Annotated in this window: 52 protein-coding genes (2 of these 52 cut by a window edge); 40 read left to right on the forward strand and 12 right to left on the reverse strand. The window is 46.3% G+C overall.

Features of this window, described 5'->3' with window-relative positions; translation table 11 throughout:
• Positions 1–496: the 5' portion of an L-Ala--D-Glu endopeptidase gene (lytH, locus tag LWH95_RS01735; RefSeq protein ID WP_019259376.1), read on the reverse strand. The gene continues 485 nt to the left of window position 1, outside the view; the window shows 496 of its 981 coding nt (coding positions 1–496); it begins with the start codon at positions 494–496; the stop codon falls past the left edge of the window.
• Positions 497–721: 225 nt separating this feature from the next.
• Here lytH and lipA point away from each other — a divergent pair, with 225 nt between their 5' ends.
• Positions 722–1618 carry a lipoyl synthase gene (gene lipA / locus LWH95_RS01740; RefSeq protein ID WP_003222888.1) on the forward strand — a complete coding sequence of 299 codons (897 nt, stop codon included), beginning with the start codon at positions 722–724 and terminating at the stop codon, positions 1616–1618.
• 15 nt (positions 1619–1633) lie between these two features.
• Here lipA and LWH95_RS01745 read toward each other — a convergent pair whose 3' ends face one another.
• Positions 1634–2269, reverse strand: a complete 636-nt coding sequence (locus LWH95_RS01745; protein ID WP_003240941.1) for a YhcN/YlaJ family sporulation lipoprotein — start codon at positions 2267–2269, stop codon at positions 1634–1636.
• Between the two features lie 113 nt (positions 2270–2382).
• Between LWH95_RS01745 and LWH95_RS01750 the strand changes: the two genes are divergently transcribed.
• Genes LWH95_RS01750 through nucF form a run of 3 tightly spaced genes read left to right on the forward strand, consistent with a single transcriptional unit; the run spans position 2383 to position 3904 of the window.
• Positions 2383–2658 carry a YutD family protein gene (locus tag LWH95_RS01750; protein WP_003228682.1) on the forward strand — a complete coding sequence of 92 codons (276 nt, stop codon included), beginning with the start codon at positions 2383–2385 and terminating at the stop codon, positions 2656–2658.
• A 23-nt stretch (positions 2659–2681) separates the two neighbouring features.
• A complete protein-coding gene (locus LWH95_RS01755; RefSeq protein ID WP_003240943.1) occupies positions 2682–3116 on the forward strand; it encodes a DUF86 domain-containing protein in 435 nt (144 codons plus the stop codon).
• 17 nt (positions 3117–3133) lie between these two features.
• Complete coding sequence (gene nucF / locus LWH95_RS01760; RefSeq protein ID WP_003240945.1) at positions 3134–3904, forward strand: 5' nucleotidase NucF; 771 nt, start codon at positions 3134–3136, stop codon at positions 3902–3904.
• A 25-nt stretch (positions 3905–3929) separates the two neighbouring features.
• Here nucF and LWH95_RS01765 read toward each other — a convergent pair whose 3' ends face one another.
• Positions 3930–4430 (reverse strand): phosphatidylglycerophosphatase A family protein, encoded by a 501-nt coding sequence (locus LWH95_RS01765; protein WP_003240947.1) that lies wholly within the window; start codon positions 4428–4430, stop codon positions 3930–3932.
• 152 nt (positions 4431–4582) lie between these two features.
• On the opposite strand from LWH95_RS01765, the gene cotNH reads away from it, so the two are divergent.
• The 5 genes from cotNH (at position 4583) to LWH95_RS01790 (ending at position 11170) form a co-directional block, all read left to right on the forward strand.
• Entirely contained in the window at positions 4583–5602 is a 1020-nt protein-coding gene (gene cotNH / locus LWH95_RS01770; RefSeq protein ID WP_232918860.1) for a spore coat-associated protein CotNH, read from the forward strand.
• Between the two features lie 200 nt (positions 5603–5802).
• The gene (locus LWH95_RS01775; protein ID WP_003240951.1) at positions 5803–7104 is read left to right on the forward strand and encodes a homoserine dehydrogenase; all 1302 of its coding nucleotides are present in this window, start codon (positions 5803–5805) and stop codon (positions 7102–7104) included.
• Positions 7104–8162 carry a threonine synthase gene (gene thrC, locus LWH95_RS01780; protein ID WP_232918861.1) on the forward strand — a complete coding sequence of 353 codons (1059 nt, stop codon included), beginning with the start codon at positions 7104–7106 and terminating at the stop codon, positions 8160–8162. The genes LWH95_RS01775 and thrC overlap by 1 nt, the downstream gene beginning before the upstream one ends.
• A complete protein-coding gene (gene thrB / locus LWH95_RS01785) occupies positions 8159–9088 on the forward strand; it encodes a homoserine kinase (RefSeq protein WP_232918833.1) in 930 nt (309 codons plus the stop codon). Before thrC ends, thrB begins: the two co-directional genes overlap by 4 nt.
• Before the next feature lie 108 nt (positions 9089–9196).
• Positions 9197–11170, forward strand: coding sequence for a S9 family peptidase (locus LWH95_RS01790; protein ID WP_232918834.1), 1974 nt, complete (start codon positions 9197–9199; stop codon positions 11168–11170).
• A gap of 42 nt (positions 11171–11212) precedes the next feature.
• On the opposite strand, the gene LWH95_RS01795 is transcribed toward LWH95_RS01790, so the two are convergent.
• Positions 11213–11548, reverse strand: a complete 336-nt coding sequence (locus tag LWH95_RS01795; protein ID WP_010886606.1) for a NifU family protein — start codon at positions 11546–11548, stop codon at positions 11213–11215.
• Positions 11549–11635: 87 nt separating this feature from the next.
• On the opposite strand from LWH95_RS01795, the gene LWH95_RS01800 reads away from it, so the two are divergent.
• Positions 11636–11962, forward strand: a complete 327-nt coding sequence (locus tag LWH95_RS01800; RefSeq protein WP_232918835.1) for a YuzD family protein — start codon at positions 11636–11638, stop codon at positions 11960–11962.
• Positions 11963–11987: 25 nt separating this feature from the next.
• Here LWH95_RS01800 and LWH95_RS01805 read toward each other — a convergent pair whose 3' ends face one another.
• Entirely contained in the window at positions 11988–13055 is a 1068-nt protein-coding gene (locus LWH95_RS01805) for an NAD(P)/FAD-dependent oxidoreductase (protein ID WP_003240960.1), read from the reverse strand.
• 262 nt (positions 13056–13317) lie between these two features.
• On the opposite strand from LWH95_RS01805, the gene LWH95_RS01810 reads away from it, so the two are divergent.
• The 6 genes from LWH95_RS01810 (at position 13318) to LWH95_RS01835 (ending at position 18016) form a co-directional block, all read left to right on the forward strand.
• Positions 13318–13554 carry a YuzB family protein gene (locus tag LWH95_RS01810; protein WP_003222913.1) on the forward strand — a complete coding sequence of 79 codons (237 nt, stop codon included), beginning with the start codon at positions 13318–13320 and terminating at the stop codon, positions 13552–13554.
• A 136-nt stretch (positions 13555–13690) separates the two neighbouring features.
• Positions 13691–14905 carry a NupC/NupG family nucleoside CNT transporter gene (locus LWH95_RS01815; protein WP_019259367.1) on the forward strand — a complete coding sequence of 405 codons (1215 nt, stop codon included), beginning with the start codon at positions 13691–13693 and terminating at the stop codon, positions 14903–14905.
• 122 nt (positions 14906–15027) lie between these two features.
• On the forward strand, positions 15028–15882 hold the full coding sequence (gene dapF / locus LWH95_RS01820) for a diaminopimelate epimerase (RefSeq protein WP_084991277.1): 855 nt from the start codon (positions 15028–15030) through the stop codon (positions 15880–15882).
• Between the two features lie 78 nt (positions 15883–15960).
• On the forward strand, positions 15961–16323 hold the full coding sequence (locus LWH95_RS01825) for a HesB/IscA family protein (RefSeq protein ID WP_225514756.1): 363 nt from the start codon (positions 15961–15963) through the stop codon (positions 16321–16323).
• A 528-nt stretch (positions 16324–16851) separates the two neighbouring features.
• A complete protein-coding gene (locus tag LWH95_RS01830) occupies positions 16852–17370 on the forward strand; it encodes a GNAT family N-acetyltransferase (protein WP_232918836.1) in 519 nt (172 codons plus the stop codon).
• A gap of 22 nt (positions 17371–17392) precedes the next feature.
• Positions 17393–18016 carry an FMN-binding negative transcriptional regulator gene (locus tag LWH95_RS01835; RefSeq protein ID WP_232918862.1) on the forward strand — a complete coding sequence of 208 codons (624 nt, stop codon included), beginning with the start codon at positions 17393–17395 and terminating at the stop codon, positions 18014–18016.
• 103 nt (positions 18017–18119) lie between these two features.
• Here LWH95_RS01835 and guaC read toward each other — a convergent pair whose 3' ends face one another.
• Positions 18120–19100: a GMP reductase gene (gene guaC / locus LWH95_RS01840; protein ID WP_232918863.1), complete on the reverse strand. Its 981-nt coding sequence runs from the start codon at positions 19098–19100 to the stop codon at positions 18120–18122.
• Positions 19101–19377: 277 nt separating this feature from the next.
• On the opposite strand from guaC, the gene LWH95_RS01845 reads away from it, so the two are divergent.
• Positions 19378–19518: a hypothetical protein gene (locus LWH95_RS01845; protein WP_003240972.1), complete on the forward strand. Its 141-nt coding sequence runs from the start codon at positions 19378–19380 to the stop codon at positions 19516–19518.
• Positions 19519–19557: 39 nt separating this feature from the next.
• Here the strand turns inward: LWH95_RS01845 and yumC are convergent, their stop codons facing one another.
• Positions 19558–20556 carry a ferredoxin--NADP reductase 2 gene (gene yumC, locus LWH95_RS01850; protein ID WP_003220618.1) on the reverse strand — a complete coding sequence of 333 codons (999 nt, stop codon included), beginning with the start codon at positions 20554–20556 and terminating at the stop codon, positions 19558–19560.
• Positions 20557–20887: 331 nt separating this feature from the next.
• Between yumC and LWH95_RS01855 the strand changes: the two genes are divergently transcribed.
• The 4 genes from LWH95_RS01855 to spsC all read left to right on the forward strand — a co-directional run bounded on the left by LWH95_RS01855 (position 20888) and on the right by spsC (position 23558).
• Positions 20888–22108 carry an NAD(P)/FAD-dependent oxidoreductase gene (locus tag LWH95_RS01855; protein ID WP_032732266.1) on the forward strand — a complete coding sequence of 407 codons (1221 nt, stop codon included), beginning with the start codon at positions 20888–20890 and terminating at the stop codon, positions 22106–22108.
• A 173-nt stretch (positions 22109–22281) separates the two neighbouring features.
• A complete protein-coding gene (locus LWH95_RS01860; RefSeq protein WP_019259359.1) occupies positions 22282–22425 on the forward strand; it encodes a YuiA family protein in 144 nt (47 codons plus the stop codon).
• A gap of 52 nt (positions 22426–22477) precedes the next feature.
• A complete protein-coding gene (locus tag LWH95_RS01865; RefSeq protein ID WP_003240977.1) occupies positions 22478–22798 on the forward strand; it encodes a YuiB family protein in 321 nt (106 codons plus the stop codon).
• A 103-nt stretch (positions 22799–22901) separates the two neighbouring features.
• Entirely contained in the window at positions 22902–23558 is a 657-nt protein-coding gene (gene spsC / locus LWH95_RS01870; RefSeq protein ID WP_133486164.1) for a stationary phase survival protein SpsC, read from the forward strand.
• 28 nt (positions 23559–23586) lie between these two features.
• Here spsC and LWH95_RS01875 read toward each other — a convergent pair whose 3' ends face one another.
• Positions 23587–24063 (reverse strand): divergent PAP2 family protein, encoded by a 477-nt coding sequence (locus LWH95_RS01875; protein ID WP_003240980.1) that lies wholly within the window; start codon positions 24061–24063, stop codon positions 23587–23589.
• A gap of 157 nt (positions 24064–24220) precedes the next feature.
• Here LWH95_RS01875 and LWH95_RS01880 point away from each other — a divergent pair, with 157 nt between their 5' ends.
• Both LWH95_RS01880 and LWH95_RS01885 read left to right on the forward strand, forming a co-directional pair.
• On the forward strand, positions 24221–25723 hold the full coding sequence (locus LWH95_RS01880) for a leucyl aminopeptidase (RefSeq protein ID WP_232918837.1): 1503 nt from the start codon (positions 24221–24223) through the stop codon (positions 25721–25723).
• A gap of 144 nt (positions 25724–25867) precedes the next feature.
• On the forward strand, positions 25868–27196 hold the full coding sequence (locus tag LWH95_RS01885; protein ID WP_133486168.1) for a Na+/H+ antiporter family protein: 1329 nt from the start codon (positions 25868–25870) through the stop codon (positions 27194–27196).
• Positions 27197–27265: 69 nt separating this feature from the next.
• Here the strand turns inward: LWH95_RS01885 and LWH95_RS01890 are convergent, their stop codons facing one another.
• Complete coding sequence (locus tag LWH95_RS01890; RefSeq protein WP_232918838.1) at positions 27266–27868, reverse strand: biotin transporter BioY; 603 nt, start codon at positions 27866–27868, stop codon at positions 27266–27268.
• Between the two features lie 102 nt (positions 27869–27970).
• On the opposite strand from LWH95_RS01890, the gene LWH95_RS01895 reads away from it, so the two are divergent.
• From LWH95_RS01895 to LWH95_RS01930, 8 genes are all read left to right on the forward strand, one after another.
• Positions 27971–28567, forward strand: a complete 597-nt coding sequence (locus LWH95_RS01895; protein ID WP_232918839.1) for a sulfite oxidase-like oxidoreductase — start codon at positions 27971–27973, stop codon at positions 28565–28567.
• 213 nt (positions 28568–28780) lie between these two features.
• On the forward strand, positions 28781–29650 hold the full coding sequence (besA, locus tag LWH95_RS01900; RefSeq protein ID WP_148982781.1) for a ferri-bacillibactin esterase BesA: 870 nt from the start codon (positions 28781–28783) through the stop codon (positions 29648–29650).
• A gap of 192 nt (positions 29651–29842) precedes the next feature.
• Positions 29843–30628, forward strand: a complete 786-nt coding sequence (locus LWH95_RS01905; protein WP_232918840.1) for a 2,3-dihydro-2,3-dihydroxybenzoate dehydrogenase — start codon at positions 29843–29845, stop codon at positions 30626–30628.
• A gap of 25 nt (positions 30629–30653) precedes the next feature.
• A complete protein-coding gene (gene dhbC / locus LWH95_RS01910; RefSeq protein WP_232918841.1) occupies positions 30654–31850 on the forward strand; it encodes an isochorismate synthase DhbC in 1197 nt (398 codons plus the stop codon).
• 28 nt (positions 31851–31878) lie between these two features.
• Positions 31879–33498 carry a (2,3-dihydroxybenzoyl)adenylate synthase gene (locus LWH95_RS01915; RefSeq protein ID WP_232918842.1) on the forward strand — a complete coding sequence of 540 codons (1620 nt, stop codon included), beginning with the start codon at positions 31879–31881 and terminating at the stop codon, positions 33496–33498.
• Positions 33499–33525: 27 nt separating this feature from the next.
• Positions 33526–34461: an isochorismatase gene (locus LWH95_RS01920; RefSeq protein ID WP_019259350.1), complete on the forward strand. Its 936-nt coding sequence runs from the start codon at positions 33526–33528 to the stop codon at positions 34459–34461.
• A 19-nt stretch (positions 34462–34480) separates the two neighbouring features.
• Positions 34481–41620, forward strand: coding sequence for a non-ribosomal peptide synthetase DhbF (gene dhbF, locus LWH95_RS01925; protein ID WP_232918843.1), 7140 nt, complete (start codon positions 34481–34483; stop codon positions 41618–41620).
• Between the two features lie 14 nt (positions 41621–41634).
• Positions 41635–41844 carry an MbtH family protein gene (locus LWH95_RS01930; protein ID WP_014115006.1) on the forward strand — a complete coding sequence of 70 codons (210 nt, stop codon included), beginning with the start codon at positions 41635–41637 and terminating at the stop codon, positions 41842–41844.
• 42 nt (positions 41845–41886) lie between these two features.
• On the opposite strand, the gene LWH95_RS01935 is transcribed toward LWH95_RS01930, so the two are convergent.
• From LWH95_RS01935 to adeR, 3 genes are all read right to left on the reverse strand, one after another.
• Positions 41887–42567, reverse strand: coding sequence for a YukJ family protein (locus tag LWH95_RS01935; protein ID WP_232918844.1), 681 nt, complete (start codon positions 42565–42567; stop codon positions 41887–41889).
• A 112-nt stretch (positions 42568–42679) separates the two neighbouring features.
• Positions 42680–43816, reverse strand: a complete 1137-nt coding sequence (gene ald / locus LWH95_RS01940) for an alanine dehydrogenase (RefSeq protein ID WP_232918845.1) — start codon at positions 43814–43816, stop codon at positions 42680–42682.
• Between the two features lie 101 nt (positions 43817–43917).
• Positions 43918–45147 carry a sporulation transcriptional activator AdeR gene (gene adeR, locus LWH95_RS01945; protein ID WP_232918846.1) on the reverse strand — a complete coding sequence of 410 codons (1230 nt, stop codon included), beginning with the start codon at positions 45145–45147 and terminating at the stop codon, positions 43918–43920.
• Between the two features lie 569 nt (positions 45148–45716).
• On the opposite strand from adeR, the gene LWH95_RS01950 reads away from it, so the two are divergent.
• The 9 genes from LWH95_RS01950 to LWH95_RS01990 all read left to right on the forward strand — a co-directional run.
• Positions 45717–46010: a WXG100 family type VII secretion target gene (locus tag LWH95_RS01950; protein WP_003220661.1), complete on the forward strand. Its 294-nt coding sequence runs from the start codon at positions 45717–45719 to the stop codon at positions 46008–46010.
• A gap of 70 nt (positions 46011–46080) precedes the next feature.
• Entirely contained in the window at positions 46081–46320 is a 240-nt protein-coding gene (gene yukD, locus LWH95_RS01955) for an EsaB/YukD family protein (protein WP_232918847.1), read from the forward strand.
• A gap of 14 nt (positions 46321–46334) precedes the next feature.
• On the forward strand, positions 46335–47681 hold the full coding sequence (gene essB, locus LWH95_RS01960; RefSeq protein ID WP_232918848.1) for a type VII secretion protein EssB: 1347 nt from the start codon (positions 46335–46337) through the stop codon (positions 47679–47681).
• 60 nt (positions 47682–47741) lie between these two features.
• On the forward strand, positions 47742–52229 hold the full coding sequence (essC, locus tag LWH95_RS01965) for a type VII secretion protein EssC (RefSeq protein ID WP_232918849.1): 4488 nt from the start codon (positions 47742–47744) through the stop codon (positions 52227–52229).
• Positions 52226–55468, forward strand: coding sequence for a type VII secretion protein EsaA (gene esaA, locus LWH95_RS01970; protein WP_148982772.1), 3243 nt, complete (start codon positions 52226–52228; stop codon positions 55466–55468). Before essC ends, esaA begins: the two co-directional genes overlap by 4 nt.
• A gap of 31 nt (positions 55469–55499) precedes the next feature.
• Entirely contained in the window at positions 55500–55955 is a 456-nt protein-coding gene (gene essA / locus LWH95_RS01975) for a type VII secretion protein EssA (protein WP_080030893.1), read from the forward strand.
• 63 nt (positions 55956–56018) lie between these two features.
• Positions 56019–56750 (forward strand): (S)-benzoin forming benzil reductase, encoded by a 732-nt coding sequence (locus LWH95_RS01980; protein WP_232918850.1) that lies wholly within the window; start codon positions 56019–56021, stop codon positions 56748–56750.
• 193 nt (positions 56751–56943) lie between these two features.
• A complete protein-coding gene (locus tag LWH95_RS01985) occupies positions 56944–57474 on the forward strand; it encodes an HD domain-containing protein (protein WP_019259341.1) in 531 nt (176 codons plus the stop codon).
• A 187-nt stretch (positions 57475–57661) separates the two neighbouring features.
• Positions 57662–57671, forward strand: the 5' portion of a protein-coding gene (locus LWH95_RS01990) for a YuzF family protein (protein ID WP_003241026.1). It continues 227 nt past the right edge of the window; 10 of the gene's 237 nt are visible here — the first part of the coding sequence; the start codon lies at positions 57662–57664; the stop codon falls past the right edge of the window.

Consider the following 57671-nt stretch of genomic DNA (forward strand, 5'->3'; position numbering starts at 1 on the left):
TAAACAGCTTCATGAATTCAGATATGATCCCCACTGTCTGATCACGCCGGTAATAATCCCAAAGCCCAATGCGGATGTTGTCCTCATCTGTGCCATACGACAGCAAGTATTGGCTGAACGTATACAAAATATCTTCATCATTGCTGACCTCGGCTTTCCCGTCTCCGTCACCATCCATTCCGATTCCGTCAAACACTTTAATGCTTAACGGCGCATCGTCTTTCGGATTCGGGTTTTCAGGCCCGCTCCAAATTTCATCCGGTATATAGATGCTGATGATTCCCGCTTTGTCAGGCAGATCTTTTCGGTTGCTCCGCACATTTTCCTCGTATTGATCTACAGCGGCGAGCGCATACCAAGGAATCTGCGTCACAGCCTCGACTTTATGATATAATTCCATCCGTTTCGACAGCACTGGATCTGAAAGCTCTTTTCCAGACGCATAAGGCTCAAGCGCAAACAAAAGGAGAAGAAGAGCGGTTAACAAAACTTTCACAAAATAATCTCCTTTCATATTGAATACACATAGTTTGCGGCAAGCCGGCTTAAAAATGTCAGTAATCATCTTCCCTTGTCGAGAAATTTTTCCTATGTTAAAGTGTCTAGAGAAAAGACTTTCTTTAGTTAGAAAAACATTATTTTTGTTGCAGAAATACCTTTCTCGTTTTCAGAATGTTTCGTGTCAGAAATTGAGTATATTGGATATTGGAGATGATGGGAATTGGCAAAGAAAGACGAACACCTCAGAAAGCCCGAATGGCTCAAAATCAAATTAAATACAAATGAAAACTATACAGGCCTCAAAAAACTCATGCGGGAAAACAACCTGCATACCGTATGCGAAGAAGCAAAATGTCCGAATATTCATGAATGCTGGGCGGTCAGACGTACAGCGACATTTATGATTTTAGGTTCTGTTTGTACAAGAGCATGCCGTTTCTGTGCTGTCAAAACGGGCCTTCCGACTGAGCTTGATCTGCAAGAGCCGGAACGCGTAGCGGATTCTGTCGCGCTTATGAATCTGAAACACGCGGTCATTACGGCTGTTGCGCGTGACGACCAGAAAGACGGCGGAGCAGGCATTTTCGCGGAAACTGTCCGTGCGATCCGCAGAAAAAGCCCGTTCACAACAATTGAGGTGCTGCCGTCTGATATGGGCGGAAATTATGATAACCTGAAAACCTTAATGGATACACGTCCAGACATCCTGAATCACAATATCGAAACGGTTCGCCGCTTGACGCCAAGAGTTCGCGCGCGTGCGACGTACGACCGTTCGTTGGAATTTTTGCGCCGTGCGAAAGAAATGCAGCCTGACATTCCGACAAAATCAAGCATCATGATCGGACTCGGCGAAACGAAAGAAGAGATTATTGAAGTCATGGACGACCTCTTGGCAAACAACGTGGATATTATGGCAATCGGCCAATATTTGCAGCCGACAAAGAAACACTTAAAAGTCCAAAAATACTATCACCCTGATGAATTTGCAGAATTAAAGGAAATCGCAATGCAAAAAGGCTTCAGCCACTGCGAAGCCGGTCCGCTTGTCCGTTCATCTTACCATGCGGATGAACAGGTGAACGAAGCATCTAAAAAGCGTCAAGCACAAGCATAATGCCAAAACGCCAGATCATCTGGCGTTTTTGTCATTCCTATCGATTTTCATGTCCTGACGGGTTTCTCCGTTGGCATTTTCATTCTCTGAGACAGGGCTTCCTTGAGGGGAGGTTTTCATTTCTTGAATCGTCCCCGACATGATCTCTCTAATATCCCTTGAACCGGAACCGAGATTGCTGTAATTTTCGATGGATTGCATATGGTTTGGATTATCAGAAATATAGACATGATAGTATCGCGGTATCACAGAAGCCGCCGTTTTCTTCACCTGATCGGCGGTCAGCCCGCGGTTTTTGGAATCGGTTTTGTACACGACAAGCGCTTCTCGATCGGTCACCAGTGTGGCAGCATCTTGAATATGAGGGAGCTGAACCGTTAAACTTGATATGATGTGAGCGGTTTCTTCCCGATTCATCACCGGTGCTTCCTGCTGTTCGCCGTCAAATTGTTCTTTTTGATAACGGACATAGCCAAATTGTTCGTTCTCATCATGCCGGTTAAAAGCCTCGTTGCGGTCAGACACATGAATGGGCCTGGTTTGATTCCGCGTCTGGTTTTGGACATTTTGCTCGGCATTATCTAATCCTGCGCCTCCGCATCCGGATAAAAGACCGGCCAACAGGCAGAGGCTGACAGCGGTTGGTTTCATTTATAAATCCCTCCTTATGTGTAGGGTAGCCAAATCGCATGATTTATTCTTTAGCAATTGATGGGGACGGGGCAATGAATTATGATAGGAATGAGTGAAAAAGAGGTGAGATCATGATTCTTATTCAAAATGCCGAATTTGAATTGGTGCACAATTTCAAAGACGGCTTCAACGAAGAGGCTTTTAAAGCCCGCTACTCCGATATTTTAAATAAATACGATTATATTGTGGGAGACTGGGGATACGGTCAGCTTAGGCTCAAGGGCTTCTTTGACGACCAGAATCAAAAGGCAACCTTCGAAACGAAAATCAGTACATTAGATGAATACATTTACGAATACTGCAATTTCGGCTGTGCGTATTTTGTCTTGAAACGGATCAGAAAATAAACATACACAAAGGGGATGCTGTCATGTATTTTGTTGACAGAAACAAGATCGAGCAAACACTTGGGTTCTTTGAGCACCAGCTGGCGCTTTTTAACTCACAAACAGACTGGCAGTCTGAAATCGGAGGACTGGCGCTTCAGCGTATAGGCCATTTGCTAATCGAATGCATTCTGGATACAGGCAATGACATGATTGACGGTTTTATTATGCGGGACCCGGGCAGCTATGATGACATTATGGACATACTTGTTGATGAAAAAGTTGTCACAGAACAAGAGGGAACTGAGCTCAAAAAATTGATCGCCTACCGCAAAACATTGGTTCAGCAGTACCTGCTCGCTGACAGCGCCGAGCTTTACAGGCTGATTACGGCACATCAGACAGCTCTGCAAGACTTCCCGCAACGAATCAGAAGCTACTTGGAAACAGAGCTTGGTCCTGTTTCCGCGTTTAAATAACAACTGGAGTGTTGGAAATGAAAACATATAAAGGGTATTTAATTGATTTAGACGGAACAATGTACAATGGCACGGAAAAAATCGAGGAAGCGTGTGAATTTGTCAGAACGCTGAAAGATCGCGGCGTTCCTTATCTTTTCGTGACAAACAACTCTTCGCGCACACCGAAGCAGGTGGCGGACAAGCTTATGTCTTTTGATATTCCGGCAACAGAAGAGCAGGTCTTTACGACAAGCATGGCGACTGCCCAGCATATTGCCCAGCAGAAAAAAGACGCGTCTGTGTATGTGATCGGGGAAGAAGGCATCCGCCAGGCGATTGAAGAAAACGGCCTGACGTTTGGCGAGGAAAACGCGGATTTTGTCGTTGTTGGTATTGACCGGTCCATTACATACGAAAAATTTGCTGTCGGCTGCCTTGCAATCAGAAATGGCGCCCGCTTTATTTCCACTAACGGAGATATTGCGATACCGACTGAAAGAGGCCTTCTGCCTGGAAACGGCTCACTGACATCTGTATTAACCGTATCGACAGGCGTACAGCCCGTATTTATCGGCAAGCCGGAATCAATTATTATGGAGCAGGCGATGCGCGTTCTCGGCACAGATGTGTCGGAAACACTCATGGTCGGCGACAACTACGCGACGGACATTATGGCCGGCATTAACGCCGGTATGGATACGCTGCTTGTTCACACAGGCGTAACGAAAAGAGAGCATATGACAGACGATATGGAAAAACCGACTTATGCCATTGACTCTCTGACTGAATGGATTCCATACATTTAAAAAAGGGCACCCCAAAAGGGTGCCCTTATTCTGTGTGCCGCGCGCGGTGTGCGAGCCTGCTTGAGGCCGCGGCGGAAATCGCACCGACGATGTCATCTAGAAAGGTATGGCATTCGCCGGTTGATTTATCATTCAAATGTGTAAGGATTCCGGGTTTTTCTTTGTCGATGTAGCCGTAGTTCGTAAACCCGATCGATCCGTAAATGTTCACGATGGAAAATGCCAGAACTTCATCTACTCCATATAGGCTCTCATCTGTTTCCAGCATCGTTTGCAGCGGTTCAGACAGTTTTTTCTGCTCAGCAAGAACATCCAATTCAATGCCCGTTAAAATCGCATTTTGCACCTCGCGTTTTGCGAGAACGCGATTGACGTTCAACGTGCATTCATCAATGGTTAAATCCGGATGATATTTTTTCTGCAGAAAAAAGACAAGCTCGGCAATGTCTGACACCTCAACGCCGCGCTCCTTCATCCGTGCTCTTGCTTTTGCTTCCATCTGACTGATTTGTTCGTTTTCTGACATCAGCTTCACCCAATCTTTTTTACTAGTTTATACAAAATGTTTGAGATGTTTACGACTTTTTCTTGCGCCTTCGTCGGATTAAAATATGTATTCATAATTCCGGACGTGTATGACTACGATGTGATGAGCCCTAATTCTACAGGCAGGTGATCATTGTGAAAGGTACAATAAAAGAAAAATACGGTATTCATATCAGGCAGCTTTCCATGTACCAGCACACATATCAATGCTTTCAGACGCCGAATTCATTCTTTCTGATTGTCCCCGTTTCCCAATTCTCAGATGCGGAACTGGCGGAGCTTTATTACATGAGTCAGTATTTACAAGAACAAAGTGACCCATACGTTTCGGTTTTTATCTTTACAAAAGAAGGTGAGCTAACGTTTGAACATGAAGGAAAAACGTACGCTCTGCTGAAGGCGGCACCCCCTGTTTCAAACCGGGCGTTCTCCATTGGAGCGGAGCTGGCGGAATTTCACCGAAAAGGCCGAGGGTATCCGTATGAAGTGAAGGCAGCCGGAAGAATCGGCCAGTGGAAGGATCTGTGGGGAAAACGCATTGATCAGCTGGAAGCGTTTTGGCAGCGGAAGGTTCATACCCCTCCGCACGAGCCATTCGATAAAAAAATGATCGAGTCATTTCCATATTATTTAGGTCTGTCAGAAAACGCGATACAATATTTAGTGGACACTGAGCTGGATGACAAGCCCCAAGCCGCTGATTCAGGAACGATATGCCATCAGCGGATGGAAAGACATACATGGTCATCCGAATCCTTGCTTAGGATTCCGGCGGATTGGGTTTTTGACCACGCCTCACGCGATTTGGCTGAATATATGCGACATACGTTTTTGCATCACAGACAGGATTTTAATCAGCAGGGCTTTCTCTTTTTACAGGAATACGGGCAGGTCACGCCGCTGTCTTCGTTTTCGAAACGTCTTCTGTACAGCCGCCTGCTCTTCCCGCTTCATTATTTTGAAATCGTGGAGAGCTACTACATGTCGTCAGAATCAGAAAAGCATTATTATGAAGAGCAGCTTGACTTCATTCTTAGCGACTGCGGCCGCTATGAGCAATTTCTCAATACAGCGCAGGAATTCATGAATATGCGGGCGCAGAAACCATTTGTTCCCCGCGTGAGCTGGCTCGGCAAAGGCAGCCCAGGGTGAGGAGAAAATCTGACAAAAATAATTAGAAAATAAAGAATCTTGTCATATCAATGTGTTAAGCGTTTACATTCGTAAAATTCAGCCGATTGCTGTCTTGTCAAAACAGGAGAGGGCTTATATAATGTTTGTAACTTATATGTCTGTGTTGAGTTAACAATTGTCTTTTTCAAGAGGACAATCAATAGAAAGGTGGAGTTTTTTTGAAAGCGATTCGTGTAGGGCTTTTAGGTTTAGGTACCGTCGGAAGCGGTGTCGTTAAAATTATTCAAGACCATCAGGATAAGCTGATGCATCAGGTCGGCTGTCCGGTTACGATAAAAAAAGTGCTTGTAAAAGATCTAGAGAAAAAGAGAGAAGTAGATTTGCCAAAGGAAGTGCTCACGACCGAAGTGTATGATGTCATCGATGATCCAGATGTTGATGTCGTCATCGAGGTGATCGGCGGAGTTGAACAGACAAAACAATATTTGCTCGACGCGCTGAGATCGAAAAAGCATGTTGTCACAGCAAACAAGGATTTAATGGCTGTGTACGGCTCTGAGCTGCTTGCGGAAGCGAAGGAAAATGGCTGTGATATCTACTTTGAAGCCAGTGTTGCCGGCGGGATTCCGATTCTGCGTACGTTAGAGGAAGGTCTCTCATCAGACCGGATTACAAAAATGATGGGGATTGTGAACGGAACAACGAACTTTATCTTAACAAAAATGATTAAAGAAAAAAGCCCTTACGAGGAAGTGCTCAAGGAAGCGCAGGATCTCGGCTTTGCCGAAGCTGATCCGACTTCAGACGTGGAAGGGCTTGACGCCGCACGGAAAATGGCGATATTGGCGCGCCTCGGCTTCTCAATGAACGTGGATCTGGAAGACGTCAAAGTAAAGGGGATCTCCCAAATTACAGACGAGGACATCAGCTTCAGCAAACGCCTCGGCTATACGATGAAGCTGATCGGGATTGCTCAGCGTGACGGCAGCAAAATTGAAGTCAGTGTTCAGCCGACACTGCTTCCTGACCACCACCCGCTTTCTGCTGTTCATAATGAATTTAACGCCGTTTATGTATACGGCGAGGCTGTCGGTGAGACGATGTTCTACGGACCGGGAGCCGGAAGCATGCCGACTGCGACCTCTGTTGTTTCTGACCTTGTCGCTGTCATGAAAAATATGCGCCTTGGCGTAACCGGCAACAGCTTTGTTGGGCCGCAATATGAGAAAAATATGAAATCGCCGTCTGACATTTACGCACAGCAGTTTTTAAGAATTCATGTAAAAGATGAGGTCGGTTCATTCTCGAAAATTACGTCTGTGTTCTCAGAACGGGGCGTGAGCTTTGAAAAGATCCTTCAGCTGCCGATTAAAGGCCATGATGAGTTGGCAGAAATCGTGATTGTGACACACCATACATCTGAAGCTGATTTCAGTGATATCCTGCAAAACCTAAATGATTTGGAAGTCGTTCAAGAAGTCAAAAGCACATATCGTGTAGAAGGGAACGGTTGGAGCTAATGTGGAAAGGACTTATCCATCAATATAAAGATTTTTTACCTGTAACAGATCAAACACCGGCGCTTACTTTACATGAAGGAAACACACCTCTTATTCACCTGCCGAAGCTGTCTGAGCAGCTCGGAATTGAACTTCATGTCAAAACAGAAGGCGTCAATCCTACGGGATCATTTAAAGATCGCGGAATGGTCATGGCTGTGGCGAAAGCAAAAGAAGAAGGCAACGACACGATTATGTGCGCGTCAACAGGAAACACTTCCGCTGCTGCGGCGGCTTATGCAGCCCGCGCTAACATGAAATGCATCGTCATCATCCCGAACGGCAAAATCGCATTTGGTAAACTCGCTCAGGCTGTCATGTACGGAGCCGAGATTATTGCAATTGACGGAAACTTTGACGATGCGCTTAAAATTGTCCGTTCCATCTGTGAGAAATCACCGATTGCCCTTGTCAACTCAGTTAACCCTTACCGCATAGAAGGCCAAAAAACAGCTGCCTTCGAAGTGTGCGAGCAGCTGGGAGAAGCGCCGGATGTGTTAGCGATCCCGGTCGGAAACGCGGGAAACATCACTGCGTACTGGAAGGGCTTCAAGGAATATCATAAGAAAAACGGCACAGGCCTTCCGAAAATGCGCGGCTTTGAAGCGGAAGGCGCGGCAGCAATCGTGCGCAATGAAGTAATTGAAAATCCCGAAACAATAGCAACGGCCATTCGTATCGGAAACCCGGCAAGCTGGGACAAAGCTGTAAAAGCAGCTGAGGAATCCAATGGGAAAATTGACGAAGTCACTGATGATGAAATTCTTCACGCGTATCAGTTGATCGCCCGTGAAGAAGGCGTGTTTGCAGAACCGGGTTCTTGCGCGTCTATCGCAGGAGTGCTGAAACAGGTGAAATCCGGAGAAATACCGAAAGGCAGCAAGGTCGTTGCTGTGTTAACAGGAAACGGACTGAAAGATCCGAACACAGCGGTCGACATTTCGGAAATCAAGCCTGTCACATTGCCGACTGATGAAGACAGCATCCTTGAATATGTAAAAGGAGCGGCCCGTGTATGAACGAAGCCGACATGCTGTTCACTGTCACTGTTCCCGGAAGCACGGCTAACCTAGGCCCCGGCTTTGATTCAGTCGGAATGGCGCTCAGCAGATATTTGAAGCTGACCGTCTTTGAAAGCGACAAATGGTCTTTTGAAGCTGAAACAGAAACAGTCGCCGGAATTCCGGCGGGTACAGATAATATGATCTATCAAGTGGCAAAACGGACAGCAGATTTGTACGGCAAAGAAATGCCGCCTGTCCATGTGAAGGTGTGGAGCGACATTCCGCTCGCACGCGGCCTTGGCAGCAGCGCCGCGGCGATTGTAGCGGCCATTGAACTGGCTGATGAATTATGCAGCTTAAAGCTGTCTGAAGCGGACAAGCTGCATTTAGCCAGTCTTGAAGAAGGACATCCGGACAATGCGGGCGCTTCTCTCGTTGGCGGACTTGTCATTGGCCTGCATGAAGAAGACGAGACACAAATGATCCGCGTCCCGGATGCTGACATTGACGTTGTCGTTGTCATTCCTTTTTACGAGGTGCTGACAAGAGACGCAAGAGACGTGCTTCCGAAAGAGTTTCCATATGCCGACGCCGTAAAAGCTAGCGCCGTCAGCAATATACTCATCGCTGCGATCATGTCCAAGGATTGGTCGCTCGTCGGGAAAATCATGAAGAAGGATATGTTTCATCAGCCGTACCGGGCGATGCTTGTCCCTGAGTTGTCCAAGGTAGAACATGTCGCCGAGATGAAGGGCGCCTATGGAACGGCTCTCAGCGGGGCAGGCCCGACAATTCTCGTCATGACTGAAAAAGGAAAGGGAGAAGAGCTGAAAGAACAGCTCGCGCTTCATTTCCCTCATTGTGAAGTTGACGCTTTGACCGTTCCGAAAGAGGGAAGTATAATAGAGCGAAATCCTTTATATCAAGTAAAAAGTGTATAGATCATGCCAAGCGTTCCTCAGCGTCAGCGGAGGGCGCTTTTTTTCTGATGGAGATAAAGGAGTTTTTATTTAGAAAAACGAAATACTTGTAAAAAGGAGGAGATGAAAATGAAAAAGCTGATAACCGCAGAAGACATCACAGCGATTGTCTCTGTGACCGATCCTCAATATGCCCCAGACGGCAGCCGTGCCGCATATGTGAAGTCACAAGTGAACCAAGAGAAAGATTCGTATACATCAAATATATGGATCTATGAAACGAAAACGGGCAGATCTGTTCCTTGGACACACGGAAAAAAGCGGAGCACTGCCCCAAGATGGTCTCCGGACGGGCGCACGCTTGCCTTTATATCTGATCGTGAAGGCGATGCGGCACAGCTGTATATCATGAGCGCTGAAGGCGGAGAAGCGAGAAAACTGACTGATATCCCGTATGGCGTGTCAAAACCAATATGGTCCCCGGATGGCGAATCGGTGCTTGTCACTGTCAGTTTGGGAGAGGGGGAAAGTATTGATGACCAAGAGAAAACGGAGCCGGACAGCTTTGAACCCATTGAAGTGCAGGGTCTATCCTATAAAAGGGACGGCAAAGGGCTGACGAGAGGTGCGTATGCCCAGCTTGTGCTTGTCAGCGTGAAGTCTGGTAAGGTGAAGCAGCTGACAAATCACAAAGCCGATCATGGCGACCCTGCTTTTTCTTCTGATGGCAAATGGCTTATTTTCTCAGCTAATTTGACTGAGACGGATGATGCCAGCAAGCCGCATGATGTTTATATCATGTCGCTGGAGTCTGGAGATCTTAAACAGATTACACCTCATCGCGGCTCATTCGGACCAAGCTCATTTTCACCGGACGGAAGGTATCTTGCTTTGCTTGGGCATGAAAAGGAATATCATAATGCAACGCTCGAAAAGGCGTGGCTCTATGATATCGAACAAGACCGCCTCACATGTCTGACTGAGATGCTGGACGTTCATTTAGCGGATGCGCTGATTGGAGATTCATTGATCGGAGGTGCCGAACAGCACCCGGTTTGGACGAAAGACTGCCAAGGGTTTTATGTTATCGGCACAGATCAAGGCAGCACGGGAATCTATTATATTTCGATTGAAGGCCTTGTGTATCCGATTCGTCTCGAAAAAGAGTACATCAATAGCTTTTCCATTTCACCTGACGAACAACACTTTATTGCCAGTGTGACAAAGCCGGACAGACCGAGCGAGCTATACAGCATCCCGCTTGGGCAGGAAGAGAAACGGCTGACTGGCGCGAATGACAAGTTTGTCGGCGAGCATGCGATTTCAATACCTGAAGATATTCAATTTGTCACAGAAGACGGCGTGACGGTGAACGGCTGGCTGATGAAGCCTGCACAGGCGGAAGATGAGACATCATACCCTCTTATTCTCAACATACACGGCGGACCGCACATGATGTATGGGAATACATATTTTCATGAATTTCAAGTGCTGGCGGCGAAAGGGTACGCGGTAGTTTATATCAATCCGAGAGGAAGCCACGGCTACGGGCAGGAATTTGTGAATGCCGTCAGAGGAGATTATGGAGGAAAGGATTATGAGGATGTGATGCAGGCTGTGGACGAGGCTATCAAACGAGATCCGCAGATTGATCCGAAGCGGCTCGGTGTCACGGGAGGAAGCTACGGAGGCTTTATGACCAACTGGATCGTAGGGCAGACGAACCGCTTTAAAGCTGCCGTCACCCAGCGCTCCATATCAAATTGGATCAGCTTTCACGGCGTCAGTGATATCGGCTACTTCTTCACAGACTGGCAGCTTGAGCATGACGTGTTTGAAGACACAGAAAAGCTCTGGGACCGTTCCCCTATAAAGTACGCAGCAAATGTCGAGACACCGCTTTTGATTCTGCATGGCGAGCGAGATGACCGGTGCCCGATCGAGCAGGCTGAGCAGCTATTTATTGCCTTAAAAAAAATGGGCAAGGAAACCATGTTCGTCCGTTTTCCGAAAGCATCGCACAATTTGTCACGCAGCGGTCACCCGGGACAGCGGATCAAGCGCCTGAATTATATCAGCTCATGGTATGATCAATATCTCTAAAAAAAAAGCCAGGCTGATGGAAATATCAGCCTGGCTGCTTTATTAAAAGACTTGTTCTACTTCAACGACACCCGGCACTTCTTCAAGAAGAGCGCGTTCAATTCCGGCTTTCAGCGTAATTGTTGAACTTGGGCAGCTGCCGCATGCGCCTAGAAGACGAAGCTTTACGATACCTTCATCTACGTCTACAAGCTCACAGTCACCGCCGTCACGAAGTAAAAACGGACGAAGTTTGTCCAGTACTTCCTGCACCTGTTCTTTCATTTCAACTTCAGTCATGACATTCGCTCCTTTCGTCGTCATAAAACCATTATATTCAGTGTAACAATAAAAATCTATTGTTTGGTTTGCAAAGTTGCTTTCCCTATTATAGCACATTCAGACTTGAACACAAAAACGGTTTTTTTCTATAAAAATGTCTCTTGGCTCTGTATACTGAATAGAAAGGAGAAGGAGGGTTTATCAGTGACAAAACCAGTCATGCTCAGCGTGTACGGGGCAGAAACCATTTGTGCAAGCTGTGTCAATATGCCGACGACCAAGGATACATACGAATGGCTTGAGGCAGCGCTGAAAAGAAAATATCCAAATCAGCCTTTTATGATGCAATACATCGATATTCATGAGCCGCCTGACAATGAACATGCGAAAGAGCTTGCGGAGAAAATCAGAAATGACGAGTATTTTTATCCGCTTGTGCTCGTAGAAGACAAAATTGTCGGTGAAGGCAATCCGAAATTAAAAGACGTTTATGAGGAAATGGAGAAGCATGGGTATGCAGAAAACCGCTGATATGATCAGCGGTTCTTCTCTATCATTAACCGTTATGGTGTTTGTACATCCACAGCAAGCCGGATTTCAGCATACGCGGAACACGGCCGATCAGCGGGCGGTCAGCAACAAGACCGAAGCCGGCTTTTTTACCGAGTGAACCGAGAACGCCTTTCAGCTTGAACTGCGGCATTGATTCTGGAAGGGCTTCTCCATTCCAGCGTTTTTGCAAGATTTGGACAATCTGTTCTGCTTGAGCCTCTGCCAGCTGGGCGCTCGGTGCATGAGGAAGGCTGGCGCAATCGCCGACTACGTACAGATGTTCATCACCAGGAATATTGTGATGAGGCGTTAATACGATACGCCCTTGTGCGTCCTTCTCCACATCTAAGTCTCTGACGACTTTGTTGGGCTGGATGCCGGCTGTCCATACAATGGCATCTGCAGAAATCGGATCATCGTGGTTATACACAATGCCTTCTTCTACTTTAGTGATATTTGCCCTATTAATGATGCGGACACCGTGCTCTTCGAACCATTTTTGCACATATTTGCTCAAGCGCTCGGGAAAGCTTGATAAAATGAGATTGCCGCGGTCGAACAAAATAATGTTCAGGTCATCACGGCTTTCTCTCAATTCACTTGCAAGCTCAACGCCGCTAAGGCCCGCTCCGACAATGGCGACAGTGGCATTAGCGCTCAGGTTATTCAGCTTTTGATAGGTTTCGCGGGACTGGTCGATGGTTTGAATGCTGTAGGTGAATTCAGGCGCTCCCGGCACGTTGTGATATTTATCCTCACAGCCGAGCCCGATCACGGCGTCATCGTAAGAAATCGGTTCACGATCTTGGAACAGCACTTGTTTTTGTGCAATATCAATTGATGAGATATCACCGTATTGGACATCCAGGCGAGGGTGCTCTGGGAATGACACTCTGATATGATGGTCAGAAATTGTGCCTGCAGCAAGGGCATAATATTCTGTTTTCAAGCAGTGATAAGGATTTCTGTCAATTAACGTGATTGAAACATCATCAGGCAGCTGGTTTGGCAATAAGCGATGAAGAACACGCATGTTCCCGTAACCTCCGCCGATCAAGACCAATTTTTTCATTTGAATTCCCCTTTAATCCGAAGAGTATGATAGACACATTGAAGAAAATACGAACTATGTAAAATAACATCTAGAATTATATCGAATTTGATCTAAAATCACAATAATAGTTTCAAAATAACCTACAAATTAGCCTTAAATCACAAATTAGTAAAACGTTATTCAAGGAATGATATGTTACGATAATAAATTTTGATGAATCTGTTATCTTTGACGAATGGTAAAAAATTCGCGATAATGGACATATGTGAGGTGAAACCGCATGAATCCAATGATTGAATTTTGTGTCAGCAATCTGGCTCACGGCTCTCAGGAAGCCCGGGCGATTTTGGAGAAGGACCCAAACCTGGATGTTCTCGAATACGGCTGCTTAAGCTACTGCGGGACATGCATGGAGTCGCTTTTCGCTCTTGTAAACGGAGAAGTCGTCATGGGTGAAACGCCTGCTGAGCTTGTTGAGAATATATATACATTTATTGAAGAAAATCCAATGTTTTGAAGAAAAGGGCCTGGACAGGCCCTTTTTTATTTTGTCGTACAAAAGAACTAAGAAATGTGTAGACATCAAAAAATATTATTGTTATCGTATAAAAGATATTTTTTTAAATAAAATGTTAAGAGGTGTAGGTGTATTCATGAGTGTTCTGTGGGGACTGCTCGGCGCAGTTGCGATCATTGCTATCGCGTTTTTATTTTCAGAAAAGAAAAGCAATATTAAGATAAGAACCGTCATCATTGGTTTATGCACACAGGTGGCGTTTGGATACATCGTGTTGAAATGGGAAGCGGGACGCGCTGTTTTTTTATGGTTTTCAAGCCGTGTACAGCTTCTGATTGATTATGCGAATGAAGGCATCAGTTTTATTTTTGGACCGCTTCTGAAAGTCGGTGACAGTCCGGCATTTGCATTAAGTGTACTGCCCGTTATCATTTTCTTCTCAGCACTGATCGCCGTTTTATATCATTTAAAAATCATGCAGCTCATTTTCCGTGTCATTGGCGGCGGATTGTCGAAGCTCCTTGGGACAAGCAAAACGGAATCTCTTGCAGCTGCTGCTAATATTTTTGTAGGACAATCTGAATCTCCGTTAGTGATCAGACCCCTTATTGCAGGGCTGACGCGCTCTGAATTGTTCACGATTATGACGAGCGGTCTATCGGCTGTTGCGGGTTCAACCTTGTTTGGGTACGCGCTTCTCGGTATTCCGATTGAATACTTGCTTGCGGCCAGCTTTATGGCTGCTCCCGCGGGTCTTGTCTTCGGTAAATTGATTATACCCGAAACGGAAAAGCCCCAAACCGTAAAAAGCGATTTCAAAATGGATGAAGGCGAAGGCGCAGCCAATGTCATTGACGCAGCTGCAAAGGGAGCGTCAACAGGCCTGCAAATTGCTTTAAACGTTGGAGCGATGCTGCTTGCGTTCGTTGCATTAATCGCCGTGGTAAACGGTATTCTTGGCGGAGTTTTCAGCTTGTTCGGCTTAAAAGGCGTCACGTTAGAATCTATCCTCGGCTATGTGTTTTCTCCAATCGCCTTTTTGATTGGCGTGCCTTGGCATGAAGCGTTGCAGGCAGGAAGCTATATCGGCCAGAAATTGGTGCTGAATGAGTTTGTTGCTTATTCTAACTTCGGTCCGCACATCGGCGAGTTTTCTAAGAAAACCGCTACCATTATCAGTTTCGCATTATGCGGATTCGCCAATTTTTCATCAATTGCGATTATGCTCGGTACACTTGGCGGTTTAGCGCCGAGCCGCCGTTCAGATATCGCACGCCTAGGCTTGAAGGCTGTTCTAGCGGGAACATTAGCCAATCTGCTCAGCGCAGCCATTGCCGGCATGTTTATATAAACGATAAAAGCTCCTTGCGTCAGTGCAAGGAGCTTTTATGTATGAAAAACGGGGGATAATTGTATTGTGTCCGTTTATAATAGCTTTTATACTAAGTAAAAGAAAAAAAGTTGGAGGCACCTATGAACTCATTTCGATTTACCAAAATGCACGGCCTGGGAAACAGCTATATCTATGTGAATCAATTTGAAGAACAGCTGCCGGAAGAAAAACTGTCTGAGATTGCCGTTCAGGTTTCTTCTGTTTATACTGGGATCGGTTCTGACGGAATGATCCTGATATGCCCTTCAGATCAAGCGCCTGTCAAAATGCGGATTTTTAATAATGATGGGTCTGAAGGGAAAAACTGCGGCAACGGCCTGCGCTGCGTCGCAAAATACGCGTATGAGCATAAGCTGGTTGAGGAAACATCTTTTCTGATTGAAACCCTCTCCGGGCTTGTGAAAGCGGAGGTTCAAGCTGAAAACGGGAAAGTGAATGTGGTCACTGTCGATATGGGCGAACCGCGCCTGACAAAAGCCGAGCTTCCAATGCTTGGCGGCGGGGAAGAGCACACGATCAATGAAACGATGACGTTTGGTGAAGCCGAACTAACAGGCACTGCTGTTTCAATGGGAAATCCGCATATCGTTTTTCCGATCGCTGACATTGAACAGGCACCCCTGACGACACTGGGACCGGTGATTGAGAAAGATCCGAGATTTCCGGAAGGCATCAATGTGGAATTCGTCGAAACCGTGAATGAACATGAACTGCATTTCCGCGTCTGGGAACGGGGATCAGGCATTACTCAGGCATGCGGGACAGGAGCGTGTGCAGCGGCGGTCGCATCAGTGTTAAACGGCGTATCAAAACGAAATCAAGACATCACGGTGCATTTAGCAGGCGGAGACTTGGTGATTAACTGGAAGGACAACGGCCATGTGATGATGACAGGGCCGGCTGAGACCGTTTGTGAAGGTGTCTATTTTTTGTAAAACACCTTGTTTGAGAATATAACCGATCATGTTTATAATAAAAGACAGCATCCGGTTTTTAAAAGGAGGTTCACAAAGATGAGCAACCCGGTAACAATTACAGAAGCAGCAGCTTTGCATATAAAAGAAATGATGAAAGAGCATGAAGAAGAAAACGCGTTTCTGCGTGTCGGCGTCAAAGGCGGCGGCTGCAGCGGCCTTTCTTACGGCATGGGCTTTGAGCATGAAAAGGGCGAAAAAGACAGTATGTTTGATCAGCACGGCATCACGGTTCTTGTTGACAAAGAAAGCCTTGATATCATGAACGGCACCGTGATTGACTATAAACAATCCATGCTCGGCGGCGGCTTCACCATCGACAATCCAAACGCCATCGCCTCATGCGGCTGCGGTTCTTCTTTTAGAACAGCAACGAATGCAGGTAAGCCTGAAGAGTGCTAGGTGCCCCGATATTTCGAGATATGAATCAATCATCACACCAGTTTCGGAGGATTGCGTGATTGCGTCCCACGAATAACCGTTAGATTGTTCATGACGCTTTTCTTAGCGATAAATCATCGTTAAGGGAGGCGTTTTTATTATGGCTTAAATAGACAAAATTCACTTTACGCGACCTCCTTCATCTTCATTTATATTGTAAATGCAACAAAGTTGAGTTATATTTGATGTACGGTATTTTTATTGCATTTACAACAAAAAATACATTTGAGGAGTTGATGGTGAGGGAGATTCTTTGTGAAATTGGAGTGGCAGCAAGGGCCGTATCTGAACCTTGTCCGAATATGTACAAACCCAGGAATCTTTAAGAAAAGTTAGCCGAAAGGATAAAAGTAGATCGAACAAAAAACATTTTCCAACAGAGAAAGGAAAATGTATTTCCATTTATAAAAAGAAAAAGTATAGAAAAGGACTAGAAATTTAGGAAAAACACGAGAAATTATTGATTATATAAAGGAGCGACATATTTAAATGACCATAAATATAAAAAAGTGCAGCCAAGAAGACTTAAAAATACTTCAAGAAATTAGTATTGAAACATTCAACGATACATTTAAAGACCAGAATTCACCTGAAAATATGAAAGCCTATTTGGAAAGTGCATTTAACGCTAAACAGTTGGAAAAGGAATTATCCAATACTTCTTCGCAGTTCTTTTTTGTTTATTTTAATCATGAAGTCGCTGGATATTTAAAGATCAACACCGATAATGCTCAGTCTGAAGAAATGGGTAAAGAATCACTTGAAATAGAGAGGATTTATATAAAGAACAAATTTCAAAAACATGGGCTTGGCAAACATCTATTAAACAAAGCTATGGAAATTGCCTTGCAACGTAATAAAAAGAAAGTCTGGCTGGGTGTATGGGAAAAAAATGAAAATGCCATTGCTTTTTATAAGAAAATGGGGTTTGTTCAAATTGGAGCCCACTCTTTTTATATGGGCGATGAAGAACAAATAGACTATATCATGACCAAAACACTCCTATAACTTGTTGAAAAGGGGGATTAACATATATATTCCAAAGTATTATAAGGTCACAAATGTTGATGAAATTGTTGATTTTGTTCAAAATAACTCTTTTGGCACGATTGTCACAACAAAACAAGGGAAACCAATTGCCACTCATTTGCCCTTAGGATTCAATAAAAAAGGTGATGATTGCTATATTACTGGGCATATGGCTTATGGAAATCCTCAGTGGAGAACATTTGCAGCATGTGAAGATGTGCTCGTGATGTTTCAGGGACCGCACGCTTATATTTCTTCTTCTTGGTATTCCCGCGAAAATGTTCCGACGTGGAATTATCAGGCTGTCCACATGTATGGTAAAGCAAGCATTTTAGAGAAAGATGAATTAATTGAAGAATTAACAATAATGTTGGAAAAATACGAAAAACATCGAGAAAATCCAGTTTTATGGGATAAACTTTCTCCAACACTTTTAGAAAGTGAATTGAAAGGTATAGTTGGATTTAAGATTAAGGTAGGAGACATTCAGGCGGCATATAAATTAAGCCAGAACCGAGATGAAACGGATTATACGAACATCATTAAAGAATTACAAAATGAAGGAAATCTAAATTCAAAACAAATGGCAGAATTGATGGGAAAGAGATTCAAAAAGCAAATATAAACCCACTTTTATGAAACCCTCCGTATGCCAGTGGGCCTGAAGGTGCTAATAACAGAAAACGCCAAGTCAAGCGGCAAACCGCTGACTTGGCGTTTTATTATTATTAATATTTATCTCCATTAAAAATCGAATTCTTCACAATCACATAATCCACATTTCGGATCGCATCAAGCTTTGTTCCGCCTGCATAAGAAATAGAAGATTGCAGATCCTGTTCCATTTCAATCAGCGTATCCTTAATTGAGCCTTTATGCGCCACGTGCATTTTTTTGCCTTCTACATTTTTCTTTTCGCCTTTTTGGTATTCAGAGGCTGAGCCGAAGTACTCTTTGTAGAGCTTTCCGTCTTTTTCGATCGTTTGGCCTGGTGATTCTTCGTGTCCGGCGAATAGTGAACCGATCATGACCATCGTTGCGCCAAATCTGATTGATTTTGCGATGTCGCCATGTGTACGGATGCCGCCATCCGCGATAATCGGTTTGCTGGCTGCTTTGGCACACCAGCGTAGCGCCGCTAATTGCCAGCCGCCTGTGCCGAAGCCGGTTTTGATTTTCGTAATACATACTTTTCCCGGTCCGATGCCGACTTTAGTGGCATCCGCTCCCGCATTTTCAAGTTCTCTGACCGCTTCCGGCGTTCCGACATTGCCAGCAATAACAAAGCTGTCCGGCAAATGTTTTTTAAGGTGCTGGATCATTTCAATGACAGCATTTGAGTGCCCGTGAGCAATGTCAATTGTCACGTATTCAGGAGTCAGATTTTCTTCTGCCAGCTGGCGGACAAATTCATACTCCTCATCTTTGACGCCCACGCTGATAGAAGAGAATAACCCGCGTGCGTTCATATCTTTAATAAAATCAATCCGTTTTTCAGGTTCAAATCGGTGCATCACATAAAAGTAGCCATTTTCGGCTAATGAAATCGCTAGTTTTTCATCTATAATCGTCTGCATATTGGCAGGGACGACGGGCAATTTAAATGTACGTCCGCCTAAACGTACGGATGTATCACATTCTGAACGGCTATTTACAATGCATTTTGCAGGAATTAGCTGAATATCTTCGTAATCAAATACATTTTCCATCATTTTCACTCCTAAAAACGAATATTTAAAATGATATTATATGAAATGTTCGCCTTCTATAATGTACTCTGTTTTATTTAGGATGTCAAACATTATTATTTGCTGGCACGTATGTACAAGTGCCGAAGCTTGTCATGCTCAGTGAGTTTGGGTATCATAGTCTTAACGAAAAGTCTTAGAGAGCGGATCAAAACGCGAATGATATACGTTCAGCAAAGCTTGGTCGTTCAGCACCAGGCTTTCTTTATGACATGGACATGTGAAAGGAGCGAATGAGATGACGCAAAATGAAGAAAAAACACCGAAATCCCAAAAGATCCAAGACCGCATTATTATGGCAATGATCTGGATCGTCGCAGCCCTTGTGATTGCGCTGGTTCTTGGAACTGCGATGAATTATATAAATATCTTCAAATAAAAAAAGGAGCTGTGTCGTTGACACAAACTCCTTTTTTTATTATTTATTTTCAAAAAGACTTGTTGAGTGAAGAGGCTGTACGCGGGCTTTCGGATCCATGTAAGCTTTGGCGTTGTTCACTGCTGTCGGCGCCTCGCCGAAGCCGCTGGCAATCAGGTTGACTTTTCCTTCATATGTGCAAATGTCACCTGCTGCAAAGAAGCCTTCGATGTTTGTTTCCATTGTTGATTTCACGACAATGGAATTTTTCTCGATGTCCAGACCCCAGTTTTTGATCGGTCCAAGAGATGAAACGAAACCGTAGTTGACGATTAAGTCATCGATTTCTAAAATCTCTTTGCGATCGCCTTTCACTTCTTCAAGCACAAGCTGTTCAATTTTGTCTTCCCCGATCAGCTCCGCAGGGACGAATGGTGTCAGGACATTAACCTTCGACGCATGAAGGTTTTCCACACTGTGCTCGTGCGCGCGGAACTTATCGCGGCGGTGAATGATGGATACTTCTTTTGCGATTGGTTCAAGCATAAGCGCCCAGTCAACTGCTGAATCTCCACCGCCAAGGATCGCAACGCGTCTGCCGGCGAATTTTTGCAAATCGTCAACGAAGTAGTGAAGGTTTTTGCCTTCATACTGCTCGGCATTTTCAAGTTCCAGCTTTCTCGGTTTGAATGCGCCGTTTCCTGCAGTAATGATGACTGTTTTAGAGTAGTGGGTTTCTTCATTTGTCACGAGCTTAAACACGCCGTCCGCTTGTTTCTCAACAGATTCAACCGCTTGCTCCAGACAAATGGTTTGGTCGAATTTCGCCATTTGCTCTTTTAGGTTATTGATAAGTTCTTGTGCGCGGATTTTCGGGAAGCCCGCTACATCGTATATATATTTCTCAGGGTAAAGGGCGCTAAGCTGTCCGCCGAGCTGAGGCAGGCTTTCGATAATTTTGACGCTTGCCTGTCTCATGCCTCCGTAAAAAGCGGTGAATAAGCCGACCGGTCCCCCGCCTATAATTGTAATATCATAAACCTTTGTATCCTCTCGCATACGAAAATTGCCTCCTAAATGAAAATTGTTATTAATTATACCATATTGCCGTTTAAATTGACGAGTCAGCAGAAAAAATCCTAAGTGTATGGCGTGAGCATCCGTTCTTGAAAATATTTCCGCCGGCCGATACGATGATAACCAAATGAATTGATCTTTTTCTGAATGTTTCTTGGGCCAGCCGGATAAATATGATAGTAGTGCTATGCGTGAGGACTTCACAAAAAACTTTTCAATATATTTCATAAAATCCCGCCAATAAGCTGAAGCTAACACAAATGATGATTTTATTATGCGTCTAACAAAAGCAAAAAAAGAGAAGGTGGATGTGATGGCATTGAATAAGCCCAAAATCGTGATTTTAGGTGCAGGATATGGCGGATTGATGACGGTAACTAGGCTGACAAAGTTTGTCGGGCCGAATGATGCTGATATTACGCTTGTGAATAAACACAATTATCATTATGAAACGACATGGATGCATGAAGCGAGTGCGGGTACGCTCCATCATGACCGCTGCCGTTATCAGATAAAAGATGTAATCAACCAGTCGCGGGTTAATTTTGTACAGGATACCGTAAAGGCAATCAAAATAGATGAGAAAAAAGTTGTGCTTGCGAATGGAGAGCTGCAGTACGATTATTTAGTCATCGGACTCGGCGCGGTGCCCGAAACGTTCGGCATTAAAGGATTGAAAGAATATGCGTTTCCGATTGCCAACATCAACACGTCGCGCCTGCTGAGGGAACATATTGAGCTGCAGTTTGCGACTTACAATACGGAAGCGGAAAAACGGCCGGACAGGTTAACCATTGTTGTAGGCGGAGCCGGATTTACGGGGATTGAATTTCTTGGCGAGCTGGCAGCCCGCGTGCCTGAGCTCTGCAAGGAGTATGACGTTGACAGAAGCCTCGTGCGCATTATTTGTGTGGAAGCGGCACCGACCGTTTTGCCGGGATTTGATCCTGAGCTTGTCGATTATGCGGTTCATTATCTTGAGGAAAACGGAATTGAGTTTAAGATCGGAACGGCTGTGCAAGAATGTACACCGGAAGGAGTCAGAGTCGGCAAAAAAGATGAAGAACCAGAGCAGATCAAATCGCAAACCGTTGTATGGGCGGCAGGTGTCCGCGGCCATCCGATTGTGGAGGAAGCCGGTTTTGAAAATATGCGCGGCCGGGTCAAAGTGAATCCGGATCTTCGTGCACCCGGACATGACAACGTCTTTATACTCGGTGACAGCTCGCTGTTTATGAATGAGGATACAGAGCGCCCGTATCCGCCGACTGCGCAAATTGCGATGCAGCAGGGGATAACGGTTGCTAAAAACCTTGGCAGGCTCATTAAAGGCGGGGAGCTTGAGGAATTCAAGCCCGACATTAAAGGAACGGTGGCTTCTCTTGGCGAGCATAACGCGGTTGGAGTCGTTTATGGCAGAAAGCTGAAAGGCACGCCGGCTTCGTTTATGAAAAAAGTCATCGATAATCGCTCGCTGTTTTTGATCGGCGGACTCGGACTAACGCTGAAAAAGGGCAAGTTCAAGTTTTTCTAAAAACCCGCGGAAGCGGGTTTTCTTTATTAAAAAACGCCAAAATAAAAAGAGAACGAGAGGAAAACAAGTATGTTTCCGCTTACATCGAAAGATTTGTCACATGATCTGACTTTATTGTTGACAGCTCGATATGTTATATTATCAGAAAATTAAGAAAAAAGGGTGATGATCAGATGAAAACTGCAACGACAACCGCTTCGCATACATGCCCATTTTGCTCAGGGAAAGGGTATTTTCAATTGATCCTCGGCGGTTCAGAGACTTGTCCGTCTTGCCAGGGGACAGGAAAAGACAGTCATTCTTTTTCCAGCCGTTGACTTTATTTCAGCCCCCGCGTTACACTAAAAACAACGCAGGGGGTGGGATAGGTTGATTAGTCTGCCAGTCGTAATCATCTCAATTGTTTTGTTTTTTGTCTTGTTTTTTGGAATCGGTTTCTTATTAAACATGCTGCTGAGAATGTCTTGGATTATGGCTGTGATTTATCCGATTGTATGCCTTTTCATTATCAGCAAGGAAAAGCTGATCAGCTATGTCCAGTCGCCGGGAGAATCCTTTGCCGGCCTGTTTCATCGTGTCGTATCATTAGCGGCTGCCGATGTGCTGATTTTGGCCAGCGGTTTGGCTGGCGCCATCGTGTCCGGTATAGCGATCAACATGCTCAGAAAAAGAGGATATCAAATGTTTTAAATGTCGCTTTCTTCTAAAGAAAGCTTTTTTTGTGCTTTCAGCTCATTCACCATTTTGAATATTGCTCTCTCCAATTGGGAACAATGATCCGGAGGAGAGGTGAATGATGTTGAATATGATCAGACGTTTGCTGATGACCTGTTTATTTCTGCTTGCATTTGGCACGACATTTTTATCAGTGTCAGGAATCGAAGCGAAGGACTTGTCAAAATGGGTGCAGGAACATCAAGAAAAGCACTTGAAGCATGCAGGACTGACATTAAAAGCATTGCAGCAGAAAAAAACACAAACCATGTCAGCGGCCAAGGATAAAACAAAACCGTTAGAAGAAGCATTTGACTGGGACGAGTATCCGGTCCAAAGAGTAACCGCAACAGGCTACACAGCAGGAGCTGAATCGACGGGAAAGAAGCCCGGCGATCCATTATACGGGCTTACATATTCAGGTGTGAAAGTGAAACGGGATTTATACTCCACGGTTGCCGCTGATCCGTCCGTTTTCCCGATCGGCACGATTTTATTCATCCCGAACTACGGTCTCGGAGTTGTGGCCGACACGGGATCAGCGATTAAGGGAAACCGCCTTGATCTGTACTTTGAAACCGTCAAAGATGTGTACAATGAATGGGGCAAAAAAAGCCTTGATGTATATGTGATTAAAAAGGGGACGGGAAAGATCACCGAGGATGAGCTTGAGAAGCTCAATGAAACAAAGTCTTTGCAGGTGTTCAGAAATCAATATAAAACTGTGAAAGAATAAAACGCTCCAGCAACTGCTGGAGCGTTTTTTACATGAAAAAGTAAGCGAGTATCAGTGTCAGTAAAATACCTGTTAAGCCTCCGAAAAAGACCTCGATCGGCTGATGTCCGAGAAGCTCCTTCAGCTTTTTTTGCTTTTCTTTATCTTTGGCCTTCGGGAAGTCCTTTGCTTCATGTACGAAGCGGTTAAAATCAACGACAAGCTTATTGATGACTGTTGCCTGCTCACCGGCGTGACGTCTGACGCCAGTTGCGTCAAACATGGTAATGACGGCAAAAATGGCAGAAACCGCAAAGAGAGAGGAGCCTAATCCATGCTCCAAGGCTACGCCCGTAGAAAGCGCAGTGACCGCTGCGGAGTGAGAGCTCGGCATGCCGCCTGTGCTTGTGACCAGCGACCAGTCCAGTTTTCTGGACACGATAAACTGTATGGGCACTTTGATGACCTGGGCAAAAATAATCGCGGCCAGGCTTGATAATAAAGGAAAATTCGTTAAAAGTTCCATCGGCGACATCCTTTCTATTTAAAAAATCCTTCGTGTTTCAAAAGAAAAAAGCAAGTCTTAGACTGTTGTTTGATAAAATAAGTGTAATGGAAAGAATGTTTTTCCTATTATACCATTGTTCATTACAAATACCCATTACGTTAGGAGTGTAAGCCTTATGTTTTATGCGGTTCAGCAATTAGAGCATACAGAAACCCTTGTGGTCGGACTTTTTCAAAAAAGCCAGCTGACAGGCAAAGCATTGGAAATTGATGAAATGCTGGAAGGCCATCTGACACAGCTTTTGAAAGATGGTGATGTCTCTTCGAAACCGAATCAAGTATCAAAAGTATTCCCTCCGTCTTCTGCGGGTATGAAACGGATTTATTTCGTTGGTTTGGGAAGAGAATCAAATTATTCGTTTGAACAGGCGAAGGAACGGTTTGCCCATGTTTTTCAAGCCATTCATAAAGACCGAAAACAAGAAGCAGCTGTCCTGCTTGACACATTTATTGCGGAAGACGTGCCTCCAGCCGATGCCGCTCATGCTTTAGCTGAGAGCTGCCTGCTTGCTTCCTATGAGGTGCAGGATTATAAGCACAAATCAAATGAGCCGGACAAACAAATTGAAACCGTGTACGCCGTCACAGATGAAGATACACAGGAAGTGCAGGCGGGACTTCGCGTCGGCCAGGCATACGGGCAAGGGACAAATTCGGCAAGAACGCTTGTGAATATGCCCGGAAATATGCTGACAGCGACTGACCTCGCTTCTTATGCAGAGGAGCTTGCGGCTAAATATGATTTTGAGTGTGAGATATTGGAGAAGTCAGAGATGGAAGAGCTCGGCATGGGCGGAATACTTGCGGTAAACCAAGGCTCTGCCGAACCGCCGAAAATGATTGTTTTGAAGTATCAGGGCAAAAAGGATTGGGAAGACGTCGTCGGACTTGTCGGAAAAGGGATTACCTTTGACACAGGCGGCTACTCCATTAAAACGAAATCTGGAATTGTCGGCATGAAATCTGATATGGGAGGAGCAGCTGCGGTTCTCGGTGCGATGGAAACGATCGGAGAGCTTCGTCCCGAGCAAAACGTGCTGGCTGTCATTCCGTCAACCGACAACATGATCTCCGGCGGGGCGATGAAGCCTGATGATGTGATCGTATCATTAAGCGGAAAAACAATTGAAATTCTCAATACGGATGCTGAAGGAAGGCTTGTGCTTGCTGATGGCATTACATACGCGAAACAGCATGGCGCCTCAGTTCTTGTTGATGTGGCTACGCTTACCGGCGGTGTCGTTGTGGCATTAGGAACAGAAACGACCGGCGCTATGACAAATGATCAAGGCTTTTATCAGCAGGTAGCTGATGCTGCGGAAGAGTGCGGCGAGGCGATCTGGCAGCTGCCGATAACAGAGAAGGATAAAAAGCGTGTGAAAAGCAGCCAAATGGCGGATCTCAGCAATTCGCCGGGGCGCGAAGGACATGCGATTATGGCAGGAACGTTTCTTGGTGAATTTGCTGAAGCAACACCTTGGGTGCATCTTGATATTGCGGGCACTGCAACTTCCAATAAAGCAACCTGCTTCGGGCCGTCCGGGGCCACCGGTGTTATGGCCAGAACACTGGCCACACTTGCGGAACGATTTACATTGGAAGAAGATAAAAGCGAATAATGATGAATCCCTGCTGCAGTATGCGGCGGGGATTTTTTCTTCCAAAATCTTTAGTTGACTAAAGTGTATCAATTATGATACGATACGTTCGTACTTTATTTATCTACTACATTAGCAAACTAAAGGATTTTTTGGAGGGGTATCATGAATGCAGTCGTCATCGCGGTGCTGCTTATGCTTGTCTTAAGCCTGCTGCGTGTCAATATTGTTATCGCATTAATTATAGGCGCTCTGGCCGGCGGATTAACAGGCGGGCTCGGTCTTGGCGAAACGGTTAAAGCTTTTACAGACGGACTCGGCGGAAATGCCACCGTTGCAGTCAGCTATGCCATGCTTGGCGCGTTTGCTGCGGCTTTAACGAAAACGGGTCTACCAGACGCAATGGTGGAAGCCTCTGTTAAATTAATCGGAAATAAAGAAGATTCTCGCAAAAAAGCACTGTCTAAAGTTCTGATTGTGCTGATTATTTTAATTGTATCTTGTTTTTCGCAAAACGTGGTTCCGGTTCACATCGCATTTATTCCGGTGCTGATTCCGCCGCTTTTGAAAATCTTTAATGAACTTGAAATGGACCGCCGTCTGATTGCGTGTGTGATTACATTCGGTTTAACGGCGCCTTATATTTTACTGCCGGTCGGTTTCGGCCAAATCTTCCAGGGGATGCTCAAGGACAATATGGCGGATGCCGGGTTAAACGTTCCGCTTGCTGACATACCATATGCAATGATCATCCCTGTTGCAGGTATGGTTGTCGGCCTTATTTTATCAGTGATCGTATTCCGTAAACCTAAACAATACGAAACAAAAGACATCTCAGGTGCAGAGGCATCGCCTTATACGAAAAAAAGCCTGGCTATCGCGGTGCTTGCCATCTTAGTGTCACTCGGCGTCCAGCTCTACTTATCTCAGACTTTGGGAGTAGAAGGGATGATTATGGGGGCGCTGGCAGGTCTGATTATTCTGTTTGTCAGCGGTGTGATGAAGCGTGATGAAGCGGACTCACTGATTACTGATGGAATGGTCCTAATGGCCTTTATCGGTTTCGTTATGCTCGTTGCAGCCGGATTTTCAAATGTATTGACGAAAACCGGAGATGTCGAGTCACTGGTCAAAACGTCAGCTGGTTTTATCGGACACAGTCAGTCATTGGGCGCATTGCTGATGCTCATTGTCGGCTTGTTAATTACAATGGGAATCGGCTCTTCTTTTGCGACGATTCCTGTTATCACAACCATTTTTGTGCCTCTATGCATGCAGCTCGGTTTCAGCCCGATGGCAACGATTGCGATTATCGGAGCGGCTGCTGCGCTTGGCGATGCAGGTTCACCTGCAAGCGACAGTACACTTGGGCCGACTTCAGGTTTGAGTGCGGACGGCCAGCATCACCACATTTGGGACACTTGTGTACCGACATTTATATTTTATAATATTCCGCTTGTTATCTTTGGCTGGATTGCAGCGCTTGTTTTATAGGAAAAAGGCTCCCCTTTACTGGGGAGCCTTTTCTCATTATGATAAAAAAACCGTCCAATAGAACGGTTTTTACGTGGACGATATGTGATTTCGGTTAAAGCCGGTTGCTTTATGAATAGAGCGGTAGATCGCAGGGGCGATAAACGCCAGAATCACAGCCAGCGCCGTGTCTTTTACCATAAACCAAGCCATAAATCCCCAAGCCGTACCATATCTCACCGGCGTATGAATCCACAGATTCAGTGCAAGATACATATAAGTAGTCCCGATGATATACATGATGGCCGTTCCGATAAGAGAAGCAATTAGAAACCGGATTTTGCTTGGCTTAATTTTGCGTTCTAAGAACCATCCAGCTGCAAATGCTGCCGGGATGTATGAGATAATAAACCCGCCGCTTTTTCCCGCAAACGGTGCGAAGCCTGCTGAAAATTGAGCAAAAACAGGCGCTCCGGCCAATCCGACAAGTGCATATACAATCATGGCAATACCTGCTCGTTTGCTGCCGAGAAGCAAGGCTGCCAAGAGACAGAAAAACGGCTGCATCGACAGCGGAATGCCTGCTACTTGTAAAAAGGGTGCTACTGATGTAATGTTGGCGCCGACAGCCATAAGTGCGGCGAACATGCCGATCAGTGCCATATCTGCCGCACGAAGTTTACGTTGTTTCATAGTTGTTCCCCCTTAGGTTTACATACACAATCATAGAGTAATAAAGTACAAATGGATTGTCAACATAAATTGGAATGAGGTTAACAAAAAGGAGGGTTCTATATGTATTTCGGAAAAACAAAACAATCTGACCAATCTGGGAGAGTGCCGCCAAATCAAAACGTCACAACCTCATTTCCTGTGCTTCATACGGGAAATGTCCCGTATTACGAAGATATGGCCAAATGGAATCTGCAAGTATACGGATTGGTTGACCATCCGATGCTGCTAAGCTTTGAAGATGTTAAAGCCTTTCCTCAGTACGAATCGAAAAATGACATCCATTGCGTCACTGGCTGGTCAAGGCTTGATAATGTGTGGCAAGGTGTGCGGGCACGTGATATAGCGGAAAAAGCGGGTGTAAAAAAAGAAGCGGGCTACGTCATTTTACATGCGGAAGAGGGCTGGACGACCAATCTGCCGCTTGATGATTTTTTGGCAGAAACCTCACTTCTTGCTTATGCGCATCATGGCAAGCCTTTAACGCCTGAACACGGCTTCCCGCTGCGGGGCGTGTTTCCGCATCTGTATTTTTGGAAAAGTGCCAAGTGGCTGCGCGGCATCCAATTTACGAAAGAAAATCACCCCGGCTTTTGGGAGCAGAACGGCTATCACATGAGAGGCGATCCTTGGCAAAATCAAAGATTTACATGGGATTAAGGTTCTATTTTAAGCAGGACCATCCGCATCTTTATCAGGTTTTTATTTCCATATCGATAGTCTTCAGGTACCTTATTTGATGAAGGTGCCTTTTTTATTCGGGAAAAAGTTGACTTTCTCTGGAAGAAAACCTATTATTTGAGTTGTCTAGTTGATAGTGAAAATCATTATCATACATTGCGGTTTAGTTTAAGGAGAGGAATGTCGTACTGCATGAATGAGAATACAACAGACCGGGTGAAAGGCGGGACACAAAACGCATTTACCATTCCTGGTACAGAAGTGCGTATGTTGTCTTCACGGAATGAAAATCGTGCCTATCAAATTTTTATCTCGAAGCCGAGTACGCCTCCGCCGCCCGCTGGTTATCCGGTTATTTATCTGCTGGATGCCAATTCTGTCTTCGGAACGATGGCGGAAGCCGTTCGAATACAGGGGCGCCGTCCTGAAAAAACCGGGGTGATCCCTGCTGTGATCGTGGGCATTGGCTATGCGACGGCAGAGCCGTTCTCCTCAGCGCGCCACCGGGATTTTACTATGCCGACAGCTCAATCGAATCTTCCTGTAAGACCCGACGGCAAAGAATGGCCGGAGCATGGCGGAGCAGAGGGCTTTTTCAGATTTATTGAGGAGGATCTAAAACCGGAGATAGAACGAGATTACCAGATTGACAGAAACAGACAAACGATCTTTGGACACTCGCTTGGCGGGCTGTTCGTGCTGCAGGTGCTGTTAACGAAGCCGGATGCGTTTCAAACGTATGTCGCGGGAAGTCCGTCGATTCATTGGAATAAACCATTTATTCTCGAGAAAGCGGACCATTTCGCCTCCCGCTTCAAGAAAAACAATCAGTCTATCAATATCCTGCTTGCAGCAGGAGAATTGGAGCAGCATCATAAAAGCCGGATGAACGATAATGCGAGGGAGCTTTACGAGAGGCTGGCCGTTTTATCTGAACAAGGCATACGGGCAGAATTTTGCGAGTTTTCAGGAGAAGGACATATTTCGGTTCTTCCTGTATTGGTCAGCCGGGCGCTGCGTTTTGCGCTTCACCCTGACGGACCGCATATTTCAATGGGCTGAGACATTCTCAGCCTTGGTTCTAAAAACGTCACTGAAATTATATTTGACTGTCACATGACATTTGGATATGATTATTTTTATAATTGATAATGATAATCATTATCAATAGATTGCGCTTTTTCTTTTCGAGGCGCAGTAGTCTTTTTCGCTGGATGTCCGTTCGGCATCTGAGTGAAGAAAGGAATTGATGATATGAATGCAATGGGTATAAAGGGCAAAATTGCTTTTATAACAGGAGCTGCCCAAGGGATAGGTGAAGCTGTTGCGCGGACGCTTGCCAGTCAAGGCACACACATTGCGGCAGTTGATTATAATCCTGAAAAGCTGGAAAAGGTTGTGAGCAGCCTCAAAGCGGAAGGCTGCCATGCGGAAGCCTTTCCCGCGGATGTAAGAGACAGCGCAGCGATTGACGGGATCACGGCGCGCATCGAACGTGAAATGGGGCCGATCGATATTTTGGTGAATGTAGCGGGTGTCCTTCGCCCGGGACTGATCCATTCACTCAGCGATGAGGAATGGGAAGCCACGTTCTCAGTGAATTCGACCGGCGTTTTTAACGCCTCGCGTTCAGTCAGCAAATATATGATGGACCGGAGATCGGGTTCGATTGTAACGGTCGGATCGAATGCTGCGGGGGTGCCAAGGACATCTATGGCGGCATATGCCTCTTCAAAGGCAGCGGCAGTGATGTTTACGAAATGCCTTGGCCTTGAGCTTGCAGAATATAATATCCGCTGCAATATTGTATCTCCCGGATCAACGGAAACAGACATGCAGTGGTCATTATGGGCCGATGAAAATGGAGCGGAGCAAGTCATAAAAGGATCACTTGAGACATTTAAAACAGGGATCCCGCTCAAAAAACTGGCTCAGCCTTCAGATATTGCAAATGCCGTGCTCTTTTTGGTTTCTGGCCAGGCAGGGCATATTACGATGCATAATTTATGCGTAGATGGCGGCGCGACCTTAGGCGTGTAACTCAATTTAAAGGAGGTTCATGAGAATGTCGGAACAAAACGTTATATCACAAACAAAGGCGGAGCAATTGCTTCATGAGTATGAGCCGGGTGCTTTTTTCTTAGCTTCTCCTCATCGTGTACTGTTAGCGAAAGGAATTAGTGAAATCGTACCGGAGGCAGACGGGCAAAACCAAATAGAAACCCTTTCCGGCCGTATTGCAGAGACGCTGAAGCAAGCAAAGCAATCGGGGCAAAGCCGTCCGCTTGTTGTCGGTGCCGTTCCTTTTGATCCTGTAAAAGCAGCTCGGCTCGTTGTTCCTGAAGAAGTGCGCTGGTCAGGACCGCTTCAATTTGATCATGCGGAGAAGGAACAGCAGTCTGAGCATACATACCACATAGAGCCTGTTCCTGCACCAGAGGATTATAAAAATGGTGTGGAACAAGGACTGGCACGCATTGCCGATGGGACACTCAGCAAGATCGTCCTGTCCAGATCGCTGCATTTGACATCGTCTGAACCGATTCAGACGGATGAACTGCTTCGCCATCTAGCGCAGCACAACACGCACGGCTACACGTTTGCCGCGGACGTGTCCAGCGAAGCGGAAACGTCTTCCCGCCGAACATTGCTCGGTGCAAGTCCGGAGCTTCTCGTTTCAAGAATGGGCACTCAGGTCGTTTCCAATCCATTAGCCGGCTCAAGGCCTCGCAGTGACGATCCTGCTGAAGACCAGCGCCGTGCTGCTGAATTGCTTTCTTCCGCAAAGGATCTCCATGAGCATGCGGTTGTGGCTGACGCGGTTGCCGCAGCGCTGCGGCCTTTCTGCCGGACGCTGGATGTCCCGGAAAAGCCTTCACTGATCAAAACGGAGACGATGTGGCATCTGTCCAGCGTGATTAAGGGAGAGCTTTCCGATCCGTCCGTGACCGCACTGGAATTGGCGGCGGCGCTCCACCCGACGCCGGCCGTCTGCGGAACACCGACTGATCTTGCAAGAGAAGCGATTCTCAGCATTGAACCGTTTGACCGCGGTTTCTTTACCGGCATGGTCGGCTGGTGTGACGATGCGGGTGACGGAGAATGGGTCGTGACGATCCGTTGCGCAGAGGCAGAAGAACGCTCACTCCGCCTGTATGCAGGAGCCGGTGTTGTTGCTGGATCAAAAGCTGAGGACGAGCTTCAGGAGACATCCGCGAAGTTTCGGACAATGCTGCGGGCAATGGGCGTGAATCACATATGATCAGAATGAATTGCTGGAGGGATACAACATGCTGAATGGATTTACTCCTTGGCCTGATGAGTTAGCTGAGATATATCGAAAGAACGGCTGCTGGGCCGGCGAGACGTTTGGAGATTTGTTAAGGGACCGGGCAGCCAAACATGGCGACCGCATCGCAATTACTTGCGGAAACACCCATTGGAGCTATCAAGAGCTTGATACGAGGGTTGATCGTCTGGCTGCCGGATTTCAGAAGCTCGGCCTTAAACAGATGGATCGTGTTGTGGTGCAGCTGCCGAATATCGCAGAGTTTTTTGAAGTCATTTTCGCACTCTTCCGTCTGGGGGCACTCCCGGTCTTTGCACTGCCTTCTCATCGAAGCAGTGAAATTACATATTTTTGCGAATTTGCTGAAGCGGCTGCTTATATCATTCCCGACACCTATTCCGGTTTTGACTACCGTTCACTCGCCAGACAGGTACAAAGCAAGCTACCGTCTTTGAAACACGTCATTGTCGCAGGTGAGGCAGAGGAATTTCTGCCCCTGGAGGATTTGCATACAGAACCTGTAAAACTGCCTGAAGTCAAATCTTCAGATGTGGCGTTCCTTCAGCTTTCTGGAGGAAGCACCGGCTTATCAAAACTGATTCCGCGGACGCACGATGACTACATTTACAGCCTGAAGCTGAGTGCGGAGGTTTGCTGGCTCGACCACAGTACAGTGTACTTGGCAGCATTGCCGATGGCGCACAATTATCCGCTGAGCTCGCCTGGGGTTCTCGGCGTATTATACGCCGGAGGAAGAGTGGTGTTATCTCCTTCTCCAAGTCCTGATGACGCATTTCCTTTGATTGAACGGGAACAAGTCACGATTACCGCTCTTGTTCCGCCCCTTGCGATGGTATGGATGGACGCGGCATCCTCACGCCAAGACGATCTATCCAGTCTTCAAGTGCTGCAGGTTGGCGGCGCCAAGTTCAGTGCTGAAGCTGCGCGCAGGGTAAACGCTGTTTTCGGCTGCACGCTGCAGCAGGTGTTCGGAATGGCAGAGGGGCTTGTCAATTATACGAGATTGGATGACCCTGAAGAGGTCATTGTCAACACCCAAGGAAAACCGATGTCCCCATATGATGAGGTACGTGTTTGGGATGATCAGGATCGTGACGTAAAACCTGGTGAAACAGGACATCTGCTGACACGGGGACCGTATACAATTCGGGGTTACTATAAGGCAGAAGAGCATAACGCTGCTTCATTTACTGAGGATGGTTTTTACCGCACGGGTGATATCGTCAGACTGACATCAGACGGCTATATCGTCGTTGAAGGCCGGGCGAAGGATCAAATTAACCGCGGAGGAGAAAAAGTGGCGGCTGAAGAGGTGGAAAATCATCTGCTGGCGCATCCGGCTGTCCATGATGCCGCAATGGTCTCTATGCCTGACCAATTTCTTGGCGAAAGATCTTGTGTGTTCATTATTCCCCGGGATGAAGCCCCGAAAGCCGCAGAGCTTAAAGCGTTTTTGAGAGAGCGCGGACTGGCGGCATATAAAATCCCTGACCGGATTGAATTTGTCGAGTCCTTCCCGCAGACAGGGGTAGGAAAAGTCAGCAAAAAAGCGCTCCGTGAAGCCATTTCCGAGAAGCTTCTTGCAGGATCAAAAAAATAAAACAACAATTTGAGAGGAAGTGTTCAAATGGCTATACCTGCCATTCAGCCGTATCAAATGCCAACAGCGTCTGATATGCCGCAAAACAAAGTCTCATGGGTGCCTGATCCAAATCGGGCGGTCCTATTAATACACGATATGCAAAACTATTTTGTCGATGCTTTCACAGCTGGAGCTTCTCCGGTAACAGAGCTTTCGGCGAATATACGCAAGCTGAAGGATCAATGTGCCCAGCTTGGAATACCTGTCGTCTATACTGCACAGCCTGGAAGTCAAAATCCGGCAGACCGGGCGCTGCTGACAGACTTTTGGGGTCCGGGATTGAACAGCGGCCCTTATGAGGAGAAAATTGTAACTGAGCTGGCACCGGAAGATGATGATCTCGTGCTGACAAAATGGAGATACAGCGCGTTTAAGAGAACGAATCTGCTTGAGATTATGCGCAAAGAGGGACGTGATCAGCTGATCATTTCCGGAATTTACGCCCATATCGGCTGTCTCGTTACAGCATGTGAAGCATTTATGGAGGATATCGAAGCATTTTTTGTGGGAGATGCAGTTGCTGATTTTTCATTAGAAAAACATCAAATGGCGCTGGATTATGCAGCTGGGCGCTGTGCGTTTACCATAATGACTGACAGTCTTCTCGACCAGCTGAAGCAGGTGCCTGCTGCTGCTCAGAAAACGTCAATGACTACTGGCAGAGAAGTGTTTACATGTGAGAGTATCCGTAAACAAATTGCTGAGCTTCTTCAAGAAACACCTGAAGACATTACAGATCAAGAGGATTTGCTCGACCGGGGGCTTGATTCGGTAAGGATCATGACATTAGTAGAACAATGGCGCCGTGAAGGAGCCGAGGTAACATTCGTGGAACTGGCTGAACGCCCGACGATCGAAGAATGGCAGAAATTGCTTACAACCCGCAGCCAGCAAGTGCTGCCAAACGCGGATTATTTATAAAAGGAGGGTAAACAAACGGATGCCTGATACAAAAGACCTTCAATATTCTTTGACCGGAGCGCAAACCGGCATATGGTTTGCTCAGCAGCTTGATCCGGACAATCCAATCTACAATACAGCGGAATATATAGAAATCAATGGACCAATCAATATTGCTCTATTTGAAGAAGCTTTGCGGCATGTGATAAAGGAAGCGGAATCGCTGCATGTCCGCTTCGGTGAAAATATGGACGGGCCTTGGCAGATGATAAACCCGTCTCCGGATGTCCAGCTGCACGTCATTGACGTCAGCTCTGAGCCTGATCCGGAAAAAACAGCATTAGACTGGATGAAAGCAGATTTGGCAAAGCCGGTCGATTTAGGATATGACCCTTTGTTCAATGAAGCTCTGTTTATAGCCGGGCCTGATCGTTTCTTTTGGTATCAGCGCATTCACCATATTGCGATCGACGGCTTCGGTTTTTCCCTGATTGCTCAGCGTGTGGCAAGTACGTATGCCGCGCTTGTGAAAGGACAATCAGCTAAAGATCGTTCCTTTGGGTCTCTTCAGGCCATTTTGGAGGAGGATACAGATTATCGCGCATCAGAGCAGTATGAGAAGGATCGTCAATTCTGGCTGGACCGTTTTGCTGATGGACCTGAGGTTGTAAGTTTGGCAGACCGGGCGCCAAGAACATCTAACAGTTTTCTTCGTCATACGGCGTATCTGCCTCTATCTGATGTAAACGCGTTAAAAGAAGCGGCGCGCTATTTCTCAGGAAGCTGGCATGAAGTCGTGATTGCGGTGTCAGCTGTTTATGTGCACCGAATGACCGGCTCTGAGGATGTTGTGCTCGGTCTGCCCATGATGGGACGGATAGGGTCCGCATCACTGAATGTACCGGCTATGGTGATGAACCTTCTCCCGCTTCGGCTGTCTGTAAGCTCTTCGATGAGCTTTTCAGAACTTATTCAGCAAATTTCCCGGGAAATCCGCAGTATTCGGCGACATCATAAGTATCGCCATGAAGAGCTTCGGCGCGATCTGAAATTGATAGGAGAAAACCATAGATTATTTGGCCCTCAAATCAATCTCATGCCGTTTGATTACGGTCTCGACTTTGCCGGGGCCCGGGGTACAACGCATAATCTTTCAGCCGGTCCTGTCGATGATCTATCAATCAATGTATATGACAGAACGGATGGCAGCGGGCTGCGAATTGATGTAGACGCGAATCCTGAGGTATACAGCGAGTCTGATATTAAGCTTCATCAGCAGCGTATTTTGCAGCTGCTGCAAATGGCTTCAGCAGGGGAGGACATGCTGATTGGGCAAATGGAGCTCCTATTGCCAGAGGAGAAAAAACAAGTCATTAGTGAATGGAATGAGACGGCAAAGCCTGAGAACCTGCTCAGCCTTCAGGACATGTTCGAGAAGCAGGCAGTTCTTACGCCAGAACGTATCGCTCTCATATGTGATGATGTTCAAGTAAACTATCAAGAGCTGAATGAAGAGGCAAACCGCCTCGCGCATCTGTTGATCGAAAAAGGCCTTGGTCCGGAGCAGTTTGTCGCTTTGGCGCTGCCGCGTTCTCCAGAGATGGTAGCTTCGATGCTTGCTGTACTGAAGACTGGTGCGGCGTATCTTCCGTTAGATCCGGAGTTTCCGGCCGACCGAATTTCCTACATGCTGGAGGATGCAAACCCATCATGCATCATAACGACTGAGGAAATAGCAGCCCGTCTGCCTGATGACCTGGCTGTTCCGCAGCTTGTGCTTGACCAGGCTGTTACACAGGAGGTTGTAAAACGCTATTCGCCTGACAATCCGAATGTATCGGTTTCTCTTGCCCATCCTGCGTACATCATCTATACCTCAGGATCAACAGGAAGACCGAAGGGTGTCGTTGTTACACTTAAAAGCTTAAGCAATTTCCTGCTGTCCATGCAGGAGGCATTTTCTCTAGGAGAAGAAGACAGGCTGTTGGCTGTGACGACTGTCGCTTTTGATATTTCAGCATTGGAGTTATATCTTCCGCTTATCAGCGGGGCGCAAATCGTGATCGCACAGAAAGAAACGATCCGTGAGCCACAGGCATTAGCTCAAATGATTGAATATTTCGATATCAATATCATGCAGGCGACACCGACACTGTGGCATGCCTTGGTGACGAATGAACCTGAGAAACTTCGGGGGCTTAGAGTGCTTGTCGGAGGCGAGGCGCTGCCAAGCGGACTTTTACAGGCGCTTCATGAGCTTCATTGTCCAGTCACGAATTTATACGGTCCGACTGAAACAACGATTTGGTCTGCTGCAGCTTTTCTTGAAGAAGGACTGAAGGGCGTTCCGCCAATTGGCAAACCGATTTGGAATACGCAGGTGTATGTTCTTGATAACGGTTTGCAGCCGGTGCCGCCGGGAGTTGTCGGAGAGCTTTATATTGCAGGAACCGGCTTGGCTAGAGGTTATTTCCGCCGCCCTGATTTAACGGCTGAGCGTTTTGTTGCAGATCCATACGGACCGCCGGGAGCTCGGATGTATCGAACCGGAGATCAGGCCCGCTGGCGCGCTGATGGGTCTTTGGATTATATCGGGCGGGCGGATCATCAGATCAAAATTCGCGGATTCCGAATCGAACTTGGAGAAATTGATGCCGTGCTTGCCAAGCATCCGGACATCGAACAGGCCGCGGTTGTCGTTCGGGAAGATCAGCCGGGAGACAAAAGATTGGTGGCATATGTAGTCGCTGCTTCAGCTGTTGATACTGCCGAGCTTCGCCGTTATGTGGGTGCCAGTCTTCCTGATTATATGGTGCCGGCGGCATTTGTAGAGATGGACGAACTGCCATTGACACCTAATGGCAAGCTCGATCGGAAAGCATTGCCGGCGCCTGATTTAAGCACATCTGTCAGCGATAGGGGACCGCGAACTCCTCAGGAAGAGATATTGTGTGACTTGTTTGCCGAGGTTCTCGGTTTGGCGCGGGTCGGCATCGATGACAGTTTCTTCGAGCTGGGCGGTCACTCTCTTCTTGCAGCCCGTCTGATGAGCCGCATTCGCGAGGTAATGGGAGCCGAACTTGGTATTGCCAAGCTCTTTGACGAACCGACAGTAGCCGGACTCGCTGCCCATCTTGATCAGGCGCAGAGTGCACGTCCCGCATTGCAGAGAGCTGAGCGGCCTGAAAGAATTCCGCTATCTTTTGCTCAGCGCCGGCTATGGTTCCTCCATTGTCTTGAAGGGCCGAGCCCTACTTATAATATACCGGTTGCTATCCGTCTGTCGGGTGAACTGGACCAAGGAGTGCTGCAAGCTGCACTATATGATCTCGTCTGCCGCCATGAAAGCCTTCGGACGATCTTCCCTGAATCACAGGGGACATCCTATCAGCATATTTTAGAGGCTGATCAAGCACGGCCTGATTTACATGTTACTGAGATTACTGAGAAGGAGCTATCTGAGCGGTTTGCTGAAGCTGTGCGTTACAGCTTTGATCTTGCAGCTGAACCTGCTTTTCGTGCCGAGCTATTTGTCATCGGGCCTGACGAGTACGTGCTTCTTCTCCTCGTGCATCATATTGTCGGGGACGGCTGGTCCTTAACGCCGCTGACCCGTGACCTTGGGGCGGCTTATGAGGCTCGCTGTCACGGAAAAGCTCCTGAATGGGCGCCCCTTGCTGTGCAGTATGCAGACTATGCGCTTTGGCAGCAAGAACTGCTTGGGAGCGGGGATGATCCAAATAGTTTGATTGCCGGACAGCTTGCTTTCTGGAAAGAAACCTTGAAGAATCTGCCTGATCAGCTTGAATTGCCAACCGATTATTCACGTCCGGCTGAGCCGAGTCATGATGGGGATACGATTCATTTCCGTATTGAGCCCGAGCTTCACAAGCGATTGCAGCAGCTGGCTCGCGCAAATAGGGTGAGCCTGTTTATGGTGCTTCAATCCGGTCTCGCCGCTTTATTGACAAGACTGGGAGCGGGCACTGACATTCCGATCGGCAGTCCGATCGCGGGTCGGAATGATGATGCGCTAGGCGATCTTGTGGGACTGTTTATCAATACATTGGTGCTCAGAACCGATACGTCTGGTGACCCAAGCTTCCGTGAGCTTCTTGACAGAGTGCGGGAAGTGAATCTGGCAGCCTATGAAAACCAAGATCTGCCGTTTGAGAGACTTGTAGAGGTGCTCAATCCGGCTCGCTCACGGGCGACGCATCCTTTATTCCAAATCATGCTTGCGTTCCAAAACACACCAGACGCTGAACTGCATCTTCCTGACATGGAAAGCAGCCTGCGGATCCACAGTGTCGGTTCTGCCAAGTTTGATTTGACGCTGGAAATCAGTGAAAACCGTCTTGCTGACGGGACACCAAACGGATTGGAAGGACTGCTAGAATACAGCACTGATCTTTTCAAGCGGGAAACTGCTCAGGCTCTTGCTGACCGTCTGATGCGCCTGCTGGAGGCTGCTGAGTCTGATCCTGACCAGCAAATCGGAAATCTGGACATCCTTGCACCGGAGGAGCGCAGCAACATGGCGACAGATTGGCAAAATGTTTCTGAAAAGATTCCGCACGCAAGTTTGCCGGAGCAGTTTGAGAAGCAGGCTGCTTTAAGCCCTGATGCCATTGCCGTTGTTTACGAAGATCAGTCACTGAGCTATGCAGAGCTGAATGAAAGAGCAAATCGGCTTGCCCGAATGCTAATCAGCGAAGGCGTCGGTCCAGAGCAATTTGTGGCCTTGGCACTGCCTCGGTCATTGGGAATGGCTGTCGGGCTATTAGCGGTGCTGAAAGCTGGCGCGGCTTATCTGCCACTCGATCCGGACTATCCGGCTGACCGAATCGCTTTTATGCTGGAAGATGCGCAGCCTGCGTTTATCATGACGAACACAAAAGCTGCAGAACACATTCCGCCAGCGGAAAACGTGCCGAAAATTGTGCTGGATGATCCCGAACTGTCAGAGAAACTAAACACATACCCTGCTGAGAATCCGAATAATGCGGATAGAATTCAGCCGCTTTCTCCTTTGAATACGGCGTATGTCATTTATACATCCGGTTCAACGGGTGTTCCAAAAGGTGTGATGATTCCTCACCAAAACGTAACACGTTTATTTGCAGCAACTGATCACTGGTTCCATTTCAGCTCAGACGATATTTGGACCATGTTCCATTCCTATGCGTTTGACTTTTCTGTGTGGGAGATTTGGGGTCCTCTGCTGCATGGCGGACGTCTTGTCATCGTGCCTCATCACGTCAGCAGATCGCCAGAAGCGTTTCTGCGCCTGCTGGTAAAAGAGGGTGTAACCGTTCTGAATCAGACACCGTCCGCTTTCTATCAGTTTATGCAGGCGGAACGGGAGCAGCCGGATCTCGGACAGGCGCTCAGCCTTCGCTGTGTCATTTTTGGCGGAGAAGCGCTTGAACTCAGCCGTCTAGAGGATTGGTATAACCGCCATCCTGAAAATAGACCGCAGCTGATCAATATGTATGGCATTACAGAAACGACGGTTCATGTGAGTTATATCGAATTAGACCGAAGCATTGCAGCTTTACGGGCAAACAGCTTGATCGGCTGCGGCATTCCGGATCTTGGCGTATATGTGCTGGATGAGCGCTTGCAGCCGGTCCCGCCGGGTGTTGCCGGAGAGCTGTATGTATCAGGAGCTGGGTTGGCACGAGGTTATTTAGGCCGGGCTGGATTAACAGCAGAACGCTTCATAGCTGATCCGTTCGGTCCTCCGGGCACTCGGATGTATCGCACTGGGGATGTGGCCCGCCTCCGCGCTGACGGCTCTCTCGACTATGTCGGCCGTGCCGATCACCAAGTGAAAATTCGGGGCTTCCGGATTGAACTGGGAGAAATTGAAGCCGCGCTCGTTCAGCATTCGCAGCTTGAAGATGCGGCAGTAATCGTGCGTGAGGACCAGCCGGGAGATAAACGTTTGGCAGCTTATGTCATACCTTCTTCAGAAGAAACGCTTGATACGGCGGAACTGCGCAAATATGCTGCTGAGAGACTGCCGGATTACATGGTGCCTTCTGCCTTTGTGATGATGAAAGAATTGCCGCTGACACCGAACGGAAAGCTTGACCGTAAAGCGCTGCCTGCTCCGGATTTCGCAGCGGCAGTAACAGGACGCGGACCGAGAACGCCGCAGGAAGAAATCCTCTGTGACCTGTTTATGGAGGTGCTTCACTTGCCGCGTGTCGGCATTGATGACCGTTTCTTTGATTTAGGCGGACATTCCTTGCTTGCTGTTCAGCTGATGAGCCGTATTCGTGAAGCGCTCGGCGTTGAACTTAGCATCGGCAACCTATTCGAAGCGCCGACTGTGGCCGGGCTTGCTGAAAGACTTGAGATGGGTTCAAGCCAAAGCGCACTCGACGTTCTGCTGCCGCTTCGAACAAGCGGAGACAAGCTTCCTTTATTCTGTGTACATCCGGCAGGCGGACTCAGCTGGTGCTATGCTGGTTTGATGACCAATTTAGGAACAGATTATCCGATCTACGGCTTGCAAGCACGCGGAATCGGACAGCGGGATGAGCTTCCAAAAACACTTGACGACATGGCTGCCGATTACATTGAACAAATCAGAACAATTCAGCCGAAAGGCCCGTATCATTTGCTAGGCTGGTCCCTAGGTGGGAATGTCGTTCAAGCGATGGCCACCCAGCTGCAAAATCAAGGAGAAGAAGTATCCCTATTGGTGATGCTGGACGCCTATCCGAACCACTTCCTTCCTATAAAAGAGGCGCCGGATGATGAGGAAGCGCTTATTGCCCTTCTGGCGTTAGGCGGCTACGACCCGGACAGCTTAGGGGACAAACCGCTTGATTTTGAAACAGCGATCGAGATTCTTCGCCGTGACGGCAGCGCGCTTGCGAGCCTGGATGAATCGGTCATTTTAAATCTGAAAAATACGTATGTCAATTCTGTCGGCATTTTAGGCTCCTATAAGCCGAAACCCTTCCGTGGAAATGTCTTGTTTTTCAGATCAACAATCATTCCTGATTGGTTTGATCCGATTGAACCTGATTCGTGGAAGCCTTATATTCACGGACAAATTGAACAAATCGACATCGACTGCCGTCATAAAGATCTTTGTCAGCCGGAACCGCTTGCTCAAATCGGCAAGGTTCTCGCTGTCAAACTGGAAGAGATGAATAAATAAGGGGGAAGCAATAGATGGCAAATCCTTTTGAAAATGCGGATGGCACATATTTGGTGCTGATCAATGAAGAGGGCCAGTATTCCCTATGGCCCGGTTTTATAGATGTGCCGAGCGGCTGGACAGTCGTTCATGAACAAAAAGGGCGTGAAGCTTGTCTGGACTATATCCAATCGCATTGGAGCGATATGAGGCCAAATAGCTTAAAGCCTGTTGAAAATGTGTAATCGCATAAAAAAGAGACTGCAGCCGCAGTCTCTTTTTCTATCTTATGCAGACGTTTGGGTATGATCACAGTCTCTGACCGGGTTTCCATTTTCATCTGTACACCACGATTGGGATAAAAACGCTAAAAACACAGCGGCCCACTGATCGTCGGCAAATTGAATCAGAATGCCTCCGTCATGCCAAGAGCCGTTGTCTTTTTTCCAGCGGGTATCCATTGCATTCCCTTGATTCATATGGATATTGTGCATGCCGTTGGTCGGAGTAAAACCGAATATTTTATCCGGAGCCTGTTCCGGCCCAAATTTTGAACCGAATATATAAACCGGCGCTTTCTCGTCTTTCGCTTTCTTCATATACGTTTCAATAAAATCATTTAAATCATTATCTGGCCCCGTGATTTCATGCGGCAAGGGCTTCATTTTCCGCGGGTCAAACAAATTGCCCCGCACATAATCCAGCGCCACTTCACGGTTTGCCTCATTGATCCTTGTATATCCATACGGCATGTTCGGAAGGATGGTAATCGAGCTTGAATCAAACTGATCGTCAGCCAAATACAATACTTCAGATTCCTCAGAACTGGACATCACATTGATGGCGCACCTGTAATACGTATTCTCTTCACCGAGCACTTTGACTTGGAAATGAGGACTGTCATCATCGGTTTCACGCTTCATGTCTAAGACAATGCCTTTTAACACGCCATATTGCTGAACAGCCATATGAATCCTCCTTTATGATCAACTTCATAGTTTTAGTTCGTGAAATGGTCTCTTTTTTCCTTTTAAAAGATAAAAAAAGCCTGCAGAAATCTTTCTGCAAGCTCAATGTGAATTAAGCACCCGCCACAGATGACTCATCCTGTAAAGCTTTCTCGGCAGGCACATACTCATATCCTAAATCCTTTGCCACAGCCTCATAGGTCACGTGTCCGTTTGCTGTGTTTAAACCAGCTCTCAGTGCCGCATTGTCTGTTAGCGCTTTTGCTGCCCCTTTGTTAGCGATTTGCAGCGCGTATGGAACAGTAACGTTAGTCAGGGCGATTGTTGATGTACGAGGGACAGCACCCGGCATGTTTGCTACAGCATAGTGGAGAACACCGTGTTTTTCATATGTCGGCTGATCATGGGTAGTAATATGGTCGACAGTTTCGACAATGCCGCCTTGATCGATCGCAACATCAACAATCACTGAACCTGGTTTCATTTGTTTTACCATTTCCTCAGTCACAAGAGTCGGAGCTTTAGCACCCGGAATTAATACTGCGCAAATGAGAAGATCCGCTTCTGCCACAGCATCTGCGATATTGACCGGATTAGAAATTAGCGTTTTAATCTGATGGCCGAAGATGTCATCAAGCTGGCGCAGGCGGTCTGCGTTTAAGTCGATGATGGTCACATCTGCACCGAGGCCGACAGCCATTTTGGCCGCGTTTGTGCCGACAACGCCTCCTCCGATAATCGTTACTTTTCCGCGGGAAACGCCAGGCACTCCGGCAAGCAGAATGCCTTTTCCGCCTTTAGGTTTCTCTAAGAATTGAGCTCCGATTTGCGCTGCCATTCTGCCTGCAACCTCGGACATTGGCGTCAGAAGCGGCAATGTCCGGCCGTCACTAACCGTTTCATAGGCGATGGCCGTAACCCCTTTATCCTTCAAGGCCTGTGCAAGCTCAGGCTCAGCTGCTAAATGAAGGTACGTAAACAGCACAAGTCCTTCGCGGAAGTAGATATATTCTTCCGGCAGCGGTTCTTTGACCTTCATGACCATTTCGGCGTCCCAGACCTGTTTTGGATCAGCAATGATTTCCGCTCCTGCTGATTCATAGGCTTCATTTTCAAATCCGCTTCCAAGGCCCGCGCCTGTTTCAACCAGTACCCGGTGGCCGTTTGAAACGAGCTGAGAAACGCCCCCAGGTGTTAGTGCGACGCGGTTTTCATTGTTTTTTATCTCTTTAGGAACCCCTATGATCATATCTGTCTCCTCCTGTATCTGTGATGTTTTTAGTGTAGCTTGATTTTTTGGAAAATTCTTTGTTTGAATAAGAAAATAAAAAAACATGGATTTGTGAAATTTCACAAATCCATGTGCCGAAGCTTGATATCTAAATAGATAGTGAATTTTTGATTCACATTTTTTAAATCGATTTCAGCGATCTGGCTGATGCGCTTGAGACGGTAATTCAACGTATTAACGTGTATATTCAAAACCTTGGAAGCGGTATTCACGTTGCTGTCTGCTTCAATAAAACGCTCTAGCGTTTCTACCATATTAGACTGGTGATCGCGGTCATACTGTTCCAGTTTGGAAAGCGAATAATTAAAATATCCCGTCTGTTTCCGTTTTTCATCTAGGACATCCAAGTATTGATAAATGCCTAGCTCAGAAAAACTGAAAAGATGTTTTGTCTCTTCTGCGAACCGTTCCTTGGCTTTTAAGACAGATAATGCTTCCTGATAGGAGCGGGAGACAAAAGAAATAGTATTGTATATTCCGCCAAAAGCGATCGAAACGTCTTCTATTTTATAACGTTCCTTCAGCTGTTTTTGCGTACTGAAAGCAAACTGCTTTAAATCTTGAAAAGGGTGATCTGTTTTAGGAGCGGTTAAAATAATGAGTTCATTGGAATCTACTGTTGTCAGCAGAACATGAACCTGCTGGGTTGTTTCCTGCAAATATTGCAGCTGCTGTTCGATTTTTTCAGTCAGCTCGCCGTTTATCCGGATGATCATAACGGAAAACTCAGAAGGGGCGACCATTCCAAGCTTGTGGAACCCATCCGCCATGTCTTGCTCCTGATAAATGTGTCCAGTCAGCATTTTCCAGAAAAACTCTTGGCTGCGTTCTTCATTTTTCGTTTTTCTGATTTGGAGTTTGAGAAGCTTGTTTCTCACTGCTTTAGCCGCCATTTGCAGTGTCATCAGATCATCGTCAGACAATGTTTTTTGGATCTCAAGCGCCCATATGAAGCCCAGCACTTGGTTGTTTTTCCAAATGGAAATTGCAACGCGATTGCTCAGTCCGACTTCATCTATTTGCTTTACTCTGATCGGCTGGTCTGTTTTTAAAAGAGCTGGAATCGTCCCGTCTTTCCACAACTTGTTAATGACCTTCTCTGGTACTCTTCTGCCAATGATTGTAGACGTTCGGGCAGGATCTGTGCAGTCGCTGTGTGTGCTGTAGGCAAGCAGCTTGTGGTTGAAATCCTCTATAGTAATCGGGCAACGCAGAACGTCGCTGATATGATCAGCCACATCTTCAAGTCTGTCAAAACTGTATTTAAACGGATCATTCGGCATGGTCATAAATCTCCCTACTTTTCATGCTTGATTTCTCTTTGACATCTCATCCCCTTCCTTTTATTATGATTGTTGTTGTTTGTGAAAATCAACAACAAAGAGCGGAAGCCAAAAAAACAATTACATGGCATACTGAGAGAAACGTCTTATATATGATTGGCGGTGCATCCGCCTCTTTGCAGTACAGTTGTATGCCTTATATGATACGAAAGCTTATCCTATTATTCTTCTAAGAAAGTCATCGGGGGCGAGACTGATTAAGGAAAGAAAAAACTGAACCTTTCAGAAATGGTGCTCTAGCATCAAATTTTCTGAAAGGTTTTTTTTGGGAGTTGGAGAATCATTTGGGTCTTTTGGATTATTCGGAGGATGAAGAGAAGATTGAGAAAATGAACCTACCTATTTAACAATTTATGTCATTTTTAAGCGATTTGGGGTAAACCATTGGACTCATTTTGTAAAATTAAAACATATTTGTTTGACTGTACCGAAAAACTGTTTTTATAATAATGACGTTCTAAAAATAAGTGAATTAGCCCATATTTAGGCTGATGGCACAGGAGGTAATGAGGAATATGGCAGGATTAATTCGTGTCACACCCGAAGAGCTAAGAGCGATGGCGAAGCAATACGGCGTTGAAAGCCAAGAAGTATTGAATCAGGTTGATCGTTTAAACCGAATGATTTCTGATTTGAAAAGCATGTGGGAAGGTGCTTCAAGCGAAGCGTTCGCAGATCAATACGAGCAGCTCAAACCTTCATTTATCAAAATGTCAGATTTGCTTCAAGATGTGAATCAGCAGCTTGATCAAACAGCAAATACACTTGAGTCTACTGACCAAGACATCGCAAATCAAATCCGCGGATAACAGTATGAAAGGGAAGGAGCGCCTGATTCACGAGAAGACGGCGCTCTTTCTATGTAAGGGTGATCCTAAAATGTATATTGATATTACAATAGATTTGAAACATTATAACGGCAGTGTCTTTGATCTCAGATTGTCAGATTACCACCCGGTGAAAAAAGTAATTGATATTGCTTGGCAGGCTCAAAGCGTAACTATACTTCCGCGCGAAGGGCACTGGATCAGAGTGGTTAATAAGGATACGGTGTTTTCCGGAGAATGCAAGCTGTCTGATTGCGGCATTACAAACGGAGACCGGCTTGAAATATTATGAAAGGAACTGGTTGAATGTCGGATAAACAAAAATCATATTTAGAAAACCAATTAGAAGCCGTTGCCGAGAAAACAGATGCCGGCTATACATTTACCTTTCAGCGGGAAAAAATAAAGCTTCTGGACGGTCTCGAAGCCAACGTGATCAAAGATGTAAATCCATTTTTTCATAAAGAGATCGATGTGACGGATGATGAAGTAATCATCACAATCCAACCTCCTCCCTCCTATAAAGCATTCCGCTTAATGAAAGCTAAAGATAAAAAAAGCAAATGGCAGTTTGCCTATCAGCTTGTTCAAGCTGTACAGCAGCACAATCTGTCAAGGCTGAATTTGATTGTCGCTCCTGAAAATATTGTATTCGATAAAGGCCTAACGCCTTATTTTCTCCATTATGGAGTAAAAGAAAGCATTCCTCCTTACGAGCGTGATGAGGAAAGAGTGTGGCGGGAGCTGAAAGCGGCAGCGGCTTTGGCAGTTGACGGCGCGTTTGCATTTGAAGACTACCTGAAATTCAATGATACGCTGACGTTCTCCGCAGAGGCTAAAGCGATATTGGATGCGGCGACCTATGATGACCTGCTCGAACAGATTCAAACTCATATCGATGAGCTCGAAGCCAAAGCGAAAACATACATACATATCCCGAGAAAAAAGTGGAACATCCAGCGATATATCGGCCTGGGGCTCATTGTTTTGCTGGTGCCGGCCCTTATTTATTCGATGTACGCTTTATTTTTCGCACAGCCAAAGCACCAGGCGATAGTGGACAGCAACCGCGCTTTCCTAAACAAGCAGTACAGTGAGGTTATCAGCACACTGTCTAAATACGATGCGGAAAGCCTGCCTGAATCGGTGCAGTATCAGCTGGCGACGTCTTATGTTGAGGTTGAAAATCTAGGGAGTGCAAAAACGAAAAATATTGAAAATAATTTAGTCACTCTGCAATCAGACCCTCAGCATTTCTTGTATTGGATTGATTATGGCCGAGGGAATTACAAAGAAGCTATCAGTATTGGCCGTAAACTTGAGTACAATGATTATATTTATTTTGGCCTTGCTAAATATAAACAGCAGCTTTTATCTGAAGACACAAATGATGAAGAAATACAAAAAGAACTTGATTCAGTAAATAGTGAGCTTGAAAAAGCAAAAAAGGAACATGAAGACAATCAAGGACAGTCTAATACTGACACGTCTTTAGTCGATACAGCCGAAGAACAAACAGACGAAGAAAAACAACAAGCTGAAGAGAAAGCGGCAGAAGAAAAAGCCGCAGCCGAGGAAAAAGCGAAAAAAGAAGAACAAGCGAAGAAAGAAAAAGAAACAGAAAAGAAAGATGAGAAAAAAGATGACAAATAACGTGATACATGAAGCGCAGGTCATCGCATGCTGCTATTCGGCCGTTAGGAGGTTCGCCATTTGAGTCTATTATGGGTTTTTTACCAAAATAACGTTCAAAAACTGAAACTGACTGACCTCCCGTCGTCCCATCCGGTGACCATAGGGCCTGATGTGAAGGATTCCGTTACGATTGGCACCATTCCGTTTGAAAGCGGAGTGATTTCCCTTCAAAGAAAGGAATCCGGCGGCCAATACGAAGTTTTCCTGGGAAATGATTGTCTCGGCACGATTGAGCCGGATACATCATTTTCTCTCCAAACGGATCAGCAGGATATACGCTTGATATTGACGGGCAGTGAGCCTCATAAATCCGTTTATTTTACGGGGAATCGGGATGAAATCATATGCTCTTCAGAAAAGAAAAATGCAGATATTTATCTGAATCCGCAAGAGTTTGCTTTTGCAGAACAAAGCACGTTCTCTTTGCTTCTTGTCGGCGGAAGCTGGTCGGTTCGTCCTGAAAGCGGGACGATCTTCTTGAACGGAGAGAAGATCATCTACAATACACCGCTCCAGCCGGGGGATGAAATTTTCTGGAACTTTACGCAAATGAGAGTGACGGAACAAGACCTTTTAGAAATTGTTCATTTTGCCCCTTTTGAAACGGCATTAACAGAAACGGTCAAACCGAGCACAGAGATGCAGAAAAAATATCCGCAGTACAGAAGAACGCCGCGAATGGTGTACGACCTGCCGGATGACCGCGTTTCCTTCAGTTTTCCCTCTCAGGAGAGCGATCAAACCAATAGAGGGCTATGGCTCGTCATTCTGCCTCCGCTTGTGATGCTGATCGTGATGGGCGTTGTCGCCATCATTCAGCCGCGCGGCATATTCATACTCGTTTCTCTGGCGATGTTTATGATGACCCTCATTACCTCGACGGTGCAATATTTCCGGGATAAAAACCAGCGGAAAAAACGTGAGGAAAAGCGGGAGCGCGTGTATAAGCTTTACCTAGACAATAAGCGGAAAGAACTTCAGGCGCTTGCTGAAAAGCAAAAGCAGGTTCTTGAATTTCATTTTCCTTCATTTGAACAAATGAAATACTTAACAAGTGAAATCAGTGACCGGATCTGGGAAAAATCGCTTGAAAGCAAGGATTATCTCCAGCTGCGGCTTGGGACGGGAACAGTCCCTTCAAGCTATGAAATCAATATGAGCGGCGGGGACTTGGCCAATCGTGATATCGATGACCTCATGGAGAAGTCCCAGCACATGCAGCGTGTCTATAAGGACATCCGCAATGCGCCGGTTACAGTCGATTTGGCGGAAGGTCCGATGGGGCTTGTCGGTAAATCACAAATTGTGAAAAATGAGATTCACCAGCTGATCGGACAGCTGTCGTTCTTCAACAGCTATCACGATTTGCGTTTCGTTTTTATTTTTCATGAAGAAGAGTATAAAGACTGGGAGTGGATGAAGTGGCTTCCGCAATTTCAAATGCCCCATATTTATGCGAAAGGTTTTATATATAATGAGCAAACCCGAGATCAGCTCCTGTCCTCACTTTATGAATTGATCAGAGAGCGCGATCTTGAAGATGACAAAGAAAAACTGCAGTTCAAACCGCATTTTGTATTTGTCATCACGAATCAGCAGCTGATCTCAGAGCACGTCATTCTCGAATATTTAGAAGGACAGCACGAGCATCTGGGCATCTCTACAATTGTTGCCGCAGAAACAAAGGAAAGCTTGTCGGAAAACATTACGACTCTTGTCCGCTACATCAATGAGCATGAAGGCGACATTTTAATACAGAAGAAAAAAGCGGTAAGAATTCCGTTCAGCCTGGATCATCATCAGCGCGGGGACAACGAACGGTTCTCACGCACGCTGCGGACGCTGAATCACCAGGTCGGCATTACGAATTCCATTCCGGAAACGGTATCGTTCCTGGAGCTTTTTCATGCGAAGGAAGTAAAGGAAATCGGCATTCAGCAAAGATGGCTGACGAGTGAATCGGCGAAGTCACTGTCAGTGCCGATCGGCTATAAAGGAAAAGATGACATTGTGTACCTGAACCTTCACGAAAAAGCCCACGGTCCGCATGGATTGCTTGCAGGGACAACGGGGTCAGGGAAAAGTGAATTTCTCCAGACCTACATTTTGTCACTTGCGGTGCATTTTCACCCGCATGAAGCGGCTTTCTTATTAATTGACTATAAGGGCGGAGGGATGGCACAGCCGTTTCGCAACATTCCTCATCTGCTCGGCACGATCACAAATATTGAAGGCAGCAAAAACTTCAGTATGCGTGCGCTTGCTTCCATAAAAAGCGAGCTGAAAAAAAGGCAGCGCCTGTTTGACCAGTATCAAGTCAATCACATCAATGACTATACAAAGCTGTACAAGCAGGGGAAAGCAGAAGTGGCGATGCCTCACTTGTTCTTAATTTCTGATGAATTCGCCGAGCTGAAAAGCGAGGAGCCGGATTTTATCAGAGAGCTTGTCAGTGCCGCGCGTATCGGGCGAAGCCTCGGCGTTCATTTGATTTTGGCGACACAGAAGCCGGGCGGCATCATTGACGACCAGATTTGGAGCAACTCGCGCTTTAAAGTAGCGCTGAAGGTTCAGGATGCCACCGACAGTAAAGAAATTTTGAAAAACAGCGATGCCGCAAACATTACCGTGACAGGACGCGGGTATTTGCAGGTCGGCAACAATGAAGTGTATGAGCTGTTTCAATCAGCCTGGAGCGGTGCGCCTTACCTAGAGGAAGTCTACGGAACAGAGGATGAAATCGCGATCGTCACGGATACGGGTCTGATCCCGCTTTCCGAAGTTGATACCGAAGATATCGCGAAAAAAGACGTTCAAACAGAAATCGAAGCAGTAGTTGACGAAATTGAACGCATCCAAGATGAAATGGGAATCGAGAAGCTGCCAAGCCCTTGGCTGCCGCCGCTTGCGGAACGTATCCCGCGCACTCTTTTTCCTTCAGAAGAAAAAGACCATTTCCACTTCGCGTATGTCGACGAACCTGATCTGCAAAGACAGGCGCCGATTGCTTATAAGATGATGGAAGACGGAAATATCGGCATATTCGGCTCTTCCGGATACGGAAAATCGATTGCAGCTGCAACGTTCCTGATGAGCTTTGCGGACGTATACACACCAGAAGAACTTCATGTCTATATCTTTGATTTCGGAAACGGAACGCTTCTGCCATTAGCGAAGCTGCCTCATACAGCGGACTACTTCCTGATGGACCAGTCAAGAAAAATTGAAAAGTTCATGATTCGAATCAAAGAAGAAATTGACCGCCGTAAACGTCTGTTCAGGGAAAAAGAAATCAGCCACATCAAAATGTACAATGCGCTGAGCGAGGAAGAGCTTCCGTTCATTTTCATCACCATTGACAACTTTGACATCGTCAAGGATGAGATGCATGAGCTTGAATCGGAATTTGTCCAGCTTTCCAGAGACGGACAGAGCTTGGGTATCTACTTCATGCTGACAGCAACGCGTGTGAATGCAGTCCGCCAGTCATTGTTAAATAACCTGAAAACAAAGGTTGTCCATTATCTCATGGATCAATCTGAGGGATATTCCATTTACGGACGGCCGAAGTTCAATCTTGAACCGATTCCGGGACGCGTCATCATTCAAAAGGAAGAGCTTTATTTCGCACAAATGTTCCTGCCTGTTGACGCGGACGATGATATCAGCATGTTTAACGGACTGAAATCAGACGTTCAGCATCTTCAGGAGCGCTTTGCTTCAATGGAGCAGCCGGCACCGATTCCGATGCTGCCTGAGAGTCTGTCGACAAGAGAATTTTCTCTCCGCTTCAAGCTGGAACGCAAGCCTTTATCTGTACCGATCGGGCTTCATGAAGAAACAGTCAGCCCAGTCTATTTTGATTTGGGCAAGCATAAGCACTGCCTGATTTTAGGCCAGACCCAGCGCGGGAAAACAAACGTCTTAAAAGTAATGCTTGAACATCTGATTGATGATGAAACCGAAATGATCGGCCTGTTTGACTCGATTGACCGCGGCTTGTCCCAATATGCGAAGGAATCAGACGTCTCATATTTGGAAACGAAAGAAGATATTGAGCAGTGGATCGAAACAGCAGAAGATATTTTTAAAACAAGAGAAGCCATGTATGTAGAAGCCGTCCGCCAGGGAGATGCGCAAAACCTGCGATTCTCACAAGTAGTGCTGATGATTGACGGGATTACGAGATTCCAGCAGACGATTGATACGAGAATACAAGACCGTCTGGCAAACTTCATGAAATCATACGCGCATCTTGGCTTCAGCTTTATCCCGGGCGGAAACCACAGCGAATTCTCAAAAGGCTATGACTCCTTGACGACAGAGATGAAGCAAATTCGCCATGCGATTCTGCTGATGAAAAAATCTGAGCAAAATGTCATTCCTCTCCCGTACCAAAGACAGGAGCCTGAGATTCAGCCGGGCTTCGGATATGTTGTGGAAAACGGGAAGGAGCAAAAAGTTCAAATTCCTTTATGTTCTGCTGAAAGGGAGAGTGCTAGATGACAGAACAACGAAAAAGCTTGATCAAGTTAATATCCGCCGTCATCATCATTTTGCTGCTGCCGGTTTTGTTTTTCCGCTTTATCGGAGACGATCCGACGAAAAAAGCAGTCAATTCCACGCGGCAAATCGCGGTGGTGAATGAAGACACAGGCGTATTGAGTGATGAGGTGAAGTCTGATGAAGAGGACAAATCCGCCCATTTCGGCAAGGAAGTAGCGGCCGTTCTGGGTGAACGTCCCGATTATTCGTGGACGGTCGTAAACCGAAGCGCGGCCGAGACTGGTCTCGCGTCAAAGAAATACGATGCGATCGTCTACATTCCCTCAGATTTCTCAAAAAACATTTTGAGTTATGACAAAGATCATCCTCGAAAAGCAACGCTCGAATTCAGCATTCAAGATAACCTGAATGCGGTCAACAAAGAAAAAGTTCAGCGTGAGCTTGAGGATGCCCAAAAGACAATGAACAAAAAAATGTCGGCCTTATACTGGAACTTTGTTTCGCAAAAAGTGGACAACATCAGAGGAGAATTTGACAAAATCGTCAATAAAGAATCTGAATTCCAGAATGTCATGTACAACTTTTACAAACCAAGCTCTAATGATTTAGCAGGTGAAATCAAACAGCAAAAAGACTTAATCGATGAGCTGAAGAAATCAATGAATGAAGCGCAGGGCACGACAAAAGAAAAAGCTTCAACAGCGGAGGAAGCCAAAAACACGCTGAAAGATTTCATTGATACAGTTGAAAGATACAAAGAATATCAAGAAAATCAGAAAAAACTGCTTTTGGCAGCCCAGGATTCAACTCAGCAGCAAATCCACACAGGCCTGGATGCCATCCAAGCTCAGCAAAAGGCGAATCAGTTCAGCGAACGCATGAGCGGACTGGCAACAGGGATAAACCAAGTGAAAACACAGCTTGGGCAAACCAGCACAGTTCTGGCAGCCGCACAGCAAATCAGGGAAGGCCAGGTGCCTCAGCAGGAACTTGGCATGGCAAAAATCCAAAGTGACTTAATCGATCAATATCAGGCCGCTTCTAGACAGGCTGCATTAAACCAAGTATACGGACTCCTTGTTGAGTCTCGCGCAGCGCTTACTGTTGCGAAAGGCGATCCGGAGCCTGATGGAGATGATGGTTCAGATGATGAAGATAAAGATCCAAAGGAAGAAAACCCTGAAGAACTGAAAATAGATCTTGAAAAACAGCGTGAAGAACTGAAAAACATCGCTGCAGACATTCAGGACATTTCGGACAATCTAAAAGAGCCTGAAAAAGAGGAGCCGACGCCAGAGAACCCTGGAACTGAAAAACCGGGAACAGACGAGCCGTCCACTGACAAGCCGGATAATCCAGATGACGGAGGCAGCACCAATCCCGATGATACACAGGGAGACACCGGAAACGATGATAACAGCAGTGATACCGGGAATGACGGACAAACGGACGGCAATACTCAGGATCAAGACCAGCAGCAGGGAACAGACGGTCAGGAGCAGAACGGAGATGCCTCTAATGGTGAGTCAGATAGCGGACAAACCGAAACAGGCACATCTGCTGAACAGACCGCTTCATCAGATTCTGCCCTTCAATTTATCCAGCTGGCAAATGAAGACGGAACCGGCGATTCAGGAGATACCGGAGGCGACGGCGGCACGACTCAGCCTGAGGACGAAGATCAAACAGGAAACGATGAGATTTCTGATATCGCAAAAGCAAAAGAACAGCTCAGCAAAGCGTCTGAGCGAATCAAGCAAATTGAAGAAGAGCTCAAAGAAAAAGAAACTGCCCATAATGAAGAGCTGAAAAAGAAATTAGAAGAACTAAAAGAGCAAATGGATGGTCTTAATGATGAAATTGATGACTTGAAAGACCAAGTAAAGAAGCTAGAAGGTAAACTTGAAAATCTTGAAGCGAAACGGAAGAGGGAGTTCGAAGGGATTTACAGCGCGATTCGCGAGCTTGAAAATAAAGATCAGCTTCAATTCACGGGAGAAATTAATACAGAAAGCATCTCCGCTTTAATGAGATACTATAAATATTTATCTGTTTATGACTCTGTATTATCCGGAACTATCGACAGCACTGCAAAAACCAATGCCATTGACGGTCAGCAAGGCAACGTCAAATCCGTACTGGCTCTCTCACCTGAAGAATCAGCCAGCTGGGAAGCTCTCAAAAACAACACGATGCAAACTGATGAAGACATTAACAGCTTTATCGACGGCATGACCAAATTTGCGGACGAATACAGCGGTTTTATCCGTGACTCTCAAGCAGGTGTTCTCGATGAGCTGACGAAAATCTCTGAAAGTGCCGCAAAAGCGTCAGAACAGCTGGTAACGGGCGCAACACAGGAATCTGCGACGTTCAGTAACGACGGGCTGTCTGGCACAATGGCGCTGAGTGTCCAAGATACGGTCGGCCAGGAAGTGCTGCAAATGTCAGACATGATGGGTTCATTATCTGACCGCCAGTCAGGCATTATCGATTACACAACCAACATGCAGCAAAGCGTCAATGATGTACAGACGAAAGCTGACACCTTAAACAACAACTGGGGGAAAAATGTCGCCTCAACGAAACTCGTGCGCAATGACGTATACGGCATATTGGGAAATACATTAGTAGATGGGCAAAACAACGGCTATGTATATGATTACTTGGCGAATCCGCTTAAGATCAGCGGAGAGGTTCCGGAAGAAAAAACTCAAACGGTGCCGCCGGTTGTCATCCTTGTCATTGTGTTGATCAGCAGTCTGTTAATCGGCTATTTCAGCTCGTATTACCAAAACGCGCCGCTTCTCGTCAAAGGAGCGCTATTCGGAATTCTGAATATCCTTGTCGGATTGATGATCAGCTTGTTCGGTTTGAATATTTATTCATTGCCGGACGATCAAACGATTAAGTGGTCAGTGTTTACGATTCTACTGCTGGTCGCAAGCTCAGCCTTCATCCGTGCGGCATTCAGATTCGGATCGATCCCTGGATGGGTGGCTTCGGCAGCAATGATTCTATTCTACGTCGCACCGCTTATTGATTTGATTATGCCGAACTTTACATTTGAAGATCCGGTATCGAAAGTATATATCGACATCCAGTATGGCACTGGGCATTTGTTTGCAATGGGAATATCGGTTCTGCTGATCATTACGGTGATTGCCGCGGCTCTGCCGCTTATTATCCGGCTGATGGCAGAAAAAACAGCAGAAAGCGATGAAACGTATGAAGCGTAATCGCAGCATGGAAAAGGGGATCATGATTTGTATGCTCTCCTTTTCCCTTTTCATACCCTCTGCCGCCGCTGCCGAAACCGAAGAAAATACAGATGTCGCGCCAAACCAATATGAGAAAAAAGACATTGAAATCGATACGAATTATTTGCATGAAGATACCTACTATGAAGAAAAAACAGAACTGCCTGAAGAACAGAAGGATATCACCTTTGATAAGCCGGAGGATAAGGATGCAGAGCTGTTAAAAGATTTGTTTACATCAACAAATGCCGAGGAATCCAACACGATTGCGGCTCAATCGAAACAGCTTGGGATTACCTTTGCTGAAAAACCAATCACAAAGGCATCATCCACGGAAACAGAAGAAGAACAAGAAACATCTTCTCTGCTGCTTCCGATTATCTATGTCGTGCTGATCCTGCTCGGAATAGCAGGCATTGTGTTCCTCATCCCAAAAGTCACAGCGCAGGAGAACAAAAAGGCATAGGCTCCCGTGCTTGTGTTGAGTAAAAGCGGTACGTACAATAGGAACGGAAGGAGGAGGTTTCCAATGGAACTTTATATCATTACCGGAGCGTCAAAAGGACTGGGTGAAGCCATCGCATTGCAGGCTTTAGAGAAGGGCCATGAAGTCCATGCCTTATCCAGGACAAAAGCTGATGTCTCACATGAAAAACTGACGCAGCATCAAATAGACCTTATCAATCTCGAAGAAGCTGAACAGCAATTTGAATCATTGCTTTCATCCATCAATCCAGATCGTTATTCAGCTATTACCCTGATCAATAACGCTGGAATGGTAACACCGATCAAACGCGCCGGCGAAGCGTCTCTTGATGAACTGCAGCGCCATTATCAGCTGAACCTGACAGCGCCCGTGCTTTTGAGTCAGATGTTTACAAGACGGTTTGCTTCATACAGCGGCAAAAAAACGGTTGTCAACATTACGTCAGGCGCCGCCAAAAACCCATACAAGGGATGGAGCGCGTATTGCAGCTCAAAAGCAGGGCTTGACATGTTTACGAGGACTTTCGGATTTGAACAGGAGGATGAAGAACTGCCGGTGAACATGATTTCTTTCTCACCGGGTGTTATGGACACTGAGATGCAAGCCGTCATCCGTTCTTCATCGAAAAAGGATTTCCACGACATTGAACGATTCCGGAAATTAAATGAAACAGGAAGCCTTCGCAGTCCGGCCTTTATTGCCGATACACTGCTTTCTTTATTAGAAACAGGCGCGGAAAACGGCCGCATTTATGATATAAAAGAGTTTTTGTAGAGCAGAGATTTTCTGCTCTTTTTTTATAAAAAGGCAACAGTCCGCGCACTTTGTTGAACGCCGCATATACTGACTGAAACTCTGCTTTTAGGGTATAACAATGATGATAAGAAGATAAAATGATGTGACATAAGAATTGAGTTTCTCTGCAAATTATGTTAGGATTCTAAAAATATCTAAAGGAGGGGTTTCCATGAGAAAGGTTACATTAATGGATGTTTTCACCCATCCAATTGCACAAAAATATATGCAGCGCTCAGGCGTGGCACATGCGATTGCTTGCGCTTATCATGCATACAGGCTGTCTGTAAAGGCTGGCATCAACCCTGATTTAGCTGCAAAAGCGGCGCTGCTGCATGACATCGGCCATTATGAATGGTATACGGACGGTGAGTGGGATTATGAGAAATACAAACGAAATGACATCCATGCCATCAAAGGGGCGGAACGGGCGCATAAGCTTCTGATTCGGCTTGGCGAGGAACCGAAAGCGGCAAAAGAAATTGCTCTTGCCATTTTGCTTCATACCGATTCCTATTTGCCTGAAGGTGAGTTAGATAAAAACACGCTGCAGCAGATTGTCAAAAAAGCGGACGAACTTGATGAAGAGCCGGGCGGCCACCATCATTACCGTCAAATTGATCCTTCAACTGCACGTCAAAAAATAGAAAAGCTGGACCAATTAATCGACCAAGCCCAGGCATCCATGATAAAGCAAGTATAAGTCCCGCTTTTTACACGGAACAGCGCCAGCTTTCTACGCTGTCTCCGCTTCATCACCATTTCCTTTACACCCGCTTCCAAACATTTTCTCCTAAAATCCCCGCACCCCTCGTTTTATCAGGGAAGCCTGTGTCATTATCCATAATTGCGGCATAAGCTGAGATAAAACATAAAAAGGGGATTGAAGTATGGTCAACC

The organism is Bacillus sp. G16 (genome assembly GCF_021282335.1).
In the GTDB taxonomy this organism is placed as follows: domain Bacteria; phylum Bacillota; class Bacilli; order Bacillales; family Bacillaceae; genus Bacillus; species Bacillus inaquosorum.

Excerpts from the sequence above, each read along its gene's own strand:
- LWH95_RS01745 (WP_003240941.1), bottom strand. The coding sequence starts at position 2,269 with ATGAAACCAACCGCTGTCAGCCTCTGCCTGTTGGCCGGTCTTTTATCC.
- LWH95_RS01750 (WP_003228682.1), top strand. The coding sequence starts at position 2,383 with ATGATTCTTATTCAAAATGCCGAATTTGAATTGGTGCACAATTTCAAA.
- LWH95_RS01755 (WP_003240943.1), top strand. The coding sequence starts at position 2,682 with ATGTATTTTGTTGACAGAAACAAGATCGAGCAAACACTTGGGTTCTTT.
- nucF (WP_003240945.1), top strand. The coding sequence starts at position 3,134 with ATGAAAACATATAAAGGGTATTTAATTGATTTAGACGGAACAATGTAC.
- LWH95_RS01765 (WP_003240947.1), bottom strand. The coding sequence starts at position 4,430 with ATGTCAGAAAACGAACAAATCAGTCAGATGGAAGCAAAAGCAAGAGCA.
- thrC (WP_232918861.1), top strand. The coding sequence starts at position 7,104 with ATGTGGAAAGGACTTATCCATCAATATAAAGATTTTTTACCTGTAACA.
- thrB (WP_232918833.1), top strand. The coding sequence starts at position 8,159 with ATGAACGAAGCCGACATGCTGTTCACTGTCACTGTTCCCGGAAGCACG.
- LWH95_RS01790 (WP_232918834.1), top strand. The coding sequence starts at position 9,197 with ATGAAAAAGCTGATAACCGCAGAAGACATCACAGCGATTGTCTCTGTG.
- LWH95_RS01795 (WP_010886606.1), bottom strand. The coding sequence starts at position 11,548 with ATGTGCTATAATAGGGAAAGCAACTTTGCAAACCAAACAATAGATTTT.
- LWH95_RS01805 (WP_003240960.1), bottom strand. The coding sequence starts at position 13,055 with ATGAAAAAATTGGTCTTGATCGGCGGAGGTTACGGGAACATGCGTGTT.
- LWH95_RS01810 (WP_003222913.1), top strand. The coding sequence starts at position 13,318 with ATGAATCCAATGATTGAATTTTGTGTCAGCAATCTGGCTCACGGCTCT.
- LWH95_RS01815 (WP_019259367.1), top strand. The coding sequence starts at position 13,691 with ATGAGTGTTCTGTGGGGACTGCTCGGCGCAGTTGCGATCATTGCTATC.
- dapF (WP_084991277.1), top strand. The coding sequence starts at position 15,028 with ATGAACTCATTTCGATTTACCAAAATGCACGGCCTGGGAAACAGCTAT.
- LWH95_RS01825 (WP_225514756.1), top strand. The coding sequence starts at position 15,961 with ATGAGCAACCCGGTAACAATTACAGAAGCAGCAGCTTTGCATATAAAA.
- LWH95_RS01830 (WP_232918836.1), top strand. The coding sequence starts at position 16,852 with ATGACCATAAATATAAAAAAGTGCAGCCAAGAAGACTTAAAAATACTT.
- guaC (WP_232918863.1), bottom strand. The coding sequence starts at position 19,100 with ATGGAAAATGTATTTGATTACGAAGATATTCAGCTAATTCCTGCAAAA.
- LWH95_RS01845 (WP_003240972.1), top strand. The coding sequence starts at position 19,378 with ATGACGCAAAATGAAGAAAAAACACCGAAATCCCAAAAGATCCAAGAC.
- yumC (WP_003220618.1), bottom strand. The coding sequence starts at position 20,556 with ATGCGAGAGGATACAAAGGTTTATGATATTACAATTATAGGCGGGGGA.
- LWH95_RS01855 (WP_032732266.1), top strand. The coding sequence starts at position 20,888 with ATGGCATTGAATAAGCCCAAAATCGTGATTTTAGGTGCAGGATATGGC.
- LWH95_RS01860 (WP_019259359.1), top strand. The coding sequence starts at position 22,282 with ATGAAAACTGCAACGACAACCGCTTCGCATACATGCCCATTTTGCTCA.
- spsC (WP_133486164.1), top strand. The coding sequence starts at position 22,902 with ATGATGTTGAATATGATCAGACGTTTGCTGATGACCTGTTTATTTCTG.
- LWH95_RS01875 (WP_003240980.1), bottom strand. The coding sequence starts at position 24,063 with ATGGAACTTTTAACGAATTTTCCTTTATTATCAAGCCTGGCCGCGATT.
- LWH95_RS01880 (WP_232918837.1), top strand. The coding sequence starts at position 24,221 with ATGTTTTATGCGGTTCAGCAATTAGAGCATACAGAAACCCTTGTGGTC.
- LWH95_RS01885 (WP_133486168.1), top strand. The coding sequence starts at position 25,868 with ATGAATGCAGTCGTCATCGCGGTGCTGCTTATGCTTGTCTTAAGCCTG.
- LWH95_RS01890 (WP_232918838.1), bottom strand. The coding sequence starts at position 27,868 with ATGAAACAACGTAAACTTCGTGCGGCAGATATGGCACTGATCGGCATG.
- LWH95_RS01895 (WP_232918839.1), top strand. The coding sequence starts at position 27,971 with ATGTATTTCGGAAAAACAAAACAATCTGACCAATCTGGGAGAGTGCCG.
- besA (WP_148982781.1), top strand. The coding sequence starts at position 28,781 with ATGAATGAGAATACAACAGACCGGGTGAAAGGCGGGACACAAAACGCA.
- LWH95_RS01905 (WP_232918840.1), top strand. The coding sequence starts at position 29,843 with ATGAATGCAATGGGTATAAAGGGCAAAATTGCTTTTATAACAGGAGCT.
- dhbC (WP_232918841.1), top strand. The coding sequence starts at position 30,654 with ATGTCGGAACAAAACGTTATATCACAAACAAAGGCGGAGCAATTGCTT.
- LWH95_RS01915 (WP_232918842.1), top strand. The coding sequence starts at position 31,879 with ATGCTGAATGGATTTACTCCTTGGCCTGATGAGTTAGCTGAGATATAT.
- LWH95_RS01920 (WP_019259350.1), top strand. The coding sequence starts at position 33,526 with ATGGCTATACCTGCCATTCAGCCGTATCAAATGCCAACAGCGTCTGAT.
- dhbF (WP_232918843.1), top strand. The coding sequence starts at position 34,481 with ATGCCTGATACAAAAGACCTTCAATATTCTTTGACCGGAGCGCAAACC.
- LWH95_RS01930 (WP_014115006.1), top strand. The coding sequence starts at position 41,635 with ATGGCAAATCCTTTTGAAAATGCGGATGGCACATATTTGGTGCTGATC.
- LWH95_RS01935 (WP_232918844.1), bottom strand. The coding sequence starts at position 42,567 with ATGGCTGTTCAGCAATATGGCGTGTTAAAAGGCATTGTCTTAGACATG.
- ald (WP_232918845.1), bottom strand. The coding sequence starts at position 43,816 with ATGATCATAGGGGTTCCTAAAGAGATAAAAAACAATGAAAACCGCGTC.
- adeR (WP_232918846.1), bottom strand. The coding sequence starts at position 45,147 with ATGACCATGCCGAATGATCCGTTTAAATACAGTTTTGACAGACTTGAA.
- LWH95_RS01950 (WP_003220661.1), top strand. The coding sequence starts at position 45,717 with ATGGCAGGATTAATTCGTGTCACACCCGAAGAGCTAAGAGCGATGGCG.
- yukD (WP_232918847.1), top strand. The coding sequence starts at position 46,081 with ATGTATATTGATATTACAATAGATTTGAAACATTATAACGGCAGTGTC.
- essB (WP_232918848.1), top strand. The coding sequence starts at position 46,335 with ATGTCGGATAAACAAAAATCATATTTAGAAAACCAATTAGAAGCCGTT.
- esaA (WP_148982772.1), top strand. The coding sequence starts at position 52,226 with ATGACAGAACAACGAAAAAGCTTGATCAAGTTAATATCCGCCGTCATC.
- essA (WP_080030893.1), top strand. The coding sequence starts at position 55,500 with ATGCTCTCCTTTTCCCTTTTCATACCCTCTGCCGCCGCTGCCGAAACC.
- LWH95_RS01980 (WP_232918850.1), top strand. The coding sequence starts at position 56,019 with ATGGAACTTTATATCATTACCGGAGCGTCAAAAGGACTGGGTGAAGCC.
- LWH95_RS01985 (WP_019259341.1), top strand. The coding sequence starts at position 56,944 with ATGAGAAAGGTTACATTAATGGATGTTTTCACCCATCCAATTGCACAA.